The sequence below is a fragment of the Serratia sp. CY40230 genome, assembly GCF_052168835.1.
Taxonomy (GTDB): Bacteria; Pseudomonadota; Gammaproteobacteria; order Enterobacterales; family Enterobacteriaceae; genus Serratia; species Serratia nematodiphila.
This window is the reverse complement of record NZ_JBJNLX010000005.1, coordinates 1-56086: the sequence shown is the minus strand read 5'-3', so window position 1 is coordinate 56086 and position 56086 is coordinate 1. Positions and strand designations below refer to the sequence as shown.

Genomic DNA, 56086 nt, shown 5'->3' with positions numbered 1-56086 from the left:
CGTGTGAAACCGCTGAAGGTGGCGCCGGCGCGCCATTAGCCCAATGCGGCTGGGCGCTACTCCCTTTTCTGGGGGCAGCCGTCTTGCCGGTGCTGATGCTTGTACTGGCAGAGCATCGGCGGCTAGCGCGGCTGTCGACGAGTGACAGCCTGCATCATTATCTCCAGCTGCGTCGCAGCGATGAGCTTGGCGCTCGCGTGGCCTGCGGCGAGGCTTTGCTCGCCGTAAGTTGTGCCGTTGCACTGTCGGCCGCGATCGTTGAGTGGCAACACCTCGATTACGGGCAATGGGTGATCTGGTCGGCCGTCAGCGTGATCAGCGGCGATATGGCCGCTACGCGCAACAAACTCCGCCAGCGTGCGTCAGGCGCATTGCTGGGCGTGCCCGTCGGTATTTTGCTGGGTAGCCTCATGCCGCATGGCAATGTGGGTTATGAACTGCTGAGCGTGGTGACGATGCTCACCCTGGTGTCTTTTCATCGTTATACCTTGGGGTTTGGCGCCCGTTGCGCCTGCATCGCCTGCGCGTTGGTGATTGCCGGAAAAGCGCCGTCGATCGCCGCAGAAAGGGTGGTCAATGTGTTGCTGGGCGGTGGCGTCGGTCTGCTGTTCGCTTTGGTGGTGCATGCGGTGTTGCCGCTCAACGCCGGCACCCGCCAATAGCGAGCTGGCATATTTCGTCCGCCAATTTCGGTTGACCGTTCCCGGTCTCGGTGTGAAAGTACGACAAATCTATCGTTATCTATTGATGCCAATGAAAAAAGATCATCCTGAAGACGTGACGCTGCTGCGCACGCAATTAATGTCGCTGGTGCGCCGTTTGCGGCGCGAGTCGCGCAGCGACGAAAAATCCTGGGCCCAGCTGATGCTGCTGGGAGCTATCGATCGCCACGGCGGCGAGGCGACGCCGTCGCTGCTGGCGGAGTCGGAGCGCATGCGTTCCTCTAACCTGGCGGCCGCCTTGCGGGAGCTGGAGGCCGATGGGCTGCTGGTGCGCACGCCGGATGCCGAAGACAAACGCCGGGTACGGGTGCGCCTGACGCCCGCCGGTCTGGGCCTGTTGCAGCAAAGCCGCAGCCGGCGCGAGGCGTGGTTGCTGGCGGCGATGGAAAGCTGTTTAACGGAGCAAGAACAGGCGCAGCTGATCGAAGCGGGGGCGTTGATGGCGCGGCTGGCGGCGGCGCCGTCAACGGACGCGGAATAATCGGCGGGGCGGCAGATGCGCCGCCCGTGCAGCGAGGTTACGGCATCGGCCAATCGGCCGGCATGGTGCTGACGACGTCCACGTAGCGGTCCCAGGCCGATGACCAGAATTGGGTGAAGGCTTCCAGGGTGAGGTGGATGCCCATCAGCCCCATCACGAACCAGCAGGCGGTAAACAGGCCCAGGCTGCTGAACATGAACGCCATGCCGTTGCGGCTGGTTTTACGGCAAACGACGTTTAACTGGCTGGCGAAGAACATCATCACGGCGCTCAGCAACTCCCAGCGCATCATGACTAAACCGGTGGCAATGGTACTCATCGAACTCGATCCTATGTAACAAAAAGCCGCATCCGGCAGGGCGCCGACAGGGAAATGCGGGGGAATAACGGGAATAATGTGATTTAGATCACATTGTAGCATTAGGGCGAACGGCGGCTCAATGGGGCGCGCGGTGAAAAAAACGCCGACGGTAACATTCCAATATGCTGAAACAGTTATGCCATTTCATTAGCAACCTTTTCATGGGGCGGCGCGCCCGATAACGCTATGCTTGCCGGCTTTTCAGTTCCCTGATTTTGCGGGGAAATGTGACGCAAAAGGTATCGGCACCGCATGGCCTTGTTAAAAGAAAAAATTCGCGACCACTCTGCGGAAGAGAGGCTGTTTATCCGCCGGGCGGCCGTAGCGCTGGCGCTGGTGGTGGTCTGTTTCGGCGCGCTGATCGTTAACCTCTACCGGCTGCAAATCCGCCAGCACGGCTTTTACCAGACGCGTTCCAACCAGAACGACATCAAGATGCTGCCGCTCGCCCCCAGCCGCGGGTTAATCTTCGATCGCAATGGCACTCCGCTGGTGCGAAACGTGACACTGTATCGTGTCGAAATCACGCCCAGCAAAATCACCGACATGGCGGCGCTGCTGCAGGCGCTGACAGCGATCGTCGATCTGACGCCGGAGGACATCAGCGCGTTTCGTGACGATATGCACCACAACAGCCGCTACAAGCCGGTGACGCTAAAAACCGGGCTGAGCGACACTGAGGTGGCGCGCTTTGCCGTCAATCAATACCGTTTCGACGGGGTGACCATCGATACCTATCAGCAGCGTGAATATCCTTACGGCGCCCAGCTGGCGCACGTGCTGGGCTATGTGTCGAAGATCAACGACAGCGATCTCAAGCGCCTGGACAAGGCCGGCCTGAGCGAAAACTATGCCGCCGACCGCAACATCGGCAAACAGGGTATCGAGGCCTATTACGAATCCGAACTGCACGGCACCACCGGCTATCAGGAGGTGGAGGTGGATAACCATGGGCGGGTGATCCGCTTGCTGAAGGAACAGCCGCCGAAGGCCGGCAAAAACATTTACCTGACGCTGGATCTGCCGCTGCAGCAGTACATCGAATCGGTGTTGAAGGGGCAACGCGCCGCGGTGGTGGTGGAAGACCCGCGCGACGGCGGCATTCTGGCGATGGTCTCCAGCCCCAGTTACGATCCCAATCCCTTCGTCAAAGGCATCGGCTATCAGGCCTATAAGGCGCTGCTGGGCAACCCGGATCTGCCGCTCATCAACCGCGTTACCCAAGGGTTGTACCCGCCGGCTTCCACGGTGAAGCCCTACATGGCCGTTTCGGCGCTGTTCGCCGGGGTGATCACGCCCACTACCACCTTTTTCGGCGCGCCGACCTGGACGCTGCCCGGCACCGAGCGGCGCTACCGCGACTGGCTGAAAACCGGCCACGGCATGCTCAACGTCACCAAAGCGATTGAAGAGTCCGCCGATACCTTCTTTTATCAGGTGGCGTATGAGATGGGCATCGATCGTATTCACCACTGGCTGAGCCAGTTCGGCTACGGCCAGTCGACCGGCATCGATCTGAACGAAGAGTACCGCGGCGTGCTGCCGAGCCGCGACTGGAAGCTGAAGGTGCACAAAAAGGGCTGGTATCAGGGGGATACGGTCTCGGTGGGCATCGGCCAGGGGTATTGGGTGGCGACGCCGATCCAGATGGTGAAAGCCTTGAGCACGCTGCTCAACAACGGCCGGGTGAAAACGCCGCATCTGTTGTATTCGCTGCAGCAGGGCAACCGGGTGATGCGCTACCAACCGCCGGCGCAAACGGCGCAGATCGGCGATCCCAACTCGCCTTACTGGGGCATCGTGCGCAACGGCATGTACGGCATGGCCAACTTGCCGAACGGCACCGGTTACAAGCTGTTCCACACCGCGCCGTATCAGATCGCCGCCAAATCCGGCACCTCGCAAGTGTTCAGCCTGAAGCAAAACCAGACTTACAACGCCAAAATGATCCCGGTGCGGCTGCGCGATCACATCTTTTATACGCTGTTTGCGCCCTACAAAAATCCCCGGGTGGCGATGGCGCTGATCCTGGAAAACGGCGGCGGCGACGGCGTGGTGGCGGGGCCGACCGCGCGCGCGATCCTCGACCACATTTTTGACCCGGCCAACGCGCCACAGCCCGGCGATACGCCGCAAAGTAAACCGCAGTTAAACGACAGCGCGGATGTGCAACGGTGATGCGGTTTGTTTTTACTTTCTTACAAACTGCAATCTCCTGACCATTTCCGGCAAGGTAGACTGAAATAACATCATAAACTGAATAAAAACGTAGGGTTAACACAACAGTGGCGCCATCGACCAAAAAGAGCGGTAAAACCTATTCCACAGTTCGTTTCGGCTGGATTTGCGCCGGCATGCTGGTCTGTTTTTTTCTGTTGGCGTTCAGGGTCGGCTACCTGCAACTGCTGGAACACCAGCAGTTGGCCAACCAGGCTGACCAGCGTTCGATCCGCACCCAGGTGGTGCCGACCAACCGCGCCATGATCACCGATCGCAACGATGAGGCGCTGGCGGTCAGCGTGTCGTCCAAAGACATCGTGCTGGATCCGAAGCATATTCTCGATACCCAGACCGATACCGGCAACGAACGCTGGCAGAGCATGGCCAACGTGTTGAAGATCCCGCTGGCGGACATCCAGCACCTGATCCAGAGCAACGCGCGCAAACGCTTCGTTTATCTGGCGCGCAAGGTGGAGGACGATAACGCCGCCTACATCAGTAAGCTGCACCTGACCGGCGTCAGCACCGAGCAGGATTTCAGCCGCTTCTATCCGATGGGCCAGGACGCGGCCGGACTGATCGGCATCGTCGGCCAGGACAATCAGGGGCTGGAGGGCATCGAGCTGGGCTTCAACCCGCTGTTGCAGGGCAAAAACGGCCTGCGGGTCTACCAGAAGGACGGCAGCGGCGCGGTGATCGGCGTGATTAAAAGCGTGGATCCGGTGCCGCCGCCGAACGTGACGCTCAGCATCGATAAATTTATTCAGTACGTGCTCTATGCGCAGATCCGCGACGGCGTGGTGGCTAACCAGGCCGACTCCGGCTGTGCGGTGCTGGTCAAGATCGACACCGGCGAGGTCCTCGGCATGGCCAGCTACCCGTCGTTCAACCCGAACAACTATGGCAGCACCCCGGCGAAGGATATTCGCAACGTGTGCAGCAGCGACAGCTTCGAACCGGGCTCGACGGTGAAACCGGTGGTGGTAATGGTGGGGCTGGAGCATAAGCTGATCCGGCCGGATACGGTGCTGGACACCACGCCGTATCGGGTGAACGGTCACCTGATCAAAGACGTCGGTCATTGGTCGAAACTGACCATCACCGGCGTGCTGCAAAAATCGAGCGACATCGCGGTATCGCACATTGCGCTGGCGCTGCCGGCCACGGTGCTGCCGGCGGTCTACCGCAGCTTTGGCCTGGGGCGACCGACCGAGCTCGGCATCGGCAACGAGAGCAGCGGCTATCTGCCGCAGCATCGCGAACGCTGGGCCGATATCGAACGCGCTACCTTCTCCTTCGGCTATGGGCTGCGCGTGACGCCGCTGCAGATGGCGCGCGAGTATGCCGCGATCGGTTCCTTCGGCATTTATCGGCCGCTGTCGATCACCAAGGTGACGCCGCCGGTGATGGGGCAACGTATTCTGCCGGCGGATACGGTTCGGTCCGTGGTGCATATGATGGAGAGCGACGCCTTGCCGGGCGGCAGCGGGGTGAGCGCCGCAGTGCCGGGCTACCGGCTGGCGATCAAAACTGGTACCGCCGAGAAAATGGGCCCGAGCGGCAAATACGACGGCGGCTACATCAACTACACCGCCGGCGTGGCGCCGGCCAGCGATCCGCAGGTGGCGCTGGTGGTGATGGTCAACAACCCGAAAGCCGGCAAGCACTTCGGCGGTTCGGTGGCCGGGCCGGTGTTCGGCAAGATCATGGCCCAGGTGCTGGAGCACATGAATATTCTGCCGGATGCCCAGCCGCTTAACGTGGTGTCGTCGGTCAAGGGGTAAGGGGATTAGCGCGATTCCAGCAGGCGCTTCAGCGCCTGCAGATCGGCGTTCACCAGCCCGACGTCGCGGGCGAACAGCGCGTCGTCCATGTCCGGCTGGCGGAACAGGGTGAAGATCACCTCGGCGCCTTGTCGGTTGGCGAGCGCGCGCAGCGGCACGTAGACTACGCCGCCGTCCGGCAGCGTCACCCAATGATCCAGCACGCCGAAGGCATTGGGCGCGCTAAATCGAATGCGGATCCGCCCCTGCGGGGTCTCCGCCATCCAATCTTCACCTTCCCGCCGTAAGCTATTGGTTAATCCTTTGGCCCACAACGGGAAGTTTTCCGGGCGGCTGAGAAAGGCGTACACCTCGTCACAGGGGCGGTTGATGGCGACATGCAGCGTTTGCGCGCTCAGCATCATGATTTCTCCGGTTGACGGCGATACTTCAGTGTAGATCCCGCCGCGCTCAGAAGTAGTAACCGATGTTTACGTTGGTGCGAAAATACCATTTATTGCTGCCGGAGGACTGGGTGCCGGTCCAGCCGGTGGCGTTTTCCACGCCGCCCCACGGATTGGCGTTCTGCGCCCAGGTCAGATCCACCCACAGCATCACCGGCATGGCGAACACCTGCACCCCGAGCGTATTCATTTTGGAGTCGGAGCCGCCGTGCCTGTCCTTCCAGAGCACGCTGTAGTCGTTGTAGAAGCGCAGCTTTTTCACCGGTCCCCAGGGCACCTCGACGTCGCGCGCCAGGTTGATGGCGGCAGTGGTGGCCTGCGACGGGATCAGATAGGCCGGCGTCAGGCCGTTGCCGCCCATCAGGATCACCGAATTGCTGGCGCCGGCCGGGCCTTTGGCGTCGTAACCGTAGCGGATCACCTGGCCGGACAGATGCCAGGCATCCCGATTCACCAGCGTATGCAGGCCCGCCGCCCAGAAGCTGCCGTTATCGCCGGTCGCCTGGTTGTAGAGCCGCGAGGCCGCCAGCGAACCGCCGAGCTCATTGTCCCAGCCGCCCTGGTGGAAAGCCCGCGTCAGCCGCAGGTTTACCTGATCGCGTTTTTCGTTGCGCTGCAGATGCTGTGAGGCAAAGTTGGTGTTCTTCAGATCGTCGTAGCTGGCGACGTCGGGGGCGTAACGCACGCCGGTCGGCATCATGCGCGGGTAGTAGGCGGCGTCGAAGGCCCAATCGCCCCGTTGGTATTGGTATTTGGCGCCGAGCCCGGTGTTGACGCCAAAGCCGAGGTAAAACGGAATGCCGTACGACCAGCCGAACTGCGGATAGGGCATCAGGCCGAACGGTTTGAACGGCGCGCCCAGCTGCACGGTGGAGCGCTCAGACAGGTGGTAGCCGACATAGGCGCGGTCGATGGCGTATTTACGCCGATCCTGAAACCAGAATCCGCTATCAAAAAACGTGTCGTTTATCTGGCCGGCGGCATCGATGCGAAAGGCGTCAAAGCGTAAATGCGGCGGATGCCGATAATTGCTGCTGTGCCAGTCTTCATAGCGATAATTGGCGCGCAGCGCGCCGCCGATATCAATATTCTTTTTATTATCCTCGCTTTGCCAATGAATATGCGGAAAGGCCGGGCGGTTTTTTTTTACCGGCGCCACGGTGGCAGCAGCATCGCTGGGCAATGCGACGGTAGTCGCGTAACTCACTGGTGAAACAAGAAAAAAACAAAGGGTGATCTTGCGCATGCCTGGCCCCTGGTGAATGTTTGGTTTTTATTAAGACGAGCGGGGTTTACCTGTGAATAAGGCGCTGTTGCTCGTTTGTTTTATATTTGAGACGTTTCATTGTGCGTTTCATATATTAAATTCATTTCCGGTTAATATATGAAACTTTGTTTCTTGTTTAATGGGAAAACTATAAATCCGGTATTGAACAAGTCAAGAAATAAAAATGAGCGTTGACGAGAAATTCCGATTATTGGGTCGCCCTGGTTTGCGGGGGCGACACAAAGCAGGCTGAAATAGTCGTGTCATAAATGCGCGTTAGACTCGCGGCATTCTGGCATTACTGACTAAAAATCATGAACATAAAACTGACACTTGGCCGCCGGGTAAAACCTGCGGCAGCGCTGCCGCACGCGTTTGGCATCGGCAAGAGCATGGGCTTATTAGGCGGCGTAATTTGCGTTATTGCGCTATTTTCTCTGCTGCAATTGTTTTCCACCGTATTTATTTCCACTATTCTGCACGACGCCAAGGTTAACCTGGTGACGGGAGACGGGTTGCATCGCCAGCAGGCGACGATGGATCGCGCCAGACTGTCGCTGCTGACGGCCAGCGACACCCTGAACCGTGCGGGCATCTATTATCTGCAGGACAAAGTCACCGGCTCCGACGGCAGTTGGCATAGCCTGCTGGATGAATCGTTGGCGGCGTTGGAGGCTTCAAAGCAGGCCTTTGCCCGGTTCGAGCGCTTGAGCGCGGCCGCGCCCGAAGCGGCGGGCGCCCTGAAAGACAGTTATCGCCTGTTCTATGACGGCCTGAAGGAACAGGCGCAAGGGTTGCAAAGCAGCGCCAGCATCGATGCGTTTTTCGCCGTGCCGATCCAGGCGTTTCAGGCGGATTTCAACGAAAAGTACCTCGCTTATCAGGCGCTGAACGAACAGCATGGCAATGACGTCAACGTGCGGCAATTGGCGGCGCTGGAGCAGGCCAATACCTTTGCGCTTGGCGCATTGGCCGCGCTGGTGCTGATCGCCGTGGGGGTGTGGTTCGGCGTCGCCCGCTGGGTGATAGCACCGCTGCAGCGGGCAATTGTCCACCTCAACGTGCTGGCCGCCGGCGATCTTTCGCGGCCGCTGCCGCCTGAGCGGGCGTTGAACCGCGAGATGCGTCAGCTGCAAACCAGCATTGGCTACATGCAGGGCGGTCTGCAGCGCCTGGTAAGCGAGGTGCGCGATGCGGCGAGCGGGATCCTGAACGGCGTCGAGCGGCTGGCGGACGGCAATCGACAGTTGACGGCACAGTCGGCGAAGCAGAACGGTGAATTGCAGTTGGCGACCGAGCACGTGCAGCAGTTGGCGGCGCGGGTGGAAGAAAACGGCCAATACGCGCTGCAGGCCAGCCAACGAACCGAACAGGCCCGGCAGTGCGCCGGCGCCGGTGAGCAGATGATGCAAACCGTCAATGTTTCGATGCACGGGATCGTCAACCAATCGGCCGAGATGCGCGGCATTGTCGCGCTGATCGACAGCGTGGCGTTTCAGACCCATATTCTGGCGTTGAATGCGGCGATCGAGGCCGCGCACGCCGGCGTTCACGGCCGCGGTTTCGCCATCGTGGCTAAAGAAGTGGGCTTGCTGGCGCAAAAGAGCAGCCATTCGACGCGCGATATTCAGCAGTTGATCGGCCGCTCATTGCAGCAAATCGATCAAGGTTCGCAGGCGGTCGAACGGCTGACGGGCAACCTGCGCAAAATTATCGATCTGGTGAACAAATGTAGTGCGCTGATGGGGGAAATCTCGCTGGCGTCGTTCAATCAAGGGGAGAGCATTCAGGACGTGACGGCGCGCATCACCGCGCTAAATCAGGTGGCGCAGCAAACCGGCGCCGTGGTGAGCGCGGTGACCGAGGCTTCGCAGTTGCTGCAGGGGGAGTCGGAACGATTGGATAAAGCGATGGCGCGCTTCAGGCTGCCGGTGCAATAAATAACCCTGACGCGGGTTAATGAATAATAAAGCTGCGCTTAATGTTATTCATTATTTCCCTGTGCTGAGGGACGTTATTTCGATAAATAAAAACAGGCCGGCGCTTATGGATTAAAAAAGCGCCGGCCTGCAGAGATTATTTTAACGGGAGGATTAACGGCTGGTCTGGTGGCCGATAATGCCGCCCAGCGCTGCGCCGCCGAGGGTGCCCAGCGTGCTGCCGTCGGTCAGCACTGCGCCGCCGACCGCGCCGACGCCCGCGCCGATCGCCGTGTTGCGATCGCGATTGGACATATGCCCACATGCGGTAACGGAAAGCGTTGCCATCACCACCACCAACACACCTGCGGCACGTTTAATATTCATAATCAGTTCCTGGTAAATTGGCTGATTAATAGATTAAAAATAATCCGATTAACCCACCGGTAGAAGTTGGGATGAATGTATTCCTCCGAAAGAAAATCGAACAGGTAAAAATTCTTAATTTTGCGGCGGTGAAAAGCGATTGCTCGCCGAATGTGCGGCCACCGACAAAACCGCTGGTCTATACTGGGAAGACGCCTCGCGGGGGCGGGGCACACACTCTGGAGGCCGCCATGTCCGATCTCGTTTCCGCATCCGGCAAACCGGTGAAAATCCCCGGCCCGGATCACCCGATCACCTTGACTCGTCATCCGACGCGGGTCGTGGTGCGTGCTGCCGGGAAAACCCTGGCCGACAGTCGCAATGCGCTCATCCTGCAGGAAGCCACCTATCCGCCGGTGTTTTACTTTCCGCGTGAGGACGTGAAGATGGCGCTGTTGCAGAAAAACGAGCATGTCAGCTACTGCCCGTATAAGGGCGACTGCAGTTATTTCACCTTCGCGATGAACGGCGCACAGGGGGCCAATACGGCCTGGAGCTATGAAATGCCCTACAACGCCGTGGTGGCGATCAAGGATTATCTGGCATTTTATCCCGACAAAGTGACAGAAATCAGTACTGAAGCCTGACCTGCCGCCGCCGCCGGGCGGGGGCAGGTTGACATTCCGCTTATCCCTACTCATTATGTGTATTACTGGAAACTGATACGCTTTCCTTATGTTTTAATCCGACATAAACGAAACTCTGAGCAGGTGCCAAGGTGTCTACCTCTACGCGATTTGCCGTTGCCATCCATATCCTGACCAACATCACGCTGTGTCGTGGCCAGACGGTGCGTTCCGAAGATATCGCGCGCAGCGTCAACACCAACCCGACGGTGGTGCGGCGGATCCTCGGCGCGCTGGCGGAGGCCGGGCTGACCTATTCGCAGATGGGGCAAGGCGGCGGGGCGCTGCTGGCGCGGCCGGCAGAAGCGATCTCGCTGCTGGACGTGTATCGCGCGGTGGAGGATCAACCCTATTTCATGCTGCACCGCGCCCGGCCTAACGATGCGTGTTATATCGGCCACGCAATTACCCCGGTGCTGGAGCAAGAGTTTGCGCGCGTTGGTCACGCGCTGGAGGCCAGCCTGGCGCAAACCAGCATCGCCGAAATGGCCGGGCAGGTCGAGCGGCAAGCCGGCTATCCTTTTGTCCCTTGTTCAGCGCAATATCAAGCGGATACGCAATAAAAACCCACGCCAATTCCGTCTTCCCGCAGAGCATTTTTTGCATTGCGTTAATGTAATTGTGTAAGTTACATTAGCTCGCATCAAGTGTGATGTGGCTCACGTTTTAGACTGCCTCCCCACGATAATCGATCGATTGGCCGGAAACCTTTTCTTCCGGCGCAGATTCGCTGTGCTTATAAACCAGGAGAGAACGATGTTAGAAATGCTTGAAAGCTTGGCCACCGTGGTGGTCCTGGTGCCGGTAATGGTGGCCGTCTTGCTCGGCGCGATTTACGGCTTGGGTGAAGTGTTCAACGTCTTTTCCGCTATCGGCCGCAAAAATAACGGCTGAATTTGAACGTCAGGGGACGCAACGCCCCCTGACGCAGGACTACAATACCGTCGCCAGGAAGTTGCGCGTCCTCTCATGTCCCGGCGCATCCAGAACCTGCTGCACGCTGCCCGTTTCAACCACCTTTCCCTGATCCATAAAGACAATCTGGTCGGCCACTTCGCGGGCGAAGCCGATTTCGTGCGTGACCACCACCATGGTCATGCCCGAATGCGCCAAGTCTTTCATCACCTGCAGCACTTCGCCAACCAATTCAGGATCGAGGGCGGAGGTCGGTTCATCAAACAGTAACACCTGCGGGTTCATCGCCAGCGCGCGGGCGATGGCGACGCGTTGTTGCTGGCCGCCGGACAGTTCTCGCGGCCAGGCGTTGATGCGATGTTCCAGCCCGACGCGGGCCAGCAGCTGCTTCGCCCGTTCCTGCACCTCGGCTTTTTTTTCCTTTTTCACCCGCAGCGGCGCGTCGCTGACGTTTTGCAACACGGTGCGGTGCGCAAACAAGTTGAACTGCTGAAATACCATGCCGATGCTTTTACGCTGTTCGGCCACCTCGGCTTCTTTCAGCTCGTACAGATGCCGGCCTTTTTGACGATAGCCGATCAGCTGTTCGCCAACGCGAATGGTGCCGCCGTCCAGCTTTTCCAGGTGGTTGATGCAGCGCAACAGGGTGGATTTGCCGGAGCCGGAAGGGCCGAGGATCACCGTCACCGAGCCTGCCGGGATGGTCAGGCTGATGTTTTTCAACACGTCGGTGCCGGAAAAGGATTTCCGCACCCGGTTGATGTGGATGGATGCGCTCATTGTTCACCTCCCTGAGGGGCTTTGCGGTTGAGGAAGAACCCGCCGCGGCGCGTTGCCTGCGTGCCGCGGCCAAAATAGCGCTCCACGTAGTATTGGCCAATCGACAGAATCGAAGTCATGGCCAGATACCACAGGGTGGCGACCAGCAGCAGCGGGATGACCTCGTAGGTGCGTTGGTAAATGATCTGCGCTGAATACAGCACGTCCTGCAGGGCAATCACCGACACCACCGCGGTGGTTTTCAACTGCCCGATCACCTCATTGCCCGCCGGCGGCAGGATGGTGCGCATCGCCTGCGGCAATACCACGCGCCACAGGATTTGCCCACGACGGTATCCCAGCGCTTTGGCGGCTTCCAGCTGGCCGCTGCCGACGCTTTGGATGCCTGCGCGCACGATCTCCGCCGCATAGGCCGACTGATGCATCACCAGCGCGATCACCGCCGCGCTGAAGGTGCTGATAAGGGTATTGGTTGGCGCGCTGGCGACTTCGCCAAGAAACGGGATCCACAGGCTGATGCGCGGATAAAGCGCGGCGATGTTGTACCAAAGGAACAGCTGCACCAGCATCGGCACCGCACGGAAGAACCAGGTGTAGAACCAGCTTACCGCAACCAATACCGGATTGGCCGACAGGCGCATCAGCGCCAGCAGCACGCCACCGGCGAAGCCGAACACTACCGAAATCACCGTCAGCTTAAGCGTCATGAGCACGCCGTTGAGGATGGAAGCCTCGGTGAGGTTTTCCGCCACCACCGCCCATTCAAAGCGCGGGTTGTGCAGCATGGAATTGATGATAACGCCGACGATCAACAGCACAACCAGGGCGCTGAGCCAACGCCCGTAATGCCGATGGCCGACGATGCTCAGTTCCGCGTCGTCGACAGGGGGTTGCCCACTCATTTGGCGATCTCTTCATTGATGCCGGCGGTTTTCACTGCACCAAAACCGATATCCCAGCCGTCGAGGATTTTCTGGTAACTGCCGTCGGCGATCAGAGAATTCAGCGCCGCCTGCACCGGTTTCACCAGTTCGGAGCCTTTCGGCAGGGCAATGGCCACCGTGGTGCCGTCAATGTTGATATCACCGGCCAGCGTCAGCGGTTTAACGTGGGTGGCCTGGTAGCGCAACCCTTCATACGGGCCGAAAAACATCGGTACGCGGCCGCTGATCACCGCTTGCACCCCGGCCGGGCGGTCCGGGAAGATCGGCATGGTGATGGCCGGCTTGCCGGCGGCGACGCATTGATCGCTGGCCTGCTGCAGGCGGGTGATCTGCGAGGTGCCTGCGCCGGCGCCGACGGTCTGGCCGCACAGCTGCGCCAGCTCGGTGTAAGGGCCTAGCGCAGCGTCTTTGCGGGCGATCAAGGCCAGCTTGGAAGCGTTGTAATAGCCGACGAAGTCCACCTGCTGGAAGCGCTTTTTGTTGGCGTCAATGTTGGCCAACGCGACGTCATAACGGCCGGACTTCAGGCCGGGGATGATGTTGTCGAAGCCGCCGGTGTCCTTCCAGTGGATCGCCACGCCCAGGCGATCGGCAATCGCGCTCATCACGTCGATTTCACGCCCGGCCAGCGTTTTGTTGTCCGCCTGGTAAAAGGTGGTCGGCGGGGTGTTCGGGTTGGTGCCGGCAACGATATAGCCGGCCTTTTTGATCGCTTCAGGCAGGCTGTCGTGCAGCGCCGGATCGACGGCAGCTTTCACCGCCGCCTTGAAGGGAACATCGCCTTCAGCGGCATGACCGGCTGCCAACGGCGCCAGCGTGGAGGAAGCCAACAGCAGGGACAGTACGGTGCGTTTGAATGTGGTTTTCATCATGATTTCCCTGCGGATTAAGCCGATTTTACGTTAGCGAAGTTGATTGCCGGTTCCGGCAGACCCAGGTTTTCACGCAGGGTTGCATGCTGATACTCTTCACGGAACAGGCCACGGCGACGCAGCTCCGGGATCACCAGCTCGACGAACAGTTCCAGCTGGTTGGGCAATACCGCCGGCATGATGTTGAAGCCGTCTGCGCCTTGCTGTTCCAGCCACAGCTGGAAGTCGTCGGCGATCTCTTCGGCGGTGCCTACCACCACGCGGTGGCCGCGCGAACCGGCCGCGACGGCCGCCAGCTCACGCAGCGTCAGGTTTTCCCGCGCGGCCAGATCGGTCAGCAGTTTCACGCGGCTTTGGCCGCCTTCGGTGGCGCCCACGTTCGGCACCGGGCCGTCCAGCGGATAATCGCTCAAATCGAAACCAAAGCGCGCCGACAGCTGCTCAATGCCGTTATCGATATCCACCAGTTGATTCAGCTGGTACCAGGTTTCCTGCGCTTCTTCTTTGGTACGCCCGACAATCGGCATCACACCTGGCAGGATCAGCAGGTGGTCCGGGTTGCGGCCGGCGTCGGCCACGTATTTTTTCTGACTGCGGTAGAAAGCTTGTCCTTCTTCCAGGCTGGCGGCGGCGGTGAACACCACTTCGGCGGTTTCCGCCGCCAGCTGCTGACCAGCCGGAGAAGAGCCGGCCTCAATGATCACCGGCCGTCCCTGCGGCGAGCGGGAAATGTTCAGCGGGCCCTGCACCGAGAAATGCTTGCCCTTATGGTTGGCGGCGTGGATTTTCTCGTCGATGGCGTACACGCCATTTTGCTTATCGCGCACGATGGCGTCTTTTTCCCAGCCGTCCCACAGTTTGTAGCTGGCCTCGAGGAATTCCCGCGCCACTTCATAGCGTTCGGCGTGCGACGGCAGATCTTCACGGCTGAAGTTGCGCGCCGCATCGCTGGAGAAAGAGGTCACGACGTTCCAGGCGGCGCGGCCGTGGCTGATATGGTCGATGGAGGCCATGGCGCGTGCCAGGTGGAAAGGTTGATCGAACGTGGTGGAGGCGGTCGCCGCCAGCCCGATATGGCGGGTGTTGACCGCCAGCGCCGCGAGCAGCGTCAGTGGCTCCAGGCGTGACATCGTCGAGGGCAGGCGGTGCACGCTGGTTGCCAACGCGTCGCCGACGAAGAACATATCGAAGGTGCCTTCTTCGGCTTTTTTTGCGATCCAGGTGAACCAGTCGATATCGGTCGGTGAACCGCTGGCGCCTTCTGCGCGCCATCCCCCGATGTGGTGCCCCAGCGCCTGAACGAACAGGCCGAGACGGAGTTGGCGCGATGGTGTTGAAGGTGAAGTACTCATAATTATTCCTGTTTTATTATTAATTTAACAATGCAATCAGTCGCGGCAGCGCGCCAGGGGACATAAGCGCGCAGTCGCGGATAACGCTCTCGCCTTCGAGGCCCGGAAGCAGCTGCAGAATGGCGCGCAGCTTGGCGTCGAGGTCTGTCGGCCGGGCGGCGGTTTGCTTTCTTGTGACTATGTCACTTATTTGCCTCCCGTCCTGCAGCGTCAGGGTCAGGCGATGGAAGCGCATCTCCGGATCGAGCGCGTCCGGCGGAGCCGTGGGATCGGCATGGCGCTCAACTTTTGCCGCCAGGGAGGCGATAGCCGCATCGACAGGCTGTTCGCCGTAATGCGTCAGCGGGACCTCGCCGTGGTATAGCGCATCGGCGATGACGTATTCGAGGCTAAAGCGCGCTTCCACACCGGTGGCCGGTTGGCGAATAAAGGGCGCAGTATCTGCGCCGGGCGGAAAACTGACCTCAACCTGTGCGATCTCCGCAAGGGCGTCGCCTTGTGCCAGCAGCCGCGCGCGCAGGGCGAGCGCCGCCTCGGCCGCGCTGTGAGTGCCACCGCAAGTCGGGTACCGCTTGAATTCCAGCCCCGGCTGCAGGATGCGCCAGGGCGTGCCCCAGCCGGCGGTCAGGCATTCCGGTTTTTGCCGGCCGCCGCCGTGGGAAGTCAGCAGGCTGTCCAGCACGCCCTCCGGTTGGCCGATGAAACCGGCCTGAGCCAGCAGGGCGGCGTTGACCGCGTTGCGTGCCGCCAACCCGGCGTGCAGCGGTTTGGCCGCCGAACCGAACTGGCTGCGCAGGCCCGCTGCCTGCGTGGCCGCCAGGCCCAGAGCAATCTGCGTCTGCCGCTGGTCAAGCTGCAGATAACGCGCCACGGCGGCGCAGGCGGCGACCGCGCCCAGGGTGGCGGTGCTGTGAAAACCCAGCACGTAATGTTGCGTGCCAGCGGCCAATCCCAGCCGGCCAGCGGCCTCTACGCCGATGACATAGGCGGTTAACAGCTCAGTGACATTGTCACTCTCACCGTTCAGCGCCAGCAGGGCTGAGAGCACTACGGTGCTCGGATGGCCACGCAGCGCAGGATGGTAATCATCGAAGTCCAACGCGTGGCTGACATAGCCATAGCGCAGTGCGCGGTTCTCGCTGCCGTTCGGCGGAAACGTCTTACCGATCGCTGCCAGACCGGCATCGCTCAACGCCCCGCGGGCAATCGGCAGCGCGCAGGCGAAGTAATCTTTCACGCCGCGGCGAGCGGCTGACAGGGCGTTTTCATCCGGCTGGCTGTTCAATATCAGATGGGCGAATTGGGCGGTTATCGGTAATGACAAGGCGTTAACACCTGAATTTATATACGGTTATGCACGAGTGCGGGGTGAAAGGTATTGTGTGGCGATTTTCGTTGTCCCGAAAGAACGAACGGCGCTTCCATATCTCTGAATGGAATATAACGACGGCACTGCGCCGCCGTCAGAGCTGCTGGCAGGCGCGGCAGGCTGCGCCTTAGCTATTTTTGTGCAAAGCAAAGCTGAATTTGCTCTAGCACGATAGAGGACTCAGGTCGAGAAAAGGCGAACGCTCATGATGTCGATAAATGCCCTGAGACGCGGTGTAAGATGTTTGCTTGAAGGCCAGAGAATTTTGAGACTGCCACTGTGTCGGCAGTGGTCGCCAAGCACCGGTTGGAGCCGCCGTCGCTCCAGCGCCTCTCGCACCGCGAAATCGGGCAAGCAGGCGATGCCCAGGCCCTGTTCCGCCAGGTAAATCAGCGTGTCGACGGTGTTGCATACCGTGCGCTTGCCCAGGCCTTCGTCGAGCAGTTTATCTCCGCCCGCCACCGGCCAGGTCTCGACTTTGCCGGTGGTGGGGAATCTGTATAACAGGCAGGCGTGATCGCGCAGTTCTGCCGGCTGGCGGGGTATTCCCGCTCGGCGCAGATACTCTGGCGCCGCCACCAGCTGTAGGTGAAACGTGCCCAGTTGGCGGCTCATTAAGCGAGAATCCTCGGTATCGCCCACGCGGATCACCGCATCGAACCCTTCTTCGATCACCGCGACCCGCCGATCGGAAAAATCGGTTTCCAGCTCAATCTCCGGGTAACGCCGGACAAATTCCGCCAGCACCGGATTCAGCAGGCCGCCCACCAGCGGCAAACTGACACGCAGCTTGCCGCGCGGCGCGCTGTGCGTATCGCTGATTTCCCGTTCCGCCGCCGCCAATTCCCCGAGAATGCGCTGGCAGCGGTGCAGAAACAGCCGGCCTTCGGCGGTCAGCGTCATGCTGCGCGTGCTGCGGTGGAACAGACGCGCGCCCAGCCGATTTTCCAGGCGGGCGATGCTTTTCCCCACCGCGGAAGCGGAAATGCCGAGTACGCGCCCGGCCTCTACGAAACTCAGCGTCTCTGCGGCCTGCACAAAGACGTTCACCCCAGACAGATTATCCATTGCTTGCCCCATTGCGGACTTGAGTGTCCGCTATGAAAGGAAATCTAGCCTGTTTTTTCGTTAATCGCCACGCTCTATGCTCGGTGGCGACAGCATGGGCTGACTACCTGGGGTAATAAAGATGAATGAATACGGATCCTCTGCCAACGCGATTGACGGCGCGATAGAGCAAGCCTTGCGTGAAAAACGATTGGTTGGCGCGGTCGTTTTGGTGGCGCAGGGCGGTGAGATCGTTTATCACCGCGCGGCGGGCATGGCAGATCGCGAAGCGGGCAAGCCGATGGCGCTCAATACGCTGTTTCGTCTGGCCTCAGTATCCAAACCGATCGTGTCCACGGCGGCGCTGGCATTGATGGCGCAAGGCGCCATGCGGTTAGACGATCCGATCACCCGTTGGCTGCCGAATTTTCGCCCGCGGCTGGCGGACGGCACCACTCCGTTGATGACGCTACGGCATCTCATGACCCACACCGCCGGACTAAGCTACCGTTTTTTCCAGCCGGAAGGGGGATTCTATGCCCAGCTGGGCGTCTCCGACGGAATGGATGAAGCGTCTGTCAGCCTGCAGGAGAACGTGCGGCGTATTGCCTGCGCCCCTTTGCTGGCTCCGCCCGGCGCGGCGTGGCGCTATTCCATCGCCACCGATATCCTGGGCGCGGCGATCGAACAGGCGAGCGGCCTGCCGCTGGCGCAGGCAGTAAAAAAATGGGTGACCGGGCCGCTGGCGATGACGGATACCGATTTCCTGGCGGTGGACGCCGCGCGCTTGGCGGCCGCTTACGCCGATCATCCCGGCGAGCCGCGCCGTTTGCGCCAACCGGATCGTTTACCCTTTATCGATGGCAGCGCCGGTTTTCATCTGTCGCCGGCGCGAGCGCTGGATCCGCAGGCGTACGCCTCCGGCGGCGCCGGCATGGTCGGTTCGGCGGAGGATTTCCTGCGCCTGCTGGAAACGTTGCGCCAGGGGGGCGGGCAGGTGCTGCCGGCCGAATGGGTGACGGCGCTGACCACCAACCAAATCGGCGATCTGCCGATGCCGTTTTGGCCAGGGCGCGGTTTCGGCCTCGGCATTACCGTACTGAAAGACCCCATCGCCGCGCAAACGCCGGAGTCCGTTGGCAGCTGGCGAATGGGCGGCACCTATGGCCACTCGTGGTTCGTCGATCCCGCCCGGCAACTGAGCGTGGTGGCGTTTACCAACACGGCGCTGGAGGGCATGTCCGGCGCCTTTGTCGGCGAGATTTGTCAGGCGGTCTATGCCGCGACGGGAGCGATGTCATGCGTCTGATGCCACCGATTTTCTTCATCGCGCTGGGGCTGTTCGGCGTTTACTGCATCGAGTTTGGCGTGGTGGGCATTTTGCCGCAGATCATCGCGCGGTATGGCATCTCCACGGCGCAGGCCGGCTGGCTGGTCGGGATCTTCGCCCTGACCATCGCGCTGCTCGGGCCGCTGTTGGTGCTGCTGGCGTCGCGATTCAATCGCAAACGCATGTTGTTGATCGCGTTGACCGTGTTCGCGGCGGCCAGCGCGCTGTCCGCTCAGACGGACAGCTTCGCCATGCTGATGCTGCTGCGCATTGTGCCGGCGTTGTTTCATCCGATCTATTTTTCGCTGGCCATGGTGGCGGCCGCGGCGCTTTGTCCGCCGCATCAGGCCACCAAAGCAACCGCCTATGCGTTCATCGGTACCAGCATGGGCATGGTGTTGGGGATACCGTTGACGCAATGGATCGCCGGGCAGTTCAGCTATGAAGCCTCGTTCCGGTTCTGTGCGTGGGTCAATCTCCTCGCGGCGGCGGGATTGCTGATGCGGTTGCCCGACGTCGCCGTTCAACGCCTCAGTTATGGCAAACAGCTGATGATCCTGCGCAGCGGGACGCTGTGGCTGAATATCATCACCTGCGTGCTGATCTTTGCCGCCATGTTCGCCGTCTATGCTTACGCGGCTGAATATCTCAGCCGTGAAATCGGCCTCAGCGGCGGCGTCATCGGCTTTCTTCTGGTGGCGTTCGGCGTGGGCGGTGTCGCGGGCAACCTGTTGGCCGGCAAGGGGTTGAGCCGCCATCGAGCGCTGACGGTGCTGCTGCACCCGCTAGCCTTGATTGCGGCTTATGCGCTGCTGTATCACTACGGTAGCGCGAATATCGGTTCGATGACGGCGCTTTGTCTGTATTGGGGAGCGGCGCACACCAGCGGTTTGATCGTGACGCAGGTCTGGTTGACATCCGAAGCGCCGCAGGCGCCGGCGTTCGCCACCGGGCTGTATATCGCCTTTATCAATCTGGGCGTGGCGCTGGGCTCGCTGGCGGGCGGCTGGTCCATCACCGCGTGGGGGCTACAGGGCAGCCTGCTGTGCGGAGCCTTGTTCGCCGCGCTGGCGGTGATAACGATCGCCGCCAGGCTGCGGTTGCAGCGGCAGGCTACCGTTGCGTTGCGTCGATCATCGCCATCACCTGCCGGAACATCGCGCTTTCCGCATCGGCCAGTTCGTTGACCAGCGTAAAGTGATTGCAGTGGCGATCGGCCAGCAACTGAACGTCGAGGCCGCGCGCCAGGCAGGCGTCATAATAGGCCTGCGTTTGGTTTTTGAACCCTTGCGTTTCGCGCTGGCCGACGTCGAGCAGGATCTGCGGCGCATGGTCTTTCTCCGGCAGCAGAAACAGCGGGCTGAGGGTTTGCGCCTGTTCGGGCGTCAGATGCAGCCAGTCGTTGATGTAGATATCGCATAGCGGGCGCAAATCGTAGAGGCCACTCAGCGCCAGCGCGCCTTTGATCGCATCGGGCGGCAGACGATAGCGTTGCTGCCAGCCGTCGGCGATCAGCATGCCGCACAGGTGGCCGCCGGCCGAACTGCCGCTGACGAAAATGCGCGCCGGATCGATGCCGAAAGGCGCCCCGTGATGATAAAGCCAGGCGACGGCGCTGCGCACCTCGTGCACGATCTCCGCCAGCGTAGCTTCTGGCGCCAGCGTGTATTCCAGCGTGGCGACGGCCACGCCGCGCTGGGCAAACGCGGCGGCCATCGAACAGGCTTCCTCTTTGCGCTGCGAATGCCAGTAGCCGCCATGAATAAAGATCAGCAGCGGGGCGGGCTGCGTGCAAGCCGGGAACAGATCGAGGCGCTCGGCGGCGCTCATGCCGTAACGCAGATCGTAAATGCCGGGCGTCTGTGCCTTGGCGCGCTGGGCCAGCGCGGCGTATTCCGCCATGCAGGCGTCAAAATCCTCCACCGACGCGCGGGCGTTGTATTGCACGGCGCGCGCGTTCAGGTTTTCAAACGTCAGATCGATGTTCATGCCTTTCTCCTGATTGTTATGCGTTCTGCCTCCATCATTGTCCTGGCGGCGAAAAGATGTTTGATCTCCTGTGCGCGCAAATGCGTCTTCTCTGATGCTGTTATCTGCTGTATATTGCTGTTTTATGCTTTTTACTGCGGGAGTGACCCCATGCACAAAGCGGCAAGGCAGCGCCATTTACTGGATTTGCTCAGCGAACGCGGGCAGGCGGCGGTGGCGGAATTGGCCAGCGCCATCGGTGTTTCGGTCGATACCGTGCGCCGCGACTTGGCCGATCTCGAGCGGCAGGGGTTGGCGCAGAAACATCACGGCGGCGCGATAGCGCTCGAACCGTCCGGCATGCCGCGCCAGGCGCGCGCTGCGCTGTTGCCGCAGGTCAAGCAGCGGCTTGGCCGCGCGGTGGCCGCGCAGATCCCGCCCGGCAGCACCCTGATGCTGGATGCGGGCAGTACGCTGTTGGCGGTGGCGCAGGCGTTGCGCGGCCCGGCGACGGTGATCACCGCTTCGCTGGATATCGCGCAGTGCCTGAGCGACAGGCCGGAAATCCAACTGATCTTGCTCGGCGGCCAGTGGGATGCGCGCCAGCGGCTGTTCGCCGGCAGCGCCACGCTGGCGTTGCTGGCGCGCTACCGTGCGGATATCGCCTTGCTGGGCGCCTGCGCGGTGCATCCTCAGCTGGGACTGAGCGCCGGCGAAGAGGCCGATGCAGAGGTCAAACGCGCCATGCTGGCTAACAGCGGCGAGCGCTGGCTGGTGGCCGACCATATGAAACTGGATCGCTGCGAGCCGCATCACGTTGCGGATCTGGCGCAGATCCAACGCCTGTTTACCGATCGCCCGTGGGACAACCTGGACGAACAATCATTGATTGAACTTTGTGTCGTCGCCGACGACCGCTAGAGGAGAACACTGATGAACGATACCGCTCGACCGTTGCAGGTGGCGCTGATTGGCTACGGCTTTGTCGGCAAGGCGTTTCACGCGCCGCTGATTAACGCGGTGCCGGGGTTGGAACTGAGCGTGGTGGCTTCGCGCGATGCCGCCAAGGTACATGCCGATCTGCCGCACGCGCAGGTGATCGCCGATCCGCTGGAGGCCATCCGCCGGCCGGAGGTGGATTTGGTGGTGATCGCATCGCCGAACGACACCCATGCGCCGCTGGCGCTGGCCGCACTGGAGGCGGGCAAGCACGTGGTGGTGGATAAGCCGTTTACGCTGGATTTGGCGCAGGCGCGCGCGCTGATTGCCGCGGCGGAGAAGCACGGCCGCCTGCTGTCGGTGTTCCAGAACCGTCGCTGGGACAGCGATTTCCTGGGGGTGAAACAGGTGATCGAGCAGGGGCTGATCGGTAAGGTGACGCACTTTGAGTCCCATATCGACCGCTATCGCCCTGAAGTACGGGTGCGCTGGCGTGAACAAAACCTCCCAGGCAGCGGGCTGTGGTTCGATCTGGGGCCGCACATGGTCGATCAGGCGCTGCAGCTGTTCGGTTTGCCGCACAGCGTGCAGGCCAACATCGCCACGTTGCGCCCCAACGCGCAGATTAACGACTGGGCCCACGTGGTGCTCAACTATCCGACGCACCGCGTGATCCTGCACGGCAGCATGCTGGTGGCGGGCGGCGTCTCACGCTTTACCGTGCACGGCGAGAAAGGCAGCGTGGTCAAAGCGCGCGCCGACGGGCAGGAGAGCCAGCTGCTGGCCGGCGTGACGCCGGGTTCGGCGGAGTGGGGCAAAGACGACGACGCGATGAGCCTGTTTATCGGTACGGAGCCGGTGCGCACGCTGCCGACGCCGGATGGCGATCAGCGCCAGTATTACTTCCAGGTGCGCGATGCGTTGCGCGGCGCAGGCGCCAACCCGGTTACCGCGGCGCAGGCGTTGGCGGTGATGGCGGTGCTGGAAGCGGCCACCCTGGCGGCGGAAACCGGTGTGACTCAACCGTTGCCGCTCACCGAGGCGGAAATCGCCGCCTGGTAACGGCTCGCGTCAGATAAGGCGTCAGGTGCATGGATACAGTGCATGCCATGCGTCTTCCGCCATGCTAACCCCTGACATAGGCTTACCGGCAGTCTATGTCAGGAGTGTTCATCATGTTATCCCACCCTTCGCCGCAAGGCGTCCGCGGCATACTGGCCGCTCTTTCTCTGAGCATGCTGCTGTCATCGCTTGGCATCAGCATTGCCAACGTCGGGCTGCCGGCGCTCGCCACTGCGTTCCATGCCTCGTTCCAGGCGGTGCAGTGGGTGTTGCTCTGCTATTTGCTGGCCGTCACCACTTGCATTATCGGCATCGGCCGTTTGGGCGACAGCCTCAATCGTCGCCGCCTGCTGCTGGCGGGCATTACGCTGTTTACCGCCGCTTCGCTGGCTTGCGCGCTGGCTCCGCAACTGTGGCTGTTGCTGGCAGCGCGCCTGGCGCAGGGGCTGGGGGGCGCAGTCATGATGTCGATCGCCATGGCGCTGGCGGGCGAGGTTCTGGGGAAGGAAAAAATCGGCCGCGCGATGGGGCTGCTCGGCACTATGTCAGCCGTGGGCACCGCGCTGGGGCCGTCGTTAGGCGGCGCGCTGATCGCCGGTTTCGGCTGGCGGGCGATGTTCCTGATCAACCTGCCGCTGGGGCTGCTGGCGCTGTGGCTTGCCTGGCGATACTTGCCGAATGGGCCGCGCGCGGCAACGCGCGCGGAACCGTTCGATCGCGCCGGCACGTTGCTGCTGGGCGGCGCATTGCTCTGCTATTCGCTGGCGATGACCCTCGGGCGCGGCGACTTCGGCGCGCTTAACCTGGCGTTGATGTTGGGGGCGCTGTTGGCGGGGGCACTGTTTATCCGCGTGGAACGCCGCGCCGCATCGCCGCTGCTTGCGCCGTCGATGTTCCGCCATCCGGCCCTGACGGCGGGGCTGGCGGCCAGTGCGCTGGTGATGACGGTGATGACCGCCACGCTGGTGGTCGGGCCGTTCTATCTGTCGCGGGCGCTGGGCTTAAGCGCCGCGCAGGTCGGGCTGGTGATGTCGGCGGGGCCGGCGGTGGCGATCCTGACCGGCATACCGGCCGGCTATCTGGTGGATCGCTTCGGATCGCAGCGCATCGCTCAGTTTGGGCTGACGGCGGTGGCCGCAGGCGCGGCGTTGCTGTCGCTGTTTAACCGTTGGGGCGTGCTCGGCTATATCGCCCCCATCGCGCTGTTGACCGCCGGCTATGCGCTGTTTCAGGTGGCCAACAACACTATGCTGATGAAGGATCTGTTTCCTGAACGGCGCGGGCTGATCGCCGGCATGGTGAACTTGTCGCGCAATCTGGGGGCGATCACCGGCGCGTCGGTGATGGGGGCGCTGTTTTATCTGGCTTCGCAGCAGGTCGCGGGCACTGCGGCTGCCGCGGCTTACGGCATGCGGGTGACCTACGGCGTGGCGGCGCTGTTGGCATTGGCGGCGTTGATCATCGCCTTTGGCGGCCGCCGCCTGATGCTGCGTTACGGCGCGCGCTGAACCGCGTAGCGTTCTTGCACGAAACCGTTGTCCGATGAAGTGACGGCAAGCAGGCGCAGGCGCTGCTCCTGGCCATCGGCGCCGAATAAGGGGATACCGCCGCCCAGCAGCAGCGGCACGCGCGTAATCGTCAGTTCGTCGATCAAGCCGGCCTGCAGGAAGCGCTGCACGGTCTGGCCGCCGTCGATATACAGGTGACGGCAGCCTTGCTCGGCCAACTGCGTCACGATGGCCGCCGGTTCGCCATTCATCCAGCGAACGTGGCCCGTTGCGTGCGGCGCGGGCGGCTGCGTCGACAGCACCACCACCGGCAGTGCGCCATAGGGCCACTCTGGAAAGGCGCGGACTTTATCATAGGTATGGCGGCCCATCACCAGCGCGTCGATGTCGGCGACAAACGCTTCAAAACTCAACCCATTGAGCAGCGAAACCGCATATTCGGGCCGCAGCAGCCAGTCGATGTCGCCATCCGGGCCGGCAATGAATCCGTCTACGCTGGTGGCGATGTAAACCGAGCATCTCATCAGGCGAGATCTCCCCGATAAACCACATGCACCTTGTTGCCGTCGGGATCGCGCAGGTAAGCGCCGAAATAGCCTTTGCCGTAGTGCGCGCGCTCGCCGGGCTCGCCTTCACTGCTGCCGCCCGCCAGCAGACCGGCGGCGTAGGCGCGTTTAACCGCCAGCTCGTCGGCGGCGAGGAAGGCCAGCATGCTGCCGTTGCCGGCGCTGGCGGGCTGTCTGTCGAAGGGTTGGTAGGCGTAAAAACGCGGCAGCGTTTGGCCTGGCATCACCCAGCAGCGGGCGGCGGGGCCGCCGTCCGGCGTCACTTCCCGCCGTTGTAAGCCCAATGGCAACAGAATGGCGTCGTAGAACGCGGCGGCGGCATCCAGATCGCTGACGCCGACGGTAATATGGCTGAACATGGCGCGTTTCCTTCCCCAAGAGAGAATAATGAACGCCTAAAACAGTAGCAGCGATATCGCAGGATGGACAGACCGCCGTGGAGGATTCGGATTAGGGACGCGCGCAGGTGTAGCGCGCTTCACGGTTCGCGGGGCAGGCCGCCGTTCAATTGCTCTCGACGCGCGGATTGGCGTGGGTCGGCTGGCTGGGATAATCCACCTGATGCTTGTGCAGATAATCGCGGATCAGCTGACGCACCACCTGAGAAGGGGTGACGTCCTGCTGCAGGCACAGCTCTTCCAGGGCTTTCTTCTTGTCCGGGTCAATCAGCACCGTTAGCCGCGCCGTTTTCTTTTCCATCAGGATCCTCCAGAGAATGATGACTGAATGATAATACCATGTGGACGAAGCGGCCAGCCAGACCGCGTCGCCGCTCGTTCTTAGCGGAAATGCAGCCGTTCTATTTTGCGTGACAGGTAGCCGAGTTCGCAGTTGAACAGCTCGCCGCTGCCGGCGGCCAGCGTGCGCAGCGTGCTGAGCGGCAACGTCACCTGCGCCGGCGTGGCGTAAATGATCACGTTGCCGCTGGGGGCGACGCAAAATAATACGGTGCCGAATATCCGGTGCAGGCTGTGGTACAGCAGGCTGTTTTCATCGGGCAGATCGTGGTAATTGAGCACCAGCCAGCCCCCGTCGTTCAGCCGCGCGGCGCAGTTTTCCAGGAATGTCTGGGTGCCTTGCTGCGGATCCATGGCGAACGCCGAATAGAGATCGGAGAAAATCAGATCGTAACGCGTCTCGGCGGGCGGGCGCACAAAGTCCATGGCGTCGGCGGTACGCAGGCTGATGGTGTCGGTGGCCGGCAGCGTAAAATAGCGGCGCGCGACGGCGATCACCGCGGCGCGCAGTTCAACCACGTCCAGACGCATGGCCGGATCGAGCGCGTGCAGCGCACGCAGCAAGCTGCCGCCGCCTAACCCCAGGATCAGCGCCGAGGTCGGCGGCTGCCAGGCCACCGCCATCAGCATCGCCTTGATGTAGTTGTGGATCGGCTGCGCGGGGTTGCTGAGGCTCATCTTGCTTTGCTCGCAGATGCCGTCAAACCGCAGCGTGCGGTAGTCCTTGTGATCGGAAACGATGATTTCGCCCCAGGCGTCGGTTTCGCGAGCGATCACCTGGCCGCGCGGAGAGAAATCGAGGGTTCTGAGTAAGCTGTCAACCAGAGACATGGTATTCGCAGGTTTCCTTTGGCAAGCGGCCTATTTACGGGCGCACATGAAATCGGCGGTGCAAATGCGCCGGCCATCGATGCTGGCGCGGCCGGTGAAGCGGGCGATCGCGCCCCGCCGGCGTACAAAGGCGACCTCCATCAACACCTGGTCGCCGGGACGGGCGGCGCGATAAAACCGCGCCCGCTGAATGGAAGCGAAGTAGTAATGTTCCCCTTCATTCAACGCCCCGAGATAATAATGCGCCAGCAGCCCGGTGCTTTGCGCCAGCGCTTCCACCAACAGCACGCCGGGAAAACCGGCGAAGTGCGCATGGCCGTTCCAGAACGTCGGCTCATTGGCGGTGATGTTCTTGATGGCGCTCAGCCGGCCTTCGGCAATGCAGGTGCCGGCGGGCAGTACGCGATCGACCAACAGGCAGGGATAACGATGAGGCAGAATCGCCTGAATATCGTTGAATTGCAGGGGGTGACCGTTTAATGGCATGGAAGTGCGTGATCCTGTCTGCGGCGAATCCGGTGCGGTGGCCGGCGTTCGGTCCATAATGAGTGTAATAACATTATAATAAAATTATCATCAGATGTGCCAGATGAAAGACATGACGGCGGTGACGGTTGGGGAACAGCGAAGGAGGGGAAGACACCCGATCCTGACGATCGGGCGTGGTGGCGCGTTTAGTGCTTGGAGCGGGTCACCTTGTCCAAATAACCCATCACGAAGGCGGAGAGCACGAAGGTGAGGTGGATGATCACATACCACATCAGCTTGTTGTCGGGCACGTTCTTGGCGTCCATAAACACCCGCAGCAGGTGAATGGAGGAGATGGCGACGATAGATGCGGCGACCTTGTTTTTCAGCGAGGTGGCGTCCATTTTGCCCAGCCAGCTCAGTTTCTCTTTCCCTTCGGTGATATCCAATTGCGAGACGAAGTTTTCATAGCCGGAGAACATCACCATCACCAACAGGCCGCCGACCAGCGCCATGTCGATCAGCGACAGCAAGGTCAACACCAGATCGGCTTCGGTAACGGCAAAAATATTTGGCAGGACGTGGAGAATTTCCTGAAAAAACTTGATCGACAGGGCGACCAGAGTGAGCGAAAGGCCGAAATAAACCGGTGCGAGCAGCCAGCGGGAGGCGTACATCGCGTTTTCTAGCAAGCGTTCCATCATAAAATTGTTTTAAATGCGTAGCAAAAAGGGCGCTCAGTATAGCGCAAGAGGCCTGGGTGAAATCAACCGCTTGCGCCAGCAGAGGACGCTATCAGGCCACTACGCGCGCCGTTTTGCGCCCGCTGCGGATCCACAGCGCCACGGCCCCCGCCGCCGTCGCCAGCGCCACGACGCCCGGCCAGCCCGCGCTTGCCAGAATGCGGCTGCCGAGGGCGGCGCCGGTCGCCATACCGATGAACACGCCGGTGAACAAGAGGGCGTTCAATCGGCTGCGGGCTGCCGGATCGAGACCGTAAACGATGGTTTGGTGCGCGATCAGCGTAGCCTGGATGCCCAGGTCGAATCCGACGGCGCTCAGCGCAATGAGCGCCAGTTGCGCCGGGAGCGGCAACAGCGGCAGCAGAAACATCAAGGCGAAGGAGGCCAGAACCAGTCCCGCGCCGATACGGGTCACGACGTCAGGGCCGTGCCGATCGGCCAGACTGCCCGCCAACGGCGCCGCCAGCGCACCCGCCGCCCCCGCCAGGCCAAACGCGCCGGCGGCCGCGCTGCCGATCTGGTAGCGCTCCGCCAGCATCAACGCCAGCGTTGACCAGAAAGCGCTGAAGCCCAATGACAGAAAGCCTTGCGCCAGCGTTGCGCGCCGCAGCGCGGGATACTCGGCCCACAGATGTCCCAGCGAGCGCAGCAGCGCGGGGTAACTCAGCGCGTTATGAGGGCGAAGACGCGGCAACATGCGCCAGATCGCCAGCGTGATCGGCAAAACGCCCAGCGCCGCGAGTGCGTAGACGCTGCGCCAGCCGGCGTACTCGGCGAGCGCGCCGCTGAACACCCGCGACAGCAAAATGCCGGCCAATAGCCCGGTCATCACTGCGCCGACGGTTTTGCCGCGGCTGGCCTCCGGTGCCAGCGTGGCGGCTGCGGGGATAATGTCCTGCGCGACGGTGGCGGTCAGGCCTATCGCCAGGCTGCTGAGCAACAACAGCGGGAACGAGGCAGCAAAAGCGCAGAGTAACAGCGTCAGCGTCAGCAGCGCGCCTTTTACCAGAATGATCCGCCGGCGATCGTACCGGTCGCCGAGCGGTGCCAACAGTAAAATGCCCAGCGCATAGCCTAACTGAGTCAGCGTCGGCACCATGCCGGCATCGGCGACGCCGGCGTGGAAATCGGCGCCCATCATGCCAAGCATGGGCTGGCTGTAATAGATTGACGCGACGCTGAGGCCGGCGCCGGCGGCCAGCAAAAATACGACGTTGGCGGACGGTGCGCCGTGGGTGGTGGCGGTGCTCATGGCAAAAATTCCTGCAAGGTGGATGTGCGGCCATTTTTACCGCTTGCTTCATGCCGCTGTAGCCCCCTCGCAGGTAAAACTGTTATACACTCAACGTATGAATAAAATTAACTTACCTAACGGCGACCGCATAACTTTGCTGCATACGCTGGTGCGCATCGTCGAAAGCGGCAGCCTGTCGGCGGCGGCGCAGCAGCTGGGCACTTCGCAGCCGACGATTAGCCGGCGTCTGCAGGCATTGGAACAGCTGCTGGGCGCCAAACTGATCCAGCGGACCACCCACGCCCTCAAACTGACCGACGACGGCGAGCGCTGTTACCGCCAGGCGCGGGGGCTGATCGAACAATGGCAAAGCCTGGAAGAAGGGCTTGGCGGCGCGCGCGACGAACCGGTCGGCGTGTTGCGCGTGCGGGCGCCGCACGCATTCGGCCAGGATCAGCTGATCGGTCCGTTGGGCGAGTATTTGCGGCGCTATCCGCAAACTTACGTTGAGTGGACGCTGAACGATCATTCTCCGGACTTTATTCCCGAAGGCGTGGATTGCGCCATTCACGTCGGTGCGGTGACCGATCCGTCGGTCGTGGCGGTGTTGCTGGCGGAGGTGCCGCGCAGCACGGTGGCGTCACCGGCGCTGTTGGCTGAACGACCGGCGATCGTCGATCTCGACGATTTGGCCTCATTGCCGTGGCTGGCGGTAAACAGTTTTTATCGTAATGAGGTCGTCTTGACCCATGCGACCAGCGGTGAACAGCGGCGTTTCGACATCGCGCCGAGGTTGAGCACCGACAGCCTTTATGCGGCGCGCAAGGCGGCGCTGGAAGGGCTGGGCGTCGCGATCGTGTCGTCTTGGGTGGTGAAAGAAGAATTGGCGCAAGGCGCTCTGCAGACGCTGTTACCCCTGTGGCGAGCTGAGCCACTGCCTATTTACCTGTTGTATCCCTACGCCAGCTATTATCCCGCGCGCTTACGCAAATTCATGGAAATGATGAAAGAAACAATGCCGCGCATTCTCGGCGCGCAGCCGCCGACGGGGCGCTGACGGCCTTCAGTGTCTGGCTTTTTTACCGTCGCTGTGGCCGAGAGAACGATCGGGGAAGCTGTGATCGCGCAGCCGCTGCTTTAACTGCGCCGCATCGGGGAAGCCGCCGTCAATCTTGCGATCCCAAATCATCACGCCATCGACGCTGATTTGGTAGACCCCGCCGGTGCCCGGCATCAAGGTGACGGAGGCGAGATCGTCGCCGAAGGTGTTCAGCAGCTCTTGCGCCATCCAGCCGGCGCGCAGCAGCCAGTTGCATTGTGAACAGTAGTGAATCGTAACGGCGGGTGCGTTTTTCATCGTTGATCAACCGGTTAGTGGTGACGGCTTGCAATCAGCCTGCGGGCTCGCAAGCGATGGTGGCTGTGTATCGCCAAATAGTCAAGCGCCTGCTGCGGCCAGAGCGACAAGGGGAGCCGAGTGTGCATCACGGCCGCTTGCTTCCGGCAAACCATTCAACCCCGCGCAGCATGCCCGCCCAATAAAACCGGGGTAAAAACCAGGCTTTCAGCCACCAGGCCATACGGCTGGGCTGGGTTGCGTCGAGCAGTGGAAACGTGGGCAGCAATTTACCGTCATAGCCAAACTCCGCCAGCACAACTTTGCCTTTCTCGACCGTCAATGGACAGGAACCATAACCATCATAATGGGCTGTGAGAGGCGTGCCATGAATACGTGCCGCGACGTTTTCCGCCACCACTACCACCTGCTTTCGCGCTGCCGCCAGGGTTTTGGCGTTTGGCGTTGAGCAACAGTCGCCTACCGCAAAAATATCCGGCCAATGCTTATGTTGCAGCGTCAATTTATCCACATCGCACCAGCCGGCGCCATCCGCGAGTCCGCTTTGCGAAATAAACGCCGGGGCTGATTGAGGCGGCACCACGTGAAGCATATCGAAGGGCAGGGTTAACTCGCGTTTTTCTTCTTCATTTGTCTCCACGGCAAATATCGCTTGCCGATTTTCGCCATCTATACGGATTAAATTATGATTGAAGTTGACCTGTGCACGGTATTTTTCCAAATAGCCGCTCAGCGGGGGGACAAATTGCGGAATGCCGAAAACCACCGTGCCCGCAAGGCAGAAATTGACGTTAATATTATTCAGAACGCCTTGCCGCCGCCAATGATCGCATGAAAGATATAAGGCTTTTTGCGGCGCGCCGGCGCATTTTATGGGAAGCGTGGGTTGGGAAAATATCGCCTTGCCGCCTTGCATCTCCCGGACCAGTTGCCAGGTGTATTCTGCAAGATCAAAACGATAATTAGAGGTGACGCCGTTAAATCCTAACGTCTCTTCAAGGCCTTCTATTTTATCCCAACGTAAAACAAGGCCGCAGGCAACAATAAGGAAATCATAGCTTACGCGTTTACCCTGACGGGTCTCGATATATTTTTCACTGGGATCAACCCTGACAACGCTGTCCTGGAGCCATGAGACGCCAGAAGGAATAACATCGCGCATGGCGCGCTGCGTTTTATTGATATCAAAGAGCCCGCCGCCCACCAGGGTCCATGCCGGCTGGTAATAATGACAGTCATTGGGTTCAACGACAGTTATATCCGCATCTTTAACTCGCTTCCTTATGCTTGCGATGACGCCGATGCCAGATGAACCACCGCCAATAACAACAACTTTCTTCAGGGTGTTTATTTTTTCTGGTTTCATGCAGGTCTCCTTTCATAAGAAAGTAGGGGGTTGTGGCTCAGATTTAAAGATAATTTATAGAACTTATGGTTATATTAAAAATCACATATTCGATTTAGCTATATATAATAGCTAAATGTAATAAGTTATTTGACAATCAACGCAAACTGATCGTTAATAAATGCCATAAATATCGAAAGGGAATTAATGCATTGGATTTTTTCCATTTTACTTTTTATACCCTGATGCTGTTGGTGATAACCGGGGGAATAGTCGGATTTCTCCTGGCTCTGACCGGGGGAGGCGGATCCATCGTCTGCGTGCCCTTGCTGCTGTATATGGTGAAAATCCCGGATACGCACTTGGTTATAGGCACCAGTGCCATGTCCGTTGCCATTAGCGCGCTGATCAATCTTTTTGTTCATGCCGCCAAAGGAAACGTCCGGTGGCAAACCGGCGTTACCGTTTCGCTGGTGGCGGTGGTGGGAACGCTGGCGGGCTCTCAGGTGGGAAAAATGACGGACGGGCACCATTTAACCCTGCCTTTCTCTCTGCTGATGCTGGTTGTCGCCGGATTGACGCTGAAAAAAAATCATCGGGCAGGCAACGGATTACCGTCCTCCCATCCGACATTTCATCCCGCCATCGTGTGGCCCAGCGTGCTGGCGCTGGGCGCGGTGGCCGGTTTTTTGGGCATCGGCGGCGGATTTTTGGTGGTGCCGGCGCTGCTCTGGTTCTTCCGCTTTTCGCTGGTTGAAGCGGTGGCGACCTCACTGGTCGTGGTTTCCGCCATGGGATTATCGACAAGCGCAAGCTATGCCATGTCCGGCAAGGTGTCGCTGGTCATTACCTGCTGGCTCATCGTCGGCGGCGTTCTGGGGGGCGTCGTGGGGGTGGCGCTCACCGAGCGCCTGAAAAAACGCGAGGACATTATCCGTGTGCTCTATGCCGGCATGTTGTTGGTGCTGGCCCTTTATATGCTTTTTAAAAGCCTATAAAACAAAAGGAAAAAATATGCACATCCGTACTTACCATCATCAGCTCTCCTTTTCGGGGGCGCCCGCAGCGAATGATTTCGCCATCCTGCATCAACAAGGCTATCGGTTTATCGTCAACAATCGGCCAGATGAAGAGTCGGGCGAGTACCTTAACCATCAACAAGAAAAAGCGTTGGCTGAGCAATGGGGAATGGGCTACGTCTATCTGCCTTACACATTCGACACGCTGACCTGGGAGACCGTTTATATCTTCCATTACCTGTTGCGGCGGGGTGAGAAGACCCTGGCGCATTGCAGGAGCGGAGCGCGTTCTGCCTGCCTTTCCCTGCTGTATGCGCTGCGCGAAGGCCAGATAGACGAAGCGCAATTTCGCAGCCAGTGTGCAGAGTATGGCGCCGATGCCGATAAGGCGCTGGGCTGGTATGGCCGGCATCAGGCCGTTCAGCCTCACGCGCAAGTGCACGCGTTTTATGAGCCGGAAAGCGGCAGCCTGCAGTATGTCATCGCCGATCCCGCAGCGCGTCGCTGCGCCATCATCGACCCGGTGCTGGATTTTGATCGCCGATCGGGCACGGTCTCGCATCAGCAGGCCCGCACCATTTTAAGCTTTATCCAGCAGCAAGGATGGGGAGTGGCCTGGGTGCTGGATACGCACCCGCATGCCGACCATTTTTCTGCCGCCACCTGGCTGGCGCAGAAAACCGGCGCCCTCACCGGCATAGGCGAAAAAATTACCGCCGTGCAGGGGCTGTGGCAAGACATTTATAATTTGAAGGAACTGCCTCCCGCCGAGACTCTGTGGGATGCGCTGTTTGCGGATGGGGACGTCTTTTTTATCGGCAACCTGCGTGCTGAAGTCTTGCTGTCTCCTGGCCACACCTTGGCGTCCGTCACTTATCACATCGCCGATGCGGCGTTTATTCACGATACGTTTTTCATGCCGGACAGCGGCACCGCAAGGGCCGATTTCCCCGGCGGAAATGCGGAAGCCCTGTGGGATTCGTTGCAGCGGATCTTGAGCCTGCCTGCGGATACCCGCCTGTTTACCGGCCATGATTATCGCCCAGCGGGGCGTGAGGCCCGCTGGGAAAGCACCGTGCGAGAGCAGCGCGAGAACAACCCCTGGGTGGCCAACATGGATAAGGCCCAATTTATCGCGCAAAGAAAGCAGCGAGACGCCACGTTGCCGCATCCGGAATTGATGCTGATGGCGCTGCAGGTCAATATTCGCGGCGGCGTTCTGCCAGATTGCGAAGATGATGGGCGGCACTACCTCAAAATCCCAGTTAATCGCTTCAAGGGATAAATCAAGCCGTGGAGGCGCGATCGTTCACGGCTGCCAATCTCAAAACGATCGCGCCGTCTGTTAATGGTTTTTTATGAAATAAGCAGACTGATTCATATTTAATTATTTGTTTTTACACAAAACAGGTGGTACTTGCCCTCACCGAATACAGTCACTACATTAACAACTGTACTTCCCACTCTGCTAAGGAAAACACCATGAAAGCTGCCGTAGTGACGAAAAACCATACCGTAGACATTCAGGATAAAGTGCTGCGCCCGCTGAAGCACGGCGAAGCGGCGTTGAAAATGGAGTGTTGCGGGGTGTGCCACACCGATTTGCACGTGAAAAATGGCGATTTCGGTGAGGTGCCGGGCATTACGTTGGGGCATGAGGGCATCGGCGTGGTCTCCGCCGTCGGTGAGGGCGTCACCTCGTTAAAAGTGGGTGACCGCGCCAGCGTCGCCTGGTTTTACCAGGGGTGCGGCCATTGCGAATACTGCGTCAGCGGCAACGAGACCCTGTGCCGCTCGGTGAAAAACGCCGGCTATAGCGTTGACGGCGGCATGGCGGAAGAGTGCATCGTGGTGGCGGACTACGCGGTGAAAGTGCCGGATGGGCTCGATTCTTTCGCCGCCAGCAGCATCACCTGCGCCGGCGTCACCACCTACAAGGCGGTGAAGATTTCCGATATCAAACCGGGGCAGTGGATCGCCATCTACGGCTTGGGCGGGCTGGGCAACCTGGCGCTGCAGTATGCCAAGAACGTGTTTAACGCCAAAGTGGTCGCCATCGACGTCAACGACGGTCAGCTGGAGTTCGCCAAACAGATCGGCGCCGATCTGACCATCAACTCCAAAACGCAAAACGCGGAGGAGATCATTCAGCAGCAAACCGGCGGCGCTCACGCGGCGGTGGTGACGGCGGTGGCGAAAGCCGCCTTCAACTCGGCGGTGAATGCGGTGCGCGCCGGCGGTAAAGTGGTGGCCGTGGGGCTGCCGCCGGAGAGCATGGATCTGAGCATTCCGCGCCTGGTGCTGGACGGCATTCAGGTGGTGGGTTCGCTGGTGGGCACGCGCGAAGATCTGAAGGAGGCGTTCCAGTTCGCCGCCGAAGGCAAGGTGACGCCGAAAGTGACCAAGCGGCCGCTGGGGGATATCAACGCCATCTTCGACGAGATGAAGGCAGGCACCATTCGCGGTCGCATGGTGATCGATCTCGGCATGGCGAAGTAGGCCACGCGAAAAAAGAAGGCCACCTGCGGGTGGCCTTCTTGCCATTACGCCGGATTCAGAACAGGCCCAGCGGCTTGGCGTCGTAGCTGACCAGCAGGTTTTTCACCTGTTGATAGTGCGACAGCGCCGCCTTGTGGGTTTCGCGTCCGATGCCGGAGTTCTTGTAGCCGCCGAACGCGGCGTGCGCCGGGTACAGGTGATAGCAGTTGGTCCACACGCGCCCGGCCTTGATCGCGCGGCCCATGCGGTAAGCGCGGTTGATGTCGCGGGTCCACAGCCCGGCGCCCAGCCCAAACTCGGTGTCGTTGGCCAGCGCCAGGGCTTCGGCCTCATCCTTGAAGGTGGTGACGCCAATCACCGGCCCGAAGATCTCCTCGCGGAAGAAACGCATGCTGTTGTTGCCGGTAATCAGCGTCGGCTGCAGGTAGAAACCGTTTTGCACTTCGTCGCCGCGCTGGGCGGGCTCGCCGCCCACAACGATTTTGCCTCCCTCGTTTTTAGCGATCTCGATATAGGACAGGATCTTGTCGTACTGCTGTTTTGACGCCTGGGCGCCGATCATGGTCTCGGTGTCGAAGGGATCGCCCTGGCGGATGGTAGCGATACGCGCCAGCACTTTCTCCATAAACTGCGGGTAGATGGATTCCTGGATCAGCGCGCGTGAAGGGCAGGTGCACACCTCCCCCTGGTTGAAGAAGCCCAGCACCAGCCCCTCAACCGCTTTGTCGATAAACTCCGGTTCCGCCTGCATGATGTCTTCAAAATAAATGTTCGGCGATTTTCCGCCCAGCTCGACGGTGCTGGGGATGATGTTCTCCGCCGCACAGGCGAGGATGTGGCGGCCGACCGGCGTGGAGCCGGTGAAGGCGATTTTTTCGATGCGTTTGCTGCGCGCCAGCGCTTCGCCGGCCTCGGCGCCGAAACCTTGTACCACGTTGAGCACGCCCGGCGGCAGCAGATCGCCGATCTCTTCCATCAGCACGCTGATGCCGAGCGGCGTTTGTTCCGCCGGTTTCAGCACCACGCAGTTACCGCCCGCCAGCGCTGGCGCCAGTTTCCAGGCGGCCATCAGCAGCGGGAAATTCCACGGAATGATCTGGCCGACCACGCCCAGCGGTTCATAGATATGGTAGGCCACGGTGTTCTGGTCGATCTCCGCCGCGGTGCCTTCCTGCGCGCGCAGGCAACCGGCAAAGTAACGGAAATGGTCGACCGCCAACGGCAGATCGGCATTCAGGGTTTCGCGGATCGGTTTGCCGTTGTCCCAGGTTTCGGTCAGCGCCAGCATCTCCAGCCGCGATTCGATGCGATCGGCGATCGCCAGCAGCACGTTGGAACGCTCCTGCACGCTGGTTTTACCCCAGGCGTCCGCCGCCGCATGCGCCGCGTCAAGCGCCAGCTCGATGTCTTTGGCGTCGGAACGCGGGAATTCGGCGATCGGCTGGCCGGTCACCGGCGAGGTGTTGGTGAAGTAGTTGCCGGATACCGGTTCGACGAATTTGCCGCCAATGTAGTTGCCATAGCGTTTGCGGAACGAAACCAGCGAGCCAGGCAAACCGGGGTGGACATATTTCATGTTAAGCACCTCTCTGCAGATGAAAAGCGGCGCTATTGGGCTGCGCCTGTGAATGCGGCCTGTCGCCGCAGCACAGAGAAGCACGGCGCGTGCCAGATTAGCGACAGAAGTAGCATCCGTAAAAAAAGAACGAGTTATTAAAACCTTAAGCATTGAGAGGGCTGAGAACTTCGGGCGGCGCCGCCGTCGCCGATGATTTTTTGTGTCCCGTGTCGCAACGCCTGATACACATTTATGATACACATTTGCAACACTCGCGAACGGGGGAGAAACGCATGTTGTCTGACGACCGCTTGCCCGCAGAGGGCGCCAGCTTGCTGACCCAGCCGTTGGCGGAATCCTGGCAACGCAGCCAGGGTTATGGCTTGACGCGCACCGATCAACATATCCCGTTTATCAAAGCCGGATTGCTCGAAGAGCTGCGCAGCCGCAACGATTGGGTGCCGCAGCGGGTACAGCCGCTGATCGAGCAGCTGGGCGCGCAAATTACGCGCCAGCCCGCCATTGTGGTGATCGCCGACGCCGCCGGGCTGGTGCTGGAAACCCGCGGCAATACCGACTTTCTGCATAAGGCGTCGCGCTTTGCGCTGGCGCCGGGCAACCAGTGGGGAGAAGCGGAGCGGGGCACCAACGCCATCGGCACCGCGCTGGCGCTGGGCGCGTTCTGCGAAGTGCGCGGCGACCAGCATTTTCTCAACCAAAATGCCGGATTGAACTGCACCGCCGCACCGATCTATCGGCCGGATGGCCGCATTGCCGGCATACTGGATCTCTCCGCACCCGCGCAGCGCCCGTACCGCGATGCACAGCGCCTGATCATGCAGGCGGTGCGGCATATCGAACACCGCTGGGTCAGAAGCGCGATCGCCGACCGCCACTGGACGCTGCGTCTGCACGCCGATGCCCGCTGCCTGGGCAGCGCGCAAGAGCTGCTGCTGGTGTTTCACGACGAAGTGCTGATCGCCGCCAATCGACTGGCGATGATGGAGTTCCAGCTCTCATCGGCCTCATTCGGCTCCGTTGAGTTCACCCAGCTGTTTCCCGACCTGTTGCGACAGCCTTCCGGGGCACCGCGCCAGACGCTGGCCGGCAATCAACAGCACTATTATTCGTTGCTTGAGGCGCCGCAGCGCCGCGTCAGCGCTTTGCGTTCTGCGCCGCCGGCGGAACGGCACGACGAGCAGCATCAGAAAGCGCTGCGCATTCTCAACGCCGGCCTTTCGCTGTGCGTGACCGGCGAAACCGGCTGCGGTAAAGAGCATTTCAGCCGCCGCCTGTTTCAAGAGAGCCGCTGGCGCAATGGCAACTTCGTGGCGATCAACTGCGCGGCGCTGCCTGAGCCGCTGATCGAATCCGAACTGTTTGGCTATGCGCCGGGGGCGTTTACCGGCGCCAATCCGAAAGGCTACATCGGCAAGATCCGCGAGGCGGACGGCGGCGTGCTGTTTCTCGATGAAATCGGCGACATGCCGGCGGGCGTGCAAACGCGCCTGCTGCGGGTGTTACAGGAAAAAACGGTCACCCCGCTCGGCAGCCGCAGCGCTTATCCGGTCGAATTTGCGCTGGTCTGCGCCACGCACCACGATCTGCATCGGCAGGTAGAGGCGGGGGCGTTTCGCGAGGATTTGCTGTACCGCATACAGGAATACAGCCTGCGCATTCCGCCGCTCAGAGAGCGGGCGCAGCTGGAGGCCTTCATTTTGCAGCTGTGGCGAGAGCTGGGCGGCGAGCGGCGCGACATTCGTCTGTTGCCGGAGGCGCTGGCGATGCTGGCGCGCTATCCGTGGCCCGGCAACGTGCGGCAACTGTTGAGTACGCTCAAGGTGCTGCTGGCGCTGGCGGACGATCATGCGGTGCTTACCCTGGACGATCTTCCTCAGTCCATCGCGGTGCTGGCGCCGCGGCAAGAGAACGCCGATACCGATCTGGGGGCGCTGCAGGCGGCGATCGACAGGGCGGGCGGCAATCTCAGCCGGGCGGCGAAGGCGCTCGGCGTTTCACGCAGCACGCTGTACCGCAAGCTGGGGAGGTAGAAAACGGCGGCGGAATAAGGCGGCGCGATTGAGCGGCGATAAGGCCCCGCTGCGCGGGGCCTGTTGCTCTCTCAATCCCCCAGCCCCGGCGGGTTAATCTCGGAATGGGCAATCTTCTCGTCGCTCTCCGCCCAGCGATCCAGCACCTGCAGATAGCTGCCGTTGGCGATGGCGCTGTTGAGCGAAGCCTGCACCGCGTCCACCAGGCCGTTGCCTTTCTTCAGCGTGACGGCGATGTTGGCGGTCTTCGGCCAGCCGCCGGGCACGATACCCACCAGCCGGGTTTTGCCGGTCAGCCGCGCCTGATAAGCGCCGGAAACGTTGGGCCCGAAGGTGGCGTCGGCGCGGCCGGACTGAATAGCCAGCGTGGAGGCGGCCTTGTCGGTGACATACACCGGCTGCAGCGGCGCGAGCCCCTTGGCGCGGTTCTCTTTGTCCCAGGCCAGCAGCACCGCTTCCTGATTGGTGCCGGAGTCGACGATGATCTTTTTACCGGCGATATCCGGCGCGGTTTTGATCTGGGTGATTTTACTGTCGGATTTGACGTAGAAACCCAGCGTATCCTGCCGATAGGTGGCGAAATCGAATTTGGTCTTGCGTTCGTTGGTCACGGTGATGTTGTAAACCGCGGCGTCATATTTGCCGGAGGCCACCCCCAGCGGCCAGTCTTCCCACGAGGTGGGCACCAGCTTGAGTTTCAACCCCAAACCGTCGGCCACCAGGCGCGCAATGTCCGCCTCGCTGCCGATCACCGTTTTATTGTCGCGGGCGTACAGGCCGAACGGCGGGCCGCTGCCCAGCAGAGAAATGGCAACCGTCAGCGTGCCGGGTTCCACGAACCGGAAGCCGGCGGGGATTTTGGCCACGGCTTCGGCGCTCTTCACCGTGTGGATCGGCGTTTCGTTGGCGACGAGATCCACGCCTGGTGCGGCGGCGGCGGAAAAACTCAGCAGCGCCGCAATCACTATCATCTTTTTGCTATATATCATTATGTTAATTACCTTCATTATTATGGGTGTCACACGGTCGTTGCACTATCTCTAAAGGCGGCAGATCTGTGAACGAACAAAATCAACTAACCAATCTTGGAAAAATCATGAGGCGCCTCTGGCGGCGCTGAATCGATCGAGGATGCACCATGTCGTCGCGTTTCGCTACGTTGGGCCGCATACCGCGCGGCGTGTGGGTATTGGGTGGCGTGAGCCTGCTGATGGACGTTTCCTCGGAGATGATCCATAGCCTGTTGCCGCTGTTTATGGCGACGACGCTCGGTGCCAGCGTGATCGTCATCGGGTTGATCGAAGGGCTGGCGGAGGCGACGGCGTTGATCGTCAAGGTGTTCTCCGGCGTGCTCAGCGATTACCTCGGCAAACGCAAGGGGCTGGCGCTGCTGGGCTATGGGCTGGGCGCCATCAGCAAACCGTTTTTCGCCATCGCATCGTCGTCCGGCATGGTGATGAGCGCGCGCCTGCTGGATCGCGTGGGCAAAGGCATCCGCGGGGCGCCGCGCGATGCCCTGGTGGCCGACGTGACGCCGCCGGAGATCCGCGGCGCGGCTTTCGGGCTGCGCCAGTCGCTGGATACCGTCGGCGCCTTTTTAGGGCCGCTGCTCGCCGTCGGTCTGATGCTGCTGTGGCACAACGATTTTCGCGCCATCTTCTGGGTGGCGGCGATCCCGGCGGCGCTGGCGATTGCGCTGCTGTTTTTCGGCCTGAAAGAGCAGGCCGCCGCGATAATCCACAAGCGCACCAACCCGATCACTCGCGCCAACCTGCGGCTGCTGGGGCGCAGCTATTGGTGGGTGGTGAGCATCGGCGCGATCTTCACGCTGGCGCGCTTCAGTGAAGCGTTCCTGGTGTTGAAGGCGCAGCAAGGCGGCACGCCGCTGGCGCTGATCCCGCTGGTGATGGTCGCCATGAATCTGGTCTACGCCTGCTCGGCCTATCCGTTCGGAAAACTGTCCGACCGCATGAGCCATGAAGGATTGCTGAAAGCCGGGCTGCTGGTGCTGATCGCCGCCGACCTGGTATTGGCGCTGAGCGATCATTGGGCGGGCGTGCTGTTTGGCGTGGCACTGTGGGGCGTGCACATGGGCATGACGCAGGGACTGTTGGCGGCGATGGTGGCGCACACTGCGCCGGAGCACCTGCGCGGCACCGCGTTCGGCATGTTCAATCTGATCAGCGGCGTGGCATTGCTGCTGGCGAGTCTCGGGGCCGGAACCCTGTGGGAACTGTTCGGTTCCGCCTCCACCTTTTACGCCGGGGCGATCATCTGCGTGGTGACGCTGGTCGGCATGAAGCTGGCGCCGTTCGGCGAACGGCGGCCGTGAAAGCGGCGGCGCTCAACGCCGCCGCGCGGTTTACGCCGGATGGGCGTCATTCTCGTTGCCGCCAATCGCCAGGTAATCCGTGTAGATTTGCGGCGCGCCGGAGAACGACGCCAGTGTTTTCCACTCGTCGTACATGCGTTCGGTGTCCTGATGCTCGGCCACGAACCTGAGCGCTTGCTCGGTTGAGACATCGAGCTCCGGATGGAACGCGTTGAGCGACGCCAGACTTTCAATGATCAGCATCACCGCGTATTGGTCCAGCCGATTGCCGCTCTGGCCCTTCAGCAGGTGAAACTTCCAGCCCGGGTAGTCTTCCACGCGGTGGATGTTGTCGATAATGAACCGTTCAAACTGCTCGGGCGAGACGCCCGCTTTAAGCGCCAGGTTATGAATGCCGATGACTCGCTGAATGTTTTCCTTCCCCGGTTCGCTGCGGTAATTGGGGCCGGGCGGCAATGAACTGCGGCTATTCTCGGCCACCAGGCGGTAACAGGTGTAAAGGGTCGGCAGTTCGGCGAAGGTCGCGAAGGTTTTCCACTCCTCAATCAGCGCGGCGGCCTCCGGACGCTGCCGCCAAAAGGCGTGCGCCTCGTCGGTCAGCTCGCCGTTGCCGTCGATATAGCGCGCGTAGGTGGCGGCGTCTTTAGCCTGATAAACCATCAGGTACTGATTTTCACGCTCGCCGCGCAGGCCGCGCAGCAGCGTCCATCGCCAGCCGGGATAGGCCGGGATGGCGACGCCTTTACGGCGAACGAACGCTTCGAAACGATCCGAGGCGACGCCCCGTTTCAGGTTGATTCCCACGTAGTGCAGGGAGAAAACCGGCGTGGTTGATGCATGCATTAAACGATCCTCGCAAGTTAAGTTAGTGAGATGTGTTCGTCACGGCTTTGGCGCTGATGCTGACCAGCAACAGGCACAGCAGCGTGCAGCCGAACGCCAGGGCCAGGCTGGTGTAATTGGCGATAAAACCGATCAGCGCCGGGCCGGTTAATAAGCCGAGATAGCCGACCAGCGTCACGGCCGGAAACGCCTGGCCAGGCGGCACCTGTTTTTGATTGCCGACGGCGTTGAACAGAATGGGAACGATGTTGGCGATGCCCAGGCCGGCGAGCATCAACCCGCCAAAGGCGGCCGATGCCAGAGGGACGGTGACGGTCAACAGCACGCCTGCCGCAGCGCACAGGCTGCCGAGCAGCAGAGTGCGGAAGCGCCCGACGGCGCCGATCAGCCTGTCGCCATACAGCCGCCCGCAGGCCACGGCGACGGCGTACAGCGTGAACCCGATCCCCGCCTGCGATTTGGCCACGCCGCGCTCGGCATGCAGGAATAATGCCGACCAGTCGAGCATCGCCCCCTCGGTCAGGAACACGAAGAAACAGAGCAGGGCGATAAACAGGATCTTGCCGTGGGCCAGCGCCCACCGCGCGCCGCCCCGTCGCCGCTCGCCGATGCCGCCGTGCGCCAGTAAATCGCCGGCGACGATCAGCAGCAGGATCGCGATGAGGAGGGCGATCAGGCCGATGGCCTGGGCCGGGGCGAGGCCCGCCAGCAGCAACAGACTGACGCCGCCGGCGCCGGCAATGCCGCCAAGGCTGTAGAAGCCATGAAAACCGGACATTTTCGCCTGGCCGCTCTCCCGCTCGACGATTATCGCCTGTGAGTTCATCGCCACATCCATGATGCCGTTGACGGCGCCAAATACCCCCAATGCCGCCCCCATCAACAGCGGAGCATCGAGTAACGCCAACAGCGGCAAGTCGATGCACAGCAAGGCGCCAGCGCCCAGCAACACGGCGCGGCACCCCAGTTTGGCGATCAGATAACCGGCGAAGGGCATGATCGCCATGGAGCCGGCGGCGAGGCAAAACAGCAGCAAACCGAGCGCGCCGTCATCGATGCCCAATCGCGCTTTCACGAAAGGGATCAACGGCGCCCAGGCAGCCATGCCCAACCCGGCGAGGAAGAAGATCGCTCGGGTGGCGATTTGCCGGCGATGATTCTCTGCGGCCTCGCCGGTTAGCCAAGGCAGCATCATGACGATCGGCTCTGTGCGACGGACAGATAATCGGTATAAATCTGCGGTGAACCGGAAAATGACGCCAGTTGCTTCCACTCTTCATACATTTGCTTGGTGTCGCGATGCGCTTTGGCGAAGGTTGCCGCTTCGGCGGTGGCGATATCGGGCTCCGGATAGAACACGTCCAGCGCCGCCAGGCTGACGATTTCCATCATCACCGCGTACTGGTCGAGCCGATTGCCGCGCTCTCCCTTCAGCAAGTGAAACTTCCAACCCGGATAATCCTCAATGCGATGGTGATTTTCGGCGATAAAGCGTTCGAATTGCGCCGGGGTCACGCCTTCGCGCAGCGCCAGATTGTGGATGCCGATAATGCGCGCCTCGGGCGGTTCGCCCGGCCGTTCCCGGTAGCGCGGGCCGGGCGGCACGTCGCTTTTTCTGTTCTCAGCCAGCAGGCGATAATCGCTGAACAGCGTCGGCAGCAGGCTGTAGGTGCCCAGTTTTCGCCACTCGGCGAGGATTTCCTGCGCGGCGGCATGCCGCCGCCAGAATTCGTGCGCGTGCGCCGTTCGCTGCCCGGTGGCGGTGACGTAACGATCGCGCTGCTCGGCGCTGTCAATCTCGTACAGCATCAGGTATTGCCCGACGCGTTCGCCGCGCAGGCCGCGTAGCAACGTCCAGCGCCAGCCGGGATAACAGGGGATATGCACGCCTTGTTCGCGCACGAAGGTTTCAAACTGTTGTGGCGTGACGCCGGCTTCGGTATCGATGCCGATGTAATAGAAGCTGAATACCGGTTTGGGATCGGAGACTATCGTCGTCATCTTTCACTCCTGATTGGCGAATGCGGCGGAAAATTGGGTATTGATAATGGCTTCGACCAGCGTGACGCCGATGGGCGTGAGCGTCACGCACGGACCATCGACGGTGACCAGCGCTTTATCTACCAGGATTTTCAACGTGCGGCGGATGACCGGGTTGGCAAACAGGCTGTTGCCGTCAAAGCGCCGTTTAAACACCCGATCGTCCACCGGCAGCAAGGTGGAGAGCGCCATTTTGAAGGCGTTCACTTCACGCTGGATCGGGGAGAAGCCGCGGCTTTCCTCGATGGGCAGGCGGTCTTGGTTGAGCGCTTCCTTGTACTTCTTGTAGCCGGTGATGTTGATGGCTTCGGATCGCGTCGATTTGGAGCTGCCGCCCAAACCGATCGCCACTTCCGGATACTGCTTGTCGAGATCGGTGATGAGCGCTTTCCACTTTTCCGGCTGTTGGTCATTGCGGTGAAAGTACATGGTGGGGTGTTCGGTATAGCCGCCATTCAGGTAGTTCTCGACCAGCTCGCGCATTTGATACTGTTTGCCCAGCCCAGGGAAGCGCAGGTTGTTGATGCTGATCAGCCCCTTTTTCTGCCACAGGCTTTCGCGCTCGCCCGAGACGCCGGTGCGATTTTTAATAAACTCATCCATGTGCAGCTTGGTGCAGACGACGTGCGACAGATTCAGCTCGAGGGCTTTTTCCATGTCGTATTTCACGTCGTCCACGCTTTGGCCCAGCATGCCGTAAATGAGATCCACGCTGACCCAATCAATGCCGAGCGCGCGCGCGTGATGAATGGTCTCCACGCACTCTTCGGCCGAGTGCATGCGCCCGCAGGCGGTGATGATGTCGTCATTGAAGGATTGGGTGCCGAAACTGATTTTGCTGAAGCCGAGCTCTTTCAGCAGCGCCAGATAGGCTTTGTTCAGGGTGCCGGGCTCCCCTTCGAAGCGCAGGGTGGCGTTGGCGAAGTTAAAGTGGCTGAAGTAGAAGGCCATCATGCGGCGCAGTTCCGGCTCCGGCAGCAAGGACGGCGTGCCGCCAAAGACGTTGAATTCACCGATTTCCACTTCGGCCAGGCTGGGCACGCGCGCCAGCCACATTTGCGCCTCCTTGATGTTGAAATCGACCAAATCGCGGAATACCGCCTGAGAGGCGGGCGCCTTGGGATTGAGGATCACCGTGGGGTACTGACAAAAATGGCAGCGATAGCGGCAGGTCGGGATATAGGCCCAGAGGTGGATTTTGCCCGCCTGGCGAATGTCGGCCTCCATATCGGCAAAAAACGCGGCCAGCGGGTAGTCGACGAGATCGCCGGGGAACACGTGACAGCCGAACGGATCCTTATGGACGTACTCCAGAAAGGCCCGGTTTTCCGGTTGCGCCAGGAACGCGTTCACCCGCGGCGTGGGATAGTTTTCATCGATATCCAGCAATGAGTGCAAGGCTTCGTCGTTCATCAGAATACCCCTCCGTTGCCGAAATAGTTGTGGGCTTCGCCGGACTCGCGGTCTTCACAGAAGTAATAAACAAAGCGGGTGAAATCCTCGTCTTTGATCGTATCGAAGCAGGCCGGCAATGCGGGCGGGAAGCCGATATCGTCACCGACGGCGCGCCGCATGGCGGCAAACAGCGCATCGCGAAATTCGAGGTAGAGCCGATAGGCGGGGGTTTTGTAGGCATGGATCGGTTTGAAATCGATGATGCGCATCTCGTGTTTCAGCTCGTGAATGCGGCGGTAGAGGCTGTCGGCCAGCGAACCGGAGAAGAAATCGCGCACTTCGCTGTTTTCCAACAGCAGATACGGATTGAGCAGCACCGGCAGTAAGATATTCTTTGGTGTGTAATCCTTGACCGAGTAGTCCCAGGCCAGTTTCGCCTCCGCCGGCGTGGCGTCCGCCAGCGCGGTTTTCTGCCGCTCAACGTCCGGCCGGACGTCCTTCATGATAATGATGCCGTCCTTGCCGTAGGCGATGCCGTTGATCACCTCATCGAGAATGGTGTCCACCCGGCGGCTGTTGATCTCAACGTAAGCATGGCGAGCGTAAACCGGCTTGCCGCCGTAGGCGATGACCTTAATGCCGAAGTCCCAGTCGTCGGACAGGTGTTCGACAAAGCGGCCATGGTTGAGCTGGTAGAAGATTTCGATGCCGCCTACCGCGTCATACAGGCTGCGCTCCACCCCGAACCCTTTGCCGTCGGGGAAGCCGCCGAACAGGGAGAACGAAAATTCGCGCAGACGCAGCGTTTTTTGGATCTCGCGGAACAGGTTGGGGCGGTGCTCAAACTCTGCGGGAGGGTAGTAATAGTTGCAGGTGCCCAGGTCGCCTTGTTGCTCGATCATGGTATTCACCAGCTCGTAAAGCCAAAATGCATCCACGGTGCAATCGGCATCGGCGGAAACGATATAGTGCTTGCGTTTATTTCCCAGCCGGCTGTCGCGGGCTTTAGAACGCAGCGACGCATAGTCCATGCCGCGTTTTCTGGCCGAGGAGACACCCTGCACCGTTTCGGCGATAACATGAATGGCCATAGCCGGATGCCTTTCACTAAACGCGTTTATTTTAGCGACGGAATCATCGGTGGAGTTGTTATCAACGACAATCAGTTCGTAAGTGTCGTGGGTGATTAATTCATTCTTGGTGTGCTGATTGAACAGCGAAAGTAAAACCGCCTCAATACGGTCGCTTTCATTATAAACGGGCAGTACGACAGACACAAAAACAGTATCACGCATAGATCCTCCAAGGGCTAATGAAAGTCCACAGTTAGAAATGGCTTGTCTGAAAATGAAATGTCACGTTATTCGATGATTAGCTGATATTTAAGAACTCCATGACGTTGTTGGATAAAATTCGCTTGCCCAGCGCGTAATTCTTTTCCGCCACGCGCTTCATCTGCTCCTTGTTATTAATGAACCGGTAGACTTCCTGGATGAATTCGTCGTTCGGCGGCCCATCCTGTAACTCGGAGATCGGCATGACGGGCGCTTCAAACCCATGCCGGCCGTAGACTTCGTGATAATATTCGTAGCGAGTGGTGATATAGCAACGGCGGCAACTGATCGCTTCACCGATAGGATTGCCATAGCTATCATAATCATACGAGGTGAGAAAAGAGACCAGGTCGCAAGAGTGATAGAGGTCCTCTATGCAAAACGCGTCGTTTTCCGAGCGCATATCGACATGGGGAAGCATGCCGACGAATTTGACATAGGGGAGAACATTCAGTTCCTGCGCCAATTTGGCGAGTTGCAGATAACATGACGGATTTTCATATTCATTGCCGGCGATCGCCAAATAGGCGCGTCGAGTGTTGTGGTCGCGGATAAATAAATCATTAAGCCGGCTGATCAGCATAATATCGCGGTCCAATCTTTTCTGAGGGATGATGCGGGTGGTTCTGGCAATGAGAAGATCATTATCGCGAATATTCATCTGCTTTCTGACATTCGTTCTTTCGTGACTGTCCGAGAAGTCATAGGTATTTTTCTTTACCTCGACATGGACATCATGATTGCACCAGGCCTCCAGCTTTTGCTTCAGATCGTGATTGAGCGTGACATAGGTAATGTATTTTGAAGGGATAGGTTTGATGGCGTGAGAATAAGGTGGCGGGCCGTATTTGAGCACCTTTTTTTCGCTGTTCCACATCAGGTCATGATCGCGCCAGATGACGAAACGCGTCAGTCGATAACGTCGGCCATAATCTTCGATCGCCAGATACAGCGCTTTGGTATAGATGATGTTTTCCGGCAGCGTGCCGTTTTCCACCACCACATGGCTGACTGCGAGCGCTTCCCATTGGGCGACGAGGCGATCCGCCAGCTGCCGCGCCGTCAACGCGATGGTATGCAACAAAGCGGCTTTTTCTTGCTCGTCAATGGGCGTTTTCTGGCCGATCAACGCCGCGTGTGCGTAGTCGAGAAAGGCGGGGTGGTAATCTGGAATCGACGTGATGTCGTCCAGGCGGACCAGCGTAAAGACATCGCGGTAGATGTCATGCTCATGCTGATAGGGTTTATTAAAGTTTCCCTTATCAATCTTGATGTCGTATCCCAGATCAAGATAAGAGCGAAATCCACAGGCTTGCAGTCGTTTGGCAATCTTCATTGCTTCCACCGTGATCCCCGAGACCGAGACGGCATCGAACGAAATGAACATTGCATTCTTCTCTTGCCTTTCGTGCATCGCAGTACCTCCTGCTATTATTTGTAGTGCATTGATTTAAATTAACTATTTCTTAACAAGTCTCCGGTAACGTTCCCAATTGAGTGGAAAAAGAATCGTTTTGACGCTCTGGAATACACTCAAATCTGACAGAACGGAAGCTTAACCGTTCAAAAATGTAAAGATACGTTTATGCTTTGTGAGGGCTCTCACAAATATTCCGGTGCGGGAGGCGTGAAACAAGCAGAGGAAAAGAGGGGGGATCAACCCCCCGAATGTGGGGCATGCGATGCCGATTTAACGATTCGCCATGCCGCCTTCGGCAGGCTGAAGTATCGCCTGCAGCAGCGTCGGCACCTGCTGGGACTCCACCGCCCGGCTGAACAGAAAACCCTGGCCGATATGGAAACCGGCTTCGCACAGCGTTTGGCGCTGCTGCTCGGTTTCCACGCCTTCGGCGATGATATCGATCGACAGTTTTTGACCGAGAATGCCGATGCTTTCCACGATCGCCAGGATCGCCGGTTCGGTGTTCATGCGTTGAATAAAGTCGCAGTCCAGCTTAATGCAGTCCAGCGGGTAATCCATGATATGGCTGAATGAGGAGTGGCCGGTGCCAAAGTCGTCCAGCGCGATGCGGATACCCATCTCTTTGAGCATTTGCAGCGCGCGCAGTACGTATTTCGAACCGTGCTTGTTGAACGCGTGTTCGGTCACTTCCAGTTCGATCAGGTGATGGGGAATGTGGAACTTCAGCAGACGTTGCAGGAAGGTTTCGGCGTAGTTGTCGCGTAAAAACTCGATCGGCGACACATTCAGCGAAATAGGCCGCACCGCCACGCCGGCCGCGCGCCAGCGGGCGATATCGGCGAAGACTTTCAGCTGCATGGCTTCGCTGATCTTGGTTGCCAATTCGTAGTCGTTAAACGCCTCGCTTACCGTCGCCGGCAGCTGTACGCCGTTTTGCGGGCAGTGCCAGCGCAGCAGCGCTTCAAAGCCGACGATGCTGCCGTCGATCAGGCAGACTTTCGGTTGGTAGCTGGGGCGGATGCAGTTGTCGCGCACGATCTGGCGCGCGTAGTTGAGCTGGCTGGCGCGGGCGCGGGCTTTGTCCATCATCTTGCGATCGAACATGTAGACGCCGCCGCGGCCGCCGTCTTTCAGTTCATACAACGCGGTATCGGCGCATTTCATCAGCTCCGAAGCGTCGCGAGCGTCTTTGGGATAGATGGCGCCGCCGATGCTCATGCCGCAATGCAGCGTCTTGCCGCCGTGGGTGATCGGCGTCTCCAACTGCAGCAGAAACTTGTTGGCGATGCGGAAAATATCCTGCTCGTTTTCGACATCGCTGATCACCACGGCGAACTCGTCGCCGCCGAGGCGGGAGACGAACGAATGCGCATTCATGCAGGCGCTGAGCCTTTTACCCAAGACCCGCAGCAGATGGTCGCCCGCCGCGTGGCCCAGCGTGTCGTTCACCAGCTTGAAGTGGTCAAGATCCAGCAGCATCAGCCCAAGCGACTTTTTGCCGTGCAGGGCGCGCTTCATCTCTTGCTTCAGCTTTTTCTTGAATAAGCGCCGGTTGGGCAGGCCGGTCAATTCGTCATATTCGCTGGCGAGCAACAGACGTTGTTCCATCACGCGTTGCGACGTCACGTCGCGCGAGACGCACAAGATCTCGGCCACTGCGCCGTGTTCATCGCTGACCGGTGTGAGAATGTTGTCCCAGTGCTGTTTTTTACCCTGCGGCGTCACGCTCAATCCGGTGAAGCGCGCATTTTTTCCGGCCCTGACGTTGCGCAGCGCCTTGCTGCCGCGGCGACGGATCTCGGGGGACAGCAGCCCCAGCCAGGGCATGCCAAACTCTTTTTGCGCCGGATCAAGACCGAGCGCCAGGCTGCCGGAGCGATTCATGTGGCGCAGCGTGCCGTCGTGATTGATCACTTTGATGCAGTCGACGCTGGCGTCCAGCATGTCTTGCTGGATAGAGAGCGCCTGAACGTTTTGCTGGCGTTGCAGCATTTGCGGATGGATGTCGGTGGCGGTGAGGTACCAGCTGGGCTCCTGCGCCATGCCGTCCTGACGGGCGTTAAACGCCAGCATAAACCACCGGTAGGCGCCGCTGCGCTCGCGCAGACGGGCTTCGCCGGCGAACGAGGAGAGGGCAACGATCGCCTGGCGCCATTGCGCGGCCAGGCGATCGCGATCGTCGGGATGCAGTGCATCGAGCCAGTCTGCGGCGGCGTGCTCACCGGCGATGGCGCCGGTATAGTCGCGCCACTGCTTATTGAAGTAACCGCCAAGGCGGTTGCCGAAGCAAATCAGACCCGGCAAGTCGTCTACGATTTCGCTATAGAGATCAATCGGATTTTTGTTATTACTCTGCTTGGGCAACAGGGTCATGCGGTATTTCCTCGGAAAATTACCCATATTCTTGCTCTATAGCAGAGCCTCTTTCAATATAGTCATTGCCAATGAAAATGGGAATAGCCAGCGGGCGCGGCTAAGAACCAGCCTGGTAGCATGAAATAGATTACGCAAGAACGCATTAGGAATACTCCTGTTATTTATAAGCCCCTCTTATATTGCATCGAAAAATAAGTGCTCCGACCACGATGTTTTACTGTCTGAAAAAGTAATCAATATTGATGTTTCAATGTGGCGAAATGTTTAGCTGCCATGCTGTTGTTGCGCTCGGCATTTTGCTTGCGCTATGCACCAATGCTGAAGAAATCCTCGCTTATGGCGGTGATGCTCACCATTTTATGCACGTTTTAACAGGCGCCAAAGCACGGCTCCCGGGCGATGACGAGAAAAGTGATGATATAAATCAAGAAATGTTTTGTTTCATCTGTTGACACTTTGCTGACGTGTGAGATAGCCTCGCGAATGATAATCATTAGCAAAACTGGATGGTGTCGCAAATGCATTCACGTAATGATCCCCAGGTAGCGGTTCGGATGACAGGCAACGTTCATAACACGGGACCACGTCTGCTGTGGTCTCTGGCAACGAGACAATGTATCGAACGGCCGCTGTCATCAGGCCTCTTGGGCGGCATCTTCACTTAGCCTCAACCAGCAGATCTCAGTATTAAGCCATGGCCGGATCAAGGCGGTCTATTATTTCCACGCATTTTTCGCGGATATATCGCGATCTCACGGAGTTGCATACGTTCTCAATCATAGGTAAGGAGGCCTCGGGCGGTTAAAATTAAATTTACTCTCTGGCTGTAAAGGAATTGGCAAAAAGAATGGGGCGTATCGGGTTACCGCTATTCTCAGGACTTTGATTAACCCCAAGAGACATTTCGGATGTCATATTAATACTAGCTTCTTTGTGGAGAAAGCTATGGGTAATACCATGAATGGAAACAAAACAGGTTGGGACAGTGTTAACGATCTTATTCACTATCATGAGCGCGGGAATGGTTTGACGATCAATAATAAACCGTCCTATGACATAAATGATGCGGGGTTGCAGATAGCGCGCAGCGATAAAACCTGGAATGGCGTTCACGTCACGGGCAAAGATGCGACGGTGACCTATTCATTCCCGGATTGGGAATATAACGAACTGAATCTGGGCCACCGCTCCTCAGAACGCGATACGGGGCTAAGTGCGTTCACGCAACATCAACAAGAACAGGCGAAGTTATCTTTGCAATCCTGGGCCGATGTTGCCAACCTAAAGTTTGTCGAAGTGGCATCGGATCAACCTTCCAATATTACTTTTGGGAATTATGAGGGGAAAGGGCAAGCGTATGCCTTGAAACCATTCTCATATAATGGCAATGACTACAGAGGATACAATTCTGATGGGCAAAGTTGGTATAATATTAAGAACCATTCTGAAAACTTGCATCCTGAGCTGGGTAATTACGGCCGTTTAACCATTACCCACGAAGTTGGCCATACTCTCGGGTTAGATCATCCGGGAACGTATAATGCGGGGCAAGGAAGCCCAAATTATACCAAGGCAGTTTACGCCGAAGATACCCGGCAGTTTAGCGTAATGAGTTACTGGAATGAATCCATTACCGATGCGGATCATGGCCACTACTATGCCGCTGCACCGCTGGTTGATGATATCGCGGCCATCCAACATCTTTACGGTGCCAACATGACCACCCGAACCGGCGACACCGTTTACGGGTTTAATTCAAATACAGACCGAGACTTCTATACACTCAAGGGCAGCCACGACAAGCTGGTGATGTCTGTCTGGGATGCAGGTGGTAATGATACCCTTGATTTCTCGGGGTATAGCCAAAATCAACGTATCAACTTGAACGAAGGCGCTTTCTCCGACGTCGGGGGATTAAAAGGGAATGTTTCCATCGCTGCCGGTGTCACCATCGAAAACGCGATAGGGGGCTCAGGTAATGACATCATCGTTGGGAATCACGCAGACAATACGCTCAAAGGCGGCGCCGGCAATGATGTTATTTACGGCGGGGCTGGTCAGGATCAATTATGGGGAGGAGACGGTAATGACATTTTTGTCTTCTCTGATCTTAATGACTCGCCTGTTCAGGCACCTGATACAATTTGGGACTTTGAGTCAGGCAAGGACAAGATCGATCTGTCCTTCTTCAACCAAGGCGATAAAGGCAGTGATTTCATTCAGTTCGTCGATCATTTCAGCGGGCAGGCCGGTGAGGCGCTATTGTCCTATGATAGCCAGAACAATCTGAGTGAACTGGCCTTCAACATCCAGGGCGGTGCAAATCCAGACTTCCTGGTGCACATCGTTGGACAGGCTGACGTCGCTGTTGATTTTATCGTTTAAAATGGCAACGGTGGGCGATGATGCCCACCGTTTCACATGGGCCACCTATGTATAAATTTATTCTTGTCGGAATAATATTCTTGTTTTCAGGAGTCTCTATGGCAAGCAGCCTGGTTTTACCTTCCGCCGAAACGCTATCCGGGCAGTGGACGGTCAGTGATAAATCAAAATCTTGTGTTGTGCAGCTCAACACGGAAAGTGTGGATTCGGCTGGCGGCTATAGCCTGAAATTCTTGTCTGATTGCACGCCCGACGTATTGCCGCAAGAGCCTGCCGCATGGCGTCCCGCCCCCGATGGCATTGCGCTGTTGGACAAGGATGGGCTAACCGTACTTTTCTTCTCTCAGGAAGACGATCATTACCGTAGTCAAATCTGGGCTGAGACAGGGAAGATCTTGAAGAGAAATAACTAGCCAACAACGCCTTCTTATCCCTCGGCCTCGGCCGGCGCTTCTGAACGCGGTCATCACGTTTCACGTCGCTCCGCTCACGATTTTCTGAGATATCGTTCCCTTGGTTATTCGTTGTCTTGCTGCGTTTATATTGCGTCGGGTGGACACCGGCGCAATATCAGCCGGCAACGAACAGCCGCTGCTGCCAGTGCAACAGTTGTGTCAGCGTGATTGGCGCAGCGGCAGCAATGGTCGCGCGATTTTCCAACGCAATCTCCCGCGCGCGTTGCAACGGCTCGGCGCTGAGGCGTTGCAAGTTTTGTTGCAGCGCCTGTTGTGTTTGCTCCAGCTCACCAACGCTAACGTGCGTCAGCTCATGATGCATCTGCTGCAAGAATTCGTCGGTTAACTGCCGCAGCTGTTCCGCAGTGAACGTCGGGGATTGCAGCGCGAACAGCAGGCCTTCGGCATGGGTGCAGCGGTGGAAGGCACATTGCACCACGTAGCCCACGTTGCGTTCCACGCGCAGCCGCTGAAAATAGCGCGGCGCGTAAAGCCGGGCCAGCACGCGCAGCGCCCAGCGGCCTTCGGCTTCATCGCTTTGCAGCGGGTAAAACTGCAGCAAAGCGTGTTCGGCGCCGCTTTCCGTCAGCGTGACAGGAGGAGGTAAACGCGGCGGCGTTTGCGGCTCAGCCGTTATGGCGTAGGGGAAGTCATACAGCAAATGTGACAGCCGCCGTTTTAACTCGCCATCGCCGCCGATCAGGGTGGCATGCCAGTGTGGCGCCGTTGCCGTAGAGTCGTTCAACGCCGCCGGCAATTGGGCTAACAGGCGGCGAATGGCGATATCGTTTTGTTGTTTTAACTGCGCGTGGCGCAGGTTTCTCGCCGCCTCGTTGATGACGGCCGGCGGCTGCGCCGTCAGGGCCCGGTTCACGACGTTCAGGCCGTGGCAGATCAGCCCGTGGCTGCCCGCCAGCTGCAGCAGCCACACACCCTGGTGGCGTTCGACGCTTAAATGTCCCTCCCGATGCGCTAACTCGGCCGCTCCGGGGCGCAATGCCGCCTGCAAACCACAGGCCTGTTCTTCGCTGAGTGCGCCATGCGACGATGGGCGCAGCAACAGCACCGGCTGCGCCTCGCCGGAACGTAGATGCTGCAGCGGCGCCTGGCCGGCCGGCAAGGGCGGTATCGGCAGCGCCGCCGAAGCGGAGAAAAAGCGGAAAGGCTCCACTGTAGGCGTCAGCACGGCGCCGACGAAGGGGCCAAGGGTCAGCGGCAGCCCTTGGATTTCGCGTGTTTCACCGCCCCCCTCGGGCAGCACGGCCAGGCGGCGGCGCGGCGCTGCCATCAGCATAGCGAGTTGCCGTGTCCAGTCGTCATGCTGTTCCGTCGGCGGCAGCCCCAATGCCCTGGCCCGCAGCTGATCGAGCGGCGCCAAACGGTGAAAATCGCGGTTCGCCAGTTGCCCGAAATGCGCAAGCTGGCCCGGTGTCAGCGCGTTCAGCGCCTGCAGCCATGCCAGCAAGGCGCTTTCGATATGGGCGGCCTCAGACGCCGAGCCGTGATTGACGGTGAAAATAAAACTCAGCAGGGCGCTGTTTTCGCCGCAGCGGGCATAATCCAGACGAACGGCGTCGCCCCACGCGTGCGCGCGCAGCCGTGCCAGCAGCCCGCCTGGCGCATCGTCCAGCAATAAACGCTCAAGCCGTCGCAGCCAGCCGCGTGAACGGCAGTGCGGCAGGGCAAACACCAGCCGCAGCTGCGGCGCGCCGGGAAGAGACAGCGTGTAATCTTGTCCGGCGTCCAGCGGCGGCAATGTCTCGGGCGGCGTGGCGCTGCCCGACGGCAAGCCGCCACCGTAGCGCTGTGCCAGCGCATGCAGCTGCTCGAGTGATTGCGGGCCTTGCAGCCACAGCGTCATGTTCGGTGCGCGGTAATAATGGTGGTGAAACTGCCGCAACGCCTGCTGCAATGCGGAAATATCACTGCCGAAAGCGGCGCGGCTGCCGATATGAAAGCGATGCAGCGCGTCAAATCCGCTGAACATCTGCCGCTGCGCCGCTTCACAGCGGGTTTCACCGTCGGCGCGCAGCAGGTGGTATTCGGCGTCGATGACCTCGATCTCCTGGGCGATTGCCTCAGCCGCCAGCTGCGGGGCGGCGAGCATATCGCTCAGCCGAGCCAACCCCTCCGCCAGAGGGTCAGCGCCCACTTCAAAGAAAAACGCGGTTTGCGTGGCCTGGGTGGTGGCGTTTAGCCGGCCGCCGGCCGCCTGCGTCCAGCCCATCAACCCATCTTGCGCGCTGAAGTTCGCGCTGCCGCGAAACAGCATATGCTCCAGCAGATGCGCCAGGCCGGGCCAGGCGGCAGGCGCCTGAAAGCTGCCCGCTTCGATGCACACCAGCGCGGCGGCGCCCTCAGCGGCCGGGGTGCTTATCGCCCTGACGGCCAAACCGTTATCGAGCTGCCACGAAGCGGCGAGTGTCATCGTCAGCCCTTGAAGATCAGTCGGGAGTTGGTCTGATTGCGAAAGCGCAGCTGATCGATACCGATCTGCGAGCGATTCGCCGCTTCACGCGCCGCCAGAATGGTGCCGTGGTGCGGCGACTTGCCGCACACCGGGTCGGCGTTGTCGGCGTTGCCGGTCAGCATGAACGCCTGGCAGCGGCAGCCGCCGTAGTCTTGCTCTTTCTCCGAACAAGACCGGCAGGGCTCCGGCATCCAGTCATAGCCGCGATAGCGGTTAAAGCCGAAGGAGTGGTACCAGATATGCTGCAGATCGTGCTCCAGCACCGACGGAAACGTAATCGGTAACTGACG

General features: G+C 59.8%; 52 protein-coding genes and 1 pseudogene (1 of these 53 cut by a window edge). 22 read left to right on the top strand and 31 right to left on the bottom strand.

Features of this window, described 5'->3' with window-relative positions:
* Positions 1 to 662 carry the 3' portion of an FUSC family protein gene (locus ACJ8IJ_RS17605; protein WP_442518408.1) on the top strand. The gene continues 355 nt to the left of window position 1, outside the view, so only the last 662 of its 1017 coding nucleotides appear in the window; its start codon lies off the left edge, out of view; the stop codon is at positions 660 to 662.
* A 91-nt stretch (positions 663 to 753) separates the two neighbouring features.
* Positions 754 to 1203 (top strand): MarR family winged helix-turn-helix transcriptional regulator, encoded by a 450-nt coding sequence (locus ACJ8IJ_RS17600; protein ID WP_004940714.1) that lies wholly within the window; start codon positions 754 to 756, stop codon positions 1201 to 1203.
* A 37-nt stretch (positions 1204 to 1240) separates the two neighbouring features.
* Here ACJ8IJ_RS17600 and ACJ8IJ_RS17595 read toward each other — a convergent pair whose 3' ends face one another.
* Positions 1241 to 1522, bottom strand: a complete 282-nt coding sequence (locus ACJ8IJ_RS17595; protein WP_004940713.1) for a YjcB family protein — start codon at positions 1520 to 1522, stop codon at positions 1241 to 1243.
* A 294-nt stretch (positions 1523 to 1816) separates the two neighbouring features.
* On the opposite strand from ACJ8IJ_RS17595, the gene mrdA reads away from it, so the two are divergent.
* Together mrdA and ACJ8IJ_RS17585 are read left to right on the top strand one after the other, a co-directional pair.
* Positions 1817 to 3742, top strand: a complete 1926-nt coding sequence (gene mrdA, locus ACJ8IJ_RS17590; protein ID WP_442518407.1) for a penicillin-binding protein 2 — start codon at positions 1817 to 1819, stop codon at positions 3740 to 3742.
* Between the two features lie 107 nt (positions 3743 to 3849).
* Complete coding sequence (locus tag ACJ8IJ_RS17585) at positions 3850 to 5568, top strand: penicillin-binding transpeptidase domain-containing protein (protein WP_275095918.1); 1719 nt, start codon at positions 3850 to 3852, stop codon at positions 5566 to 5568.
* Positions 5569 to 5573: 5 nt separating this feature from the next.
* Here ACJ8IJ_RS17585 and ACJ8IJ_RS17580 read toward each other — a convergent pair whose 3' ends face one another.
* Both ACJ8IJ_RS17580 and ACJ8IJ_RS17575 read right to left on the bottom strand, forming a co-directional pair.
* On the bottom strand, positions 5574 to 5972 hold the full coding sequence (locus ACJ8IJ_RS17580; RefSeq protein WP_131164220.1) for an SRPBCC family protein: 399 nt from the start codon (positions 5970 to 5972) through the stop codon (positions 5574 to 5576).
* A 46-nt stretch (positions 5973 to 6018) separates the two neighbouring features.
* Positions 6019 to 7257, bottom strand: a complete 1239-nt coding sequence (locus ACJ8IJ_RS17575; protein WP_131164219.1) for a hypothetical protein — start codon at positions 7255 to 7257, stop codon at positions 6019 to 6021.
* A gap of 335 nt (positions 7258 to 7592) precedes the next feature.
* On the opposite strand from ACJ8IJ_RS17575, the gene ACJ8IJ_RS17570 reads away from it, so the two are divergent.
* On the top strand, positions 7593 to 9218 hold the full coding sequence (locus ACJ8IJ_RS17570; RefSeq protein WP_423251706.1) for a methyl-accepting chemotaxis protein: 1626 nt from the start codon (positions 7593 to 7595) through the stop codon (positions 9216 to 9218).
* Positions 9219 to 9371: 153 nt separating this feature from the next.
* Here ACJ8IJ_RS17570 and osmB read toward each other — a convergent pair whose 3' ends face one another.
* Positions 9372 to 9584: an osmotically-inducible lipoprotein OsmB gene (gene osmB, locus ACJ8IJ_RS17565; RefSeq protein ID WP_004940700.1), complete on the bottom strand. Its 213-nt coding sequence runs from the start codon at positions 9582 to 9584 to the stop codon at positions 9372 to 9374.
* Between the two features lie 230 nt (positions 9585 to 9814).
* On the opposite strand from osmB, the gene ACJ8IJ_RS17560 reads away from it, so the two are divergent.
* The 3 genes from ACJ8IJ_RS17560 to ACJ8IJ_RS17550 all read left to right on the top strand — a co-directional run bounded on the left by ACJ8IJ_RS17560 (position 9815) and on the right by ACJ8IJ_RS17550 (position 11143).
* A complete protein-coding gene (locus tag ACJ8IJ_RS17560) occupies positions 9815 to 10210 on the top strand; it encodes a DUF427 domain-containing protein (RefSeq protein WP_015377833.1) in 396 nt (131 codons plus the stop codon).
* A 131-nt stretch (positions 10211 to 10341) separates the two neighbouring features.
* The gene (locus tag ACJ8IJ_RS17555) at positions 10342 to 10812 is read left to right on the top strand and encodes an Rrf2 family transcriptional regulator (protein WP_004940698.1); all 471 of its coding nucleotides are present in this window, start codon (positions 10342 to 10344) and stop codon (positions 10810 to 10812) included.
* Positions 10813 to 11005: 193 nt separating this feature from the next.
* Positions 11006 to 11143, top strand: a complete 138-nt coding sequence (locus ACJ8IJ_RS17550; RefSeq protein ID WP_004940695.1) for an AcrZ family multidrug efflux pump-associated protein — start codon at positions 11006 to 11008, stop codon at positions 11141 to 11143.
* Positions 11144 to 11182: 39 nt separating this feature from the next.
* On the opposite strand, the gene ACJ8IJ_RS17545 is transcribed toward ACJ8IJ_RS17550, so the two are convergent.
* From ACJ8IJ_RS17545 to ACJ8IJ_RS17520, 6 genes are all read right to left on the bottom strand, one after another.
* A complete protein-coding gene (locus ACJ8IJ_RS17545) occupies positions 11183 to 11944 on the bottom strand; it encodes an amino acid ABC transporter ATP-binding protein (protein ID WP_004940693.1) in 762 nt (253 codons plus the stop codon).
* A complete protein-coding gene (locus ACJ8IJ_RS17540) occupies positions 11941 to 12846 on the bottom strand; it encodes an amino acid ABC transporter permease (RefSeq protein WP_004940691.1) in 906 nt (301 codons plus the stop codon). Before ACJ8IJ_RS17540 ends, ACJ8IJ_RS17545 begins: the two co-directional genes overlap by 4 nt.
* Complete coding sequence (locus ACJ8IJ_RS17535; RefSeq protein WP_049188854.1) at positions 12843 to 13757, bottom strand: ABC transporter substrate-binding protein; 915 nt, start codon at positions 13755 to 13757, stop codon at positions 12843 to 12845. Before ACJ8IJ_RS17535 ends, ACJ8IJ_RS17540 begins: the two co-directional genes overlap by 4 nt.
* Positions 13758 to 13774: 17 nt before the next feature.
* Positions 13775 to 15112, bottom strand: coding sequence for an LLM class flavin-dependent oxidoreductase (locus ACJ8IJ_RS17530; RefSeq protein ID WP_048795820.1), 1338 nt, complete (start codon positions 15110 to 15112; stop codon positions 13775 to 13777).
* A gap of 19 nt (positions 15113 to 15131) precedes the next feature.
* Positions 15132 to 16436 carry an MmgE/PrpD family protein gene (locus ACJ8IJ_RS17525; RefSeq protein WP_442518406.1) on the bottom strand — a complete coding sequence of 435 codons (1305 nt, stop codon included), beginning with the start codon at positions 16434 to 16436 and terminating at the stop codon, positions 15132 to 15134.
* Between the two features lie 225 nt (positions 16437 to 16661).
* The gene (locus tag ACJ8IJ_RS17520; RefSeq protein ID WP_076740227.1) at positions 16662 to 17549 is read right to left on the bottom strand and encodes a LysR family transcriptional regulator; all 888 of its coding nucleotides are present in this window, start codon (positions 17547 to 17549) and stop codon (positions 16662 to 16664) included.
* Positions 17550 to 17670: 121 nt separating this feature from the next.
* Between ACJ8IJ_RS17520 and ACJ8IJ_RS17515 the strand changes: the two genes are divergently transcribed.
* The gene (locus ACJ8IJ_RS17515; protein WP_442518405.1) at positions 17671 to 18837 is read left to right on the top strand and encodes a serine hydrolase domain-containing protein; all 1167 of its coding nucleotides are present in this window, start codon (positions 17671 to 17673) and stop codon (positions 18835 to 18837) included.
* Entirely contained in the window at positions 18828 to 20045 is a 1218-nt protein-coding gene (locus ACJ8IJ_RS17510) for an MFS transporter (protein WP_442518404.1), read from the top strand. Before ACJ8IJ_RS17515 ends, ACJ8IJ_RS17510 begins: the two co-directional genes overlap by 10 nt.
* Here the strand turns inward: ACJ8IJ_RS17510 and ACJ8IJ_RS17505 are convergent.
* A complete protein-coding gene (locus ACJ8IJ_RS17505; RefSeq protein ID WP_049188846.1) occupies positions 19972 to 20847 on the bottom strand; it encodes an alpha/beta hydrolase in 876 nt (291 codons plus the stop codon). The genes ACJ8IJ_RS17510 and ACJ8IJ_RS17505 overlap by 74 nt on opposite strands.
* A 150-nt stretch (positions 20848 to 20997) precedes the next feature.
* On the opposite strand from ACJ8IJ_RS17505, the gene ACJ8IJ_RS17500 reads away from it, so the two are divergent.
* The 3 genes from ACJ8IJ_RS17500 (at position 20998) to ACJ8IJ_RS17490 (ending at position 24335) form a co-directional block, all read left to right on the top strand.
* Positions 20998 to 21747 (top strand): DeoR/GlpR family DNA-binding transcription regulator, encoded by a 750-nt coding sequence (locus ACJ8IJ_RS17500; RefSeq protein WP_049188844.1) that lies wholly within the window; start codon positions 20998 to 21000, stop codon positions 21745 to 21747.
* Positions 21748 to 21759: 12 nt separating this feature from the next.
* Positions 21760 to 22827 (top strand): oxidoreductase, encoded by a 1068-nt coding sequence (locus ACJ8IJ_RS17495; RefSeq protein ID WP_049188843.1) that lies wholly within the window; start codon positions 21760 to 21762, stop codon positions 22825 to 22827.
* Positions 22828 to 22940: 113 nt separating this feature from the next.
* Entirely contained in the window at positions 22941 to 24335 is a 1395-nt protein-coding gene (locus ACJ8IJ_RS17490; RefSeq protein WP_049188841.1) for an MFS transporter, read from the top strand.
* On the opposite strand, the gene ACJ8IJ_RS17485 is transcribed toward ACJ8IJ_RS17490, so the two are convergent.
* From ACJ8IJ_RS17485 to ACJ8IJ_RS17455, 7 genes are all read right to left on the bottom strand, one after another.
* The gene (locus ACJ8IJ_RS17485) at positions 24320 to 24859 is read right to left on the bottom strand and encodes a dihydrofolate reductase family protein (RefSeq protein ID WP_442518403.1); all 540 of its coding nucleotides are present in this window, start codon (positions 24857 to 24859) and stop codon (positions 24320 to 24322) included. The two genes, ACJ8IJ_RS17490 and ACJ8IJ_RS17485, sit on opposite strands and share 16 nt — an antisense overlap.
* Positions 24859 to 25260 (bottom strand): VOC family protein, encoded by a 402-nt coding sequence (locus ACJ8IJ_RS17480; protein ID WP_015377846.1) that lies wholly within the window; start codon positions 25258 to 25260, stop codon positions 24859 to 24861. The genes ACJ8IJ_RS17485 and ACJ8IJ_RS17480 overlap by 1 nt, the downstream gene beginning before the upstream one ends.
* Positions 25261 to 25405: 145 nt before the next feature.
* Positions 25406 to 25600, bottom strand: coding sequence for a ribbon-helix-helix protein, CopG family (locus ACJ8IJ_RS17475; protein ID WP_004928567.1), 195 nt, complete (start codon positions 25598 to 25600; stop codon positions 25406 to 25408).
* A gap of 80 nt (positions 25601 to 25680) precedes the next feature.
* Positions 25681 to 26469, bottom strand: coding sequence for a spermidine synthase (locus tag ACJ8IJ_RS17470; RefSeq protein WP_004928565.1), 789 nt, complete (start codon positions 26467 to 26469; stop codon positions 25681 to 25683).
* A gap of 30 nt (positions 26470 to 26499) precedes the next feature.
* Positions 26500 to 26955 carry a 3-hydroxyacyl-ACP dehydratase FabZ gene (gene fabZ, locus ACJ8IJ_RS17465; protein WP_004928563.1) on the bottom strand — a complete coding sequence of 152 codons (456 nt, stop codon included), beginning with the start codon at positions 26953 to 26955 and terminating at the stop codon, positions 26500 to 26502.
* A 188-nt stretch (positions 26956 to 27143) separates the two neighbouring features.
* Positions 27144 to 27638 carry a TIGR00645 family protein gene (locus ACJ8IJ_RS17460; RefSeq protein ID WP_004928561.1) on the bottom strand — a complete coding sequence of 165 codons (495 nt, stop codon included), beginning with the start codon at positions 27636 to 27638 and terminating at the stop codon, positions 27144 to 27146.
* 94 nt (positions 27639 to 27732) lie between these two features.
* Entirely contained in the window at positions 27733 to 28932 is a 1200-nt protein-coding gene (locus ACJ8IJ_RS17455) for an MFS transporter (protein WP_286094144.1), read from the bottom strand.
* 97 nt (positions 28933 to 29029) lie between these two features.
* Between ACJ8IJ_RS17455 and ACJ8IJ_RS17450 the strand changes: the two genes are divergently transcribed.
* On the top strand, positions 29030 to 29971 hold the full coding sequence (locus tag ACJ8IJ_RS17450; RefSeq protein WP_015377850.1) for a LysR family transcriptional regulator: 942 nt from the start codon (positions 29030 to 29032) through the stop codon (positions 29969 to 29971).
* A gap of 6 nt (positions 29972 to 29977) precedes the next feature.
* On the opposite strand, the gene ACJ8IJ_RS17445 is transcribed toward ACJ8IJ_RS17450, so the two are convergent.
* Together ACJ8IJ_RS17445 and ACJ8IJ_RS17440 are read right to left on the bottom strand one after the other, a co-directional pair.
* Positions 29978 to 30271 carry a SelT/SelW/SelH family protein gene (locus ACJ8IJ_RS17445; RefSeq protein ID WP_004928553.1) on the bottom strand — a complete coding sequence of 98 codons (294 nt, stop codon included), beginning with the start codon at positions 30269 to 30271 and terminating at the stop codon, positions 29978 to 29980.
* A gap of 127 nt (positions 30272 to 30398) precedes the next feature.
* Positions 30399 to 31637, bottom strand: coding sequence for an NAD(P)/FAD-dependent oxidoreductase (locus ACJ8IJ_RS17440; RefSeq protein WP_342579375.1), 1239 nt, complete (start codon positions 31635 to 31637; stop codon positions 30399 to 30401).
* Positions 31638 to 31828: 191 nt separating this feature from the next.
* On the opposite strand from ACJ8IJ_RS17440, the gene ACJ8IJ_RS17435 reads away from it, so the two are divergent.
* From ACJ8IJ_RS17435 to adhP, 3 genes are all read left to right on the top strand, one after another.
* Positions 31829 to 32614, top strand: a complete 786-nt coding sequence (locus tag ACJ8IJ_RS17435; protein WP_080352427.1) for a sulfite exporter TauE/SafE family protein — start codon at positions 31829 to 31831, stop codon at positions 32612 to 32614.
* A gap of 16 nt (positions 32615 to 32630) precedes the next feature.
* Positions 32631 to 33920 (top strand): bifunctional sulfur transferase/dioxygenase Blh, encoded by a 1290-nt coding sequence (gene blh / locus ACJ8IJ_RS17430; RefSeq protein ID WP_442518402.1) that lies wholly within the window; start codon positions 32631 to 32633, stop codon positions 33918 to 33920.
* 197 nt (positions 33921 to 34117) lie between these two features.
* The gene (adhP, locus tag ACJ8IJ_RS17425; protein ID WP_437188897.1) at positions 34118 to 35134 is read left to right on the top strand and encodes an alcohol dehydrogenase AdhP; all 1017 of its coding nucleotides are present in this window, start codon (positions 34118 to 34120) and stop codon (positions 35132 to 35134) included.
* Positions 35135 to 35189: 55 nt separating this feature from the next.
* Here the strand turns inward: adhP and exaC are convergent, their stop codons facing one another.
* Positions 35190 to 36710 carry an acetaldehyde dehydrogenase ExaC gene (gene exaC / locus ACJ8IJ_RS17420; protein WP_048323427.1) on the bottom strand — a complete coding sequence of 507 codons (1521 nt, stop codon included), beginning with the start codon at positions 36708 to 36710 and terminating at the stop codon, positions 35190 to 35192.
* 275 nt (positions 36711 to 36985) lie between these two features.
* On the opposite strand from exaC, the gene ACJ8IJ_RS17415 reads away from it, so the two are divergent.
* Positions 36986 to 38743 carry a sigma-54-dependent Fis family transcriptional regulator gene (locus ACJ8IJ_RS17415; protein ID WP_442518401.1) on the top strand — a complete coding sequence of 586 codons (1758 nt, stop codon included), beginning with the start codon at positions 36986 to 36988 and terminating at the stop codon, positions 38741 to 38743.
* Between the two features lie 71 nt (positions 38744 to 38814).
* Here ACJ8IJ_RS17415 and ACJ8IJ_RS17410 read toward each other — a convergent pair whose 3' ends face one another.
* A complete protein-coding gene (locus tag ACJ8IJ_RS17410) occupies positions 38815 to 39732 on the bottom strand; it encodes an ABC transporter substrate-binding protein (protein WP_021504584.1) in 918 nt (305 codons plus the stop codon).
* Positions 39733 to 39881: 149 nt separating this feature from the next.
* Here ACJ8IJ_RS17410 and ACJ8IJ_RS17405 point away from each other — a divergent pair, with 149 nt between their 5' ends.
* Positions 39882 to 41075: an MFS transporter gene (locus ACJ8IJ_RS17405; RefSeq protein ID WP_442518400.1), complete on the top strand. Its 1194-nt coding sequence runs from the start codon at positions 39882 to 39884 to the stop codon at positions 41073 to 41075.
* A gap of 30 nt (positions 41076 to 41105) precedes the next feature.
* Here ACJ8IJ_RS17405 and ACJ8IJ_RS17400 read toward each other — a convergent pair whose 3' ends face one another.
* From ACJ8IJ_RS17400 to ACJ8IJ_RS17370, 7 genes are all read right to left on the bottom strand, one after another.
* A complete protein-coding gene (locus ACJ8IJ_RS17400) occupies positions 41106 to 41918 on the bottom strand; it encodes a hypothetical protein (protein ID WP_004928526.1) in 813 nt (270 codons plus the stop codon).
* 22 nt (positions 41919 to 41940) lie between these two features.
* Positions 41941 to 43113: an MFS transporter gene (locus ACJ8IJ_RS17395; RefSeq protein ID WP_044031248.1), complete on the bottom strand. Its 1173-nt coding sequence runs from the start codon at positions 43111 to 43113 to the stop codon at positions 41941 to 41943.
* Positions 43110 to 43919 (bottom strand): hypothetical protein, encoded by an 810-nt coding sequence (locus tag ACJ8IJ_RS17390; protein ID WP_049188829.1) that lies wholly within the window; start codon positions 43917 to 43919, stop codon positions 43110 to 43112. The genes ACJ8IJ_RS17395 and ACJ8IJ_RS17390 overlap by 4 nt, the downstream gene beginning before the upstream one ends.
* Positions 43920 to 43922: 3 nt before the next feature.
* On the bottom strand, positions 43923 to 45371 hold the full coding sequence (locus ACJ8IJ_RS17385; protein ID WP_049188827.1) for a radical SAM protein: 1449 nt from the start codon (positions 45369 to 45371) through the stop codon (positions 43923 to 43925).
* The gene (locus ACJ8IJ_RS17380; RefSeq protein WP_031299974.1) at positions 45371 to 46648 is read right to left on the bottom strand and encodes a glycosyltransferase family 2 protein; all 1278 of its coding nucleotides are present in this window, start codon (positions 46646 to 46648) and stop codon (positions 45371 to 45373) included. The genes ACJ8IJ_RS17385 and ACJ8IJ_RS17380 overlap by 1 nt, the downstream gene beginning before the upstream one ends.
* A 76-nt stretch (positions 46649 to 46724) precedes the next feature.
* Positions 46725 to 48101, bottom strand: coding sequence for a glycosyl transferase family 2 (locus ACJ8IJ_RS17375; RefSeq protein WP_033645489.1), 1377 nt, complete (start codon positions 48099 to 48101; stop codon positions 46725 to 46727).
* Between the two features lie 276 nt (positions 48102 to 48377).
* On the bottom strand, positions 48378 to 50483 hold the full coding sequence (locus ACJ8IJ_RS17370) for a putative bifunctional diguanylate cyclase/phosphodiesterase (protein WP_280631604.1): 2106 nt from the start codon (positions 50481 to 50483) through the stop codon (positions 48378 to 48380).
* Between the two features lie 263 nt (positions 50484 to 50746).
* On the opposite strand from ACJ8IJ_RS17370, the gene ACJ8IJ_RS17365 reads away from it, so the two are divergent.
* The 3 genes from ACJ8IJ_RS17365 to ACJ8IJ_RS17355 all read left to right on the top strand — a co-directional run bounded on the left by ACJ8IJ_RS17365 (position 50747) and on the right by ACJ8IJ_RS17355 (position 53284).
* Positions 50747 to 50938 carry a hypothetical protein gene (locus ACJ8IJ_RS17365; protein ID WP_131164199.1) on the top strand — a complete coding sequence of 64 codons (192 nt, stop codon included), beginning with the start codon at positions 50747 to 50749 and terminating at the stop codon, positions 50936 to 50938.
* A 493-nt stretch (positions 50939 to 51431) separates the two neighbouring features.
* Positions 51432 to 52871, top strand: a complete 1440-nt coding sequence (locus tag ACJ8IJ_RS17360) for a serralysin family metalloprotease (RefSeq protein WP_021504590.1) — start codon at positions 51432 to 51434, stop codon at positions 52869 to 52871.
* 98 nt (positions 52872 to 52969) lie between these two features.
* Entirely contained in the window at positions 52970 to 53284 is a 315-nt protein-coding gene (locus tag ACJ8IJ_RS17355) for an AprI/Inh family metalloprotease inhibitor (RefSeq protein WP_004928502.1), read from the top strand.
* 157 nt (positions 53285 to 53441) lie between these two features.
* On the opposite strand, the gene pqqF is transcribed toward ACJ8IJ_RS17355, so the two are convergent.
* Positions 53442 to 55754, bottom strand: coding sequence for a pyrroloquinoline quinone biosynthesis protein PqqF (pqqF, locus tag ACJ8IJ_RS17350; RefSeq protein WP_442518399.1), 2313 nt, complete (start codon positions 55752 to 55754; stop codon positions 53442 to 53444).
* Between the two features lie 2 nt (positions 55755 to 55756).
* Positions 55757 to 56086 (bottom strand): annotated as a pseudogene (locus ACJ8IJ_RS17345) (pyrroloquinoline quinone biosynthesis protein PqqE); the annotation flags it as partial.

Bases quoted from the DNA above. Each gene is read 5' to 3' on its own strand.
- ACJ8IJ_RS17380 (WP_031299974.1), bottom strand. From the start codon at position 46,648: ATGCGTGATACTGTTTTTGTGTCTGTCGTACTGCCCGTTTATAATGAA.
- ACJ8IJ_RS17500 (WP_049188844.1), top strand. From the start codon at position 20,998: ATGCACAAAGCGGCAAGGCAGCGCCATTTACTGGATTTGCTCAGCGAA.
- ACJ8IJ_RS17475 (WP_004928567.1), bottom strand. From the start codon at position 25,600: ATGGAAAAGAAAACGGCGCGGCTAACGGTGCTGATTGACCCGGACAAG.
- ACJ8IJ_RS17515 (WP_442518405.1), top strand. From the start codon at position 17,671: ATGAATGAATACGGATCCTCTGCCAACGCGATTGACGGCGCGATAGAG.
- exaC (WP_048323427.1), bottom strand. From the start codon at position 36,710: ATGAAATATGTCCACCCCGGTTTGCCTGGCTCGCTGGTTTCGTTCCGC.
- ACJ8IJ_RS17540 (WP_004940691.1), bottom strand. From the start codon at position 12,846: ATGAGTGGGCAACCCCCTGTCGACGACGCGGAACTGAGCATCGTCGGC.
- ACJ8IJ_RS17470 (WP_004928565.1), bottom strand. From the start codon at position 26,469: ATGTCTCTGGTTGACAGCTTACTCAGAACCCTCGATTTCTCTCCGCGC.
- ACJ8IJ_RS17600 (WP_004940714.1), top strand. From the start codon at position 754: ATGAAAAAAGATCATCCTGAAGACGTGACGCTGCTGCGCACGCAATTA.
- ACJ8IJ_RS17505 (WP_049188846.1), bottom strand. From the start codon at position 20,847: ATGAACATCGATCTGACGTTTGAAAACCTGAACGCGCGCGCCGTGCAA.
- ACJ8IJ_RS17415 (WP_442518401.1), top strand. From the start codon at position 36,986: ATGTTGTCTGACGACCGCTTGCCCGCAGAGGGCGCCAGCTTGCTGACC.
- mrdA (WP_442518407.1), top strand. From the start codon at position 1,817: ATGGCCTTGTTAAAAGAAAAAATTCGCGACCACTCTGCGGAAGAGAGG.
- ACJ8IJ_RS17365 (WP_131164199.1), top strand. From the start codon at position 50,747: ATGTTTAGCTGCCATGCTGTTGTTGCGCTCGGCATTTTGCTTGCGCTA.
- ACJ8IJ_RS17510 (WP_442518404.1), top strand. From the start codon at position 18,828: ATGCGTCTGATGCCACCGATTTTCTTCATCGCGCTGGGGCTGTTCGGC.
- ACJ8IJ_RS17450 (WP_015377850.1), top strand. From the start codon at position 29,030: ATGAATAAAATTAACTTACCTAACGGCGACCGCATAACTTTGCTGCAT.
- ACJ8IJ_RS17455 (WP_286094144.1), bottom strand. From the start codon at position 28,932: ATGAGCACCGCCACCACCCACGGCGCACCGTCCGCCAACGTCGTATTT.
- ACJ8IJ_RS17535 (WP_049188854.1), bottom strand. From the start codon at position 13,757: ATGAAAACCACATTCAAACGCACCGTACTGTCCCTGCTGTTGGCTTCC.
- ACJ8IJ_RS17480 (WP_015377846.1), bottom strand. From the start codon at position 25,260: ATGTTCAGCCATATTACCGTCGGCGTCAGCGATCTGGATGCCGCCGCC.
- ACJ8IJ_RS17560 (WP_015377833.1), top strand. From the start codon at position 9,815: ATGTCCGATCTCGTTTCCGCATCCGGCAAACCGGTGAAAATCCCCGGC.
- ACJ8IJ_RS17485 (WP_442518403.1), bottom strand. From the start codon at position 24,859: ATGAGATGCTCGGTTTACATCGCCACCAGCGTAGACGGATTCATTGCC.
- ACJ8IJ_RS17570 (WP_423251706.1), top strand. From the start codon at position 7,593: ATGAACATAAAACTGACACTTGGCCGCCGGGTAAAACCTGCGGCAGCG.
- ACJ8IJ_RS17370 (WP_280631604.1), bottom strand. From the start codon at position 50,483: ATGACCCTGTTGCCCAAGCAGAGTAATAACAAAAATCCGATTGATCTC.
- ACJ8IJ_RS17410 (WP_021504584.1), bottom strand. From the start codon at position 39,732: ATGATATATAGCAAAAAGATGATAGTGATTGCGGCGCTGCTGAGTTTT.
- ACJ8IJ_RS17385 (WP_049188827.1), bottom strand. From the start codon at position 45,371: ATGAACGACGAAGCCTTGCACTCATTGCTGGATATCGATGAAAACTAT.
- ACJ8IJ_RS17400 (WP_004928526.1), bottom strand. From the start codon at position 41,918: ATGCATGCATCAACCACGCCGGTTTTCTCCCTGCACTACGTGGGAATC.
- ACJ8IJ_RS17360 (WP_021504590.1), top strand. From the start codon at position 51,432: ATGGGTAATACCATGAATGGAAACAAAACAGGTTGGGACAGTGTTAAC.
- ACJ8IJ_RS17545 (WP_004940693.1), bottom strand. From the start codon at position 11,944: ATGAGCGCATCCATCCACATCAACCGGGTGCGGAAATCCTTTTCCGGC.
- ACJ8IJ_RS17390 (WP_049188829.1), bottom strand. From the start codon at position 43,919: ATGACGACGATAGTCTCCGATCCCAAACCGGTATTCAGCTTCTATTAC.
- pqqF (WP_442518399.1), bottom strand. From the start codon at position 55,754: ATGACACTCGCCGCTTCGTGGCAGCTCGATAACGGTTTGGCCGTCAGG.
- ACJ8IJ_RS17490 (WP_049188841.1), top strand. From the start codon at position 22,941: ATGTTATCCCACCCTTCGCCGCAAGGCGTCCGCGGCATACTGGCCGCT.
- ACJ8IJ_RS17440 (WP_342579375.1), bottom strand. From the start codon at position 31,637: ATGAAACCAGAAAAAATAAACACCCTGAAGAAAGTTGTTGTTATTGGC.
- ACJ8IJ_RS17395 (WP_044031248.1), bottom strand. From the start codon at position 43,113: ATGATGCTGCCTTGGCTAACCGGCGAGGCCGCAGAGAATCATCGCCGG.
- ACJ8IJ_RS17575 (WP_131164219.1), bottom strand. From the start codon at position 7,257: ATGCGCAAGATCACCCTTTGTTTTTTTCTTGTTTCACCAGTGAGTTAC.
- blh (WP_442518402.1), top strand. From the start codon at position 32,631: ATGCACATCCGTACTTACCATCATCAGCTCTCCTTTTCGGGGGCGCCC.
- ACJ8IJ_RS17445 (WP_004928553.1), bottom strand. From the start codon at position 30,271: ATGAAAAACGCACCCGCCGTTACGATTCACTACTGTTCACAATGCAAC.
- ACJ8IJ_RS17375 (WP_033645489.1), bottom strand. From the start codon at position 48,101: ATGCACGAAAGGCAAGAGAAGAATGCAATGTTCATTTCGTTCGATGCC.
- ACJ8IJ_RS17355 (WP_004928502.1), top strand. From the start codon at position 52,970: ATGGCAAGCAGCCTGGTTTTACCTTCCGCCGAAACGCTATCCGGGCAG.
- ACJ8IJ_RS17580 (WP_131164220.1), bottom strand. From the start codon at position 5,972: ATGATGCTGAGCGCGCAAACGCTGCATGTCGCCATCAACCGCCCCTGT.
- ACJ8IJ_RS17595 (WP_004940713.1), bottom strand. From the start codon at position 1,522: ATGAGTACCATTGCCACCGGTTTAGTCATGATGCGCTGGGAGTTGCTG.
- ACJ8IJ_RS17520 (WP_076740227.1), bottom strand. From the start codon at position 17,549: ATGGATAATCTGTCTGGGGTGAACGTCTTTGTGCAGGCCGCAGAGACG.
- ACJ8IJ_RS17495 (WP_049188843.1), top strand. From the start codon at position 21,760: ATGAACGATACCGCTCGACCGTTGCAGGTGGCGCTGATTGGCTACGGC.
- ACJ8IJ_RS17530 (WP_048795820.1), bottom strand. From the start codon at position 15,112: ATGAGTACTTCACCTTCAACACCATCGCGCCAACTCCGTCTCGGCCTG.
- ACJ8IJ_RS17550 (WP_004940695.1), top strand. From the start codon at position 11,006: ATGTTAGAAATGCTTGAAAGCTTGGCCACCGTGGTGGTCCTGGTGCCG.
- fabZ (WP_004928563.1), bottom strand. From the start codon at position 26,955: ATGCCATTAAACGGTCACCCCCTGCAATTCAACGATATTCAGGCGATT.
- ACJ8IJ_RS17405 (WP_442518400.1), top strand. From the start codon at position 39,882: ATGTCGTCGCGTTTCGCTACGTTGGGCCGCATACCGCGCGGCGTGTGG.
- adhP (WP_437188897.1), top strand. From the start codon at position 34,118: ATGAAAGCTGCCGTAGTGACGAAAAACCATACCGTAGACATTCAGGAT.
- ACJ8IJ_RS17460 (WP_004928561.1), bottom strand. From the start codon at position 27,638: ATGGAACGCTTGCTAGAAAACGCGATGTACGCCTCCCGCTGGCTGCTC.
- osmB (WP_004940700.1), bottom strand. From the start codon at position 9,584: ATGAATATTAAACGTGCCGCAGGTGTGTTGGTGGTGGTGATGGCAACG.